Genomic DNA, 40501 nt, shown 5'->3' with positions numbered 1-40501 from the left:
TCTACTTAAAGCGTGCACCAAGCCTCAGCAAGATTCCTGCCTGCGCAGGAATGACGAACCTTTAGAACCACCGCATTCAAATTAGCCGTCACCCCTGCGTAGGCAGGGGTCTACTTAAAGCGTGCACCAAGCCTCAGCAAGATTCCTGCCTGCGCAGGAATGACGAACCTTTAGAACCATCGTATTCAAGTTAGCCGTCACCTCTTGTATAAAACTGTACAAAAAGACAGTAAGATGATTGAATATTCCCATCTAACACTCTGATGGATGGTGAATATGGCTCAGTTACTGTCGGCAATTCCTTTAACTTCGCTTACTGGCGTAGGGGCAAAAGTCGCAGAGAAACTTGAAAAGGTAGGATTGCACACGGTGCAGGATCTGCTGTTTCACTTGCCTCATCGCTATGAAGATCGCACGCGTATCTACCCGATTGTAAAACTTCATCCAGGCCTGTGGGGGTCAATTCAGGGTAAAGTCATGGCGGTCGATACCCTGTTTGGCCGTCGAAAAATGCTGACGGTCAAAGTCAGTGATGGCAATGGCACACTCACGCTGCGCTTTTTCAACTTTACAGCAGCCATGAAGAATAACTTTGCCGAAGGGCGAATGGTCATTGCCTACGGCGAAGTCAAGCGCGGCAATCAGGGCTTAGAAATCATTCATCCAGAATACAAGTTTCAGACAGAGGGACAAGCTCCAGCGCTTGAGCAAACCTTAACCCCCGTATACCCAACCACGGAAGGCTTACGACAAACCACTTTGCGAAATCTTACCGACCAAGCATTAGAACTCATGCAAAAGTCAGCGGTGCAAGAGTTACTGCCATCCGGTCTGTACGATCATCAAGTGACCTTAACCGATGCGCTGATGACCATACATAGACCTGAGCCCAATATCGATCTCATCGCCTTCGATGAAGGTCGTCATCCCGCTCAACAACGCCTGATCATCGAAGAGCTATTGGCACAAAATCTATCGATGCTTGCCGTGCGCAGTAAAGGTCAGCAAGACCAAGCCATTGCCATGCCGCAATCAAAAGAGCGAAAAGCCCAGCTACTTGCTCAGCTTCCATTCTCTCCCACCAATGCGCAAAGCCGGGTGGTGAAAGAGATCGAACAAGACATGGTCAAACCTCGCCCTATGATGCGCTTAGTGCAGGGGGATGTTGGCTCAGGGAAAACCTTAGTTGCCGCACTGGCTGCTGTAACGGCCATTGAGCAAGGCTACCAGGTTGCTATGATGGCTCCGACTGAGCTTCTTGCAGAGCAGCACGCGCTCAATTTTTCTCAGTGGTTTGAAAAGATGGGCATTACCGTTGGCTGGTTGGCTGGAAAGCTAAAAGGTAAAGCCAAGCAAGCTGAGTTAGAGCGCATTGCCAGTGGCGAAGCCAAGATGGTGGTGGGCACACATGCCTTATTCCAGGAGTCGGTCACCTTCAATAACCTGGCCTTGGTGATCATTGATGAGCAACACCGCTTTGGCGTCCACCAGCGACTGGAGCTCAGGGAAAAAGGCGCCACGCAAGGCTTTTTCCCCCATCAGTTAATTATGACGGCAACACCGATACCGAGAACCTTAGCGATGACGGCTTACGCGGATCTGGAAACCTCGGTGATTGATGAATTACCGCCGGGAAGAACGCCTATTCAGACCGTCGCGATCCCTGATACCAAAAGGAGTGACGTGATCGAACGGGTAAAAAATGCCTGTCTCAATGAGGGCAAACAGGCTTACTGGGTCTGTACTCTGATCGATGAGTCTGAAGTATTAGAAGCCCAGGCGGCTGCCGATACAGCGCAAGAGCTGCAAGCCTTACTACCCGAAGTCAACATTGGCTTAGTACACGGCCGAATGAAGTCCGCTGAAAAACAAGCCGTCATGCAGCAGTTCAAAGATAACCAACTGCACCTTCTGGTCGCAACCACGGTAATTGAAGTGGGTGTCGATGTTCCAAACTCAAGCTTAATGATCATTGAAAACCCAGAGCGTCTTGGCTTGGCCCAATTGCATCAGTTAAGAGGTCGTGTTGGACGTGGCAGCGTCGCTAGCCATTGTGTATTGATGTATCATGCGCCACTGTCTAAAACCGCTCAAAAGCGCTTAGGCGTGCTCAGGGAAAGTAATGATGGCTTTGTCATTGCACAGCGAGATTTGGAAATACGCGGCCCCGGTGAGCTTCTAGGAACCAAACAAACCGGCCTTGCCGATTTCAAGATTGCTGACTTGATCCGTGACCAACGCTTGATCCCAGAAGTACAACGTATGGCGCGCTTTATTCATGAACAGCACCAGGGCAGCGCTAAGGCCATCATTGACCGATGGCTCGGCGATCGTGAATTTTACGCTAAGGCATAAAACCTTACCCTCGTAAGAATGGCACCCGCATGTATTTTTTTCTTGTCGAAAATGACATTTCGTCATCCCCTTGAAAAAGGGGCTCTTCTACTGCGCATCGCTCACACGATTAATCATCCAGACGATCAGAAAGTCGCCTACCGACTTCCGTTCTTAGACACCGGGAAACTGACCTGGGCAATCAAGCCACCTTCACTGCGGTTTGAGATACTGACCGAGCCATGATGTTGGCTAATAATACGTTTAACAATCGCAAGGCCAAGGCCCGTTCCTTCACTGCCACGAGCAGTATCACCACGAGTAAACGGTTCAAACAGTCGACCAATCTGATCCGATTCAATACCTGGGCCATCATCTTCGACACAGACCCAGGCGAGCTTATTGTCGGCGGTCATCCCGGTACTGACCTTCACCCAGCCGTTGCCATAACGAACCGCATTGACCACCAAATTACTGATGGCGCGTTTGATCGCAATAGGGCTGCCACTCACCTCTTTTAGCTTTGGCTCTGGATGGTAATCGATCTGGATTTCATAGCCGCCTTCCGATGAAACAATATCAGAGGCAATATCATTAAGATGAATCACTTGAAAAGTCTGTGTATCAACCGGTTTAAGGTAGTCCATAAACTGGCTAATGATTTCGTTACACTCTTCGGTATCACTGATAATCCCCTCAGCCAAATAGCTGTCTTCTGGGGACATCATTTCCGTTGCGAGTCGGATACGAGTCAAGGGCGTTCTCAAGTCATGACTGATCCCAGCCATTAACAATGCACGGTCTTCTTCTAGTTCCTGAATGCCTTTTGCCATCTGATTAAAAGCGCGGCTAACTGAACGGATCTCAGTAGCGCCCTTCTCTGGAAGCACCGGAGGATTCTCACCTCGTCCCACCAGGTTGGCCGCTTTTTCCAGCTCACGCAATGGCCGGTTCTGTAATCGAATAAATAACCACCCACCAACAATGATCAGCAACGTCATTATTAGGCTATTGCGAAACAACGGTGCAAAATCTTCTTCTTGCAACTCTGATAACGGAATGCGGATCAGTGATCCTGGAAGTGCGTCGATATCCATCCACAATATGTAGCTTTCTTCACCTAAAATGAGGCGAACTTCGGTATTCGAGCCCAACTCATCAGTCATTTCCTCGCTCATTAAGTCGATGGTCATCGCGTGTTTAAATTCATTGGCCATCGGGCTGTCGACAGCATGCACTGTGACACCCAGTTGCTCTAGAACGCGACGACGCAGCGGTGCGTCCATTTCGAGTTCTTCGTCGGTCGCTTGGTTGCCTTGCAGTACAAACGTCAATTCGTGAGCCAAAATCTTATTAAACTGCTGCAAACTTGGTACGAGCGCGTAGTTATAAACGGCGTAGTACGAAAAGACTTGGCTGGCAATGAGCAGAGTGAAGAACAAAACAATAGACTGAGTAAATGAGCTACGAATTCTCATGATGCCTTCCTAGCATTAAATGATGGTTGAAGTTTAAGTATTAACGGAATCAAAAATAACATCGTCGACCTACTCGATAAAGAAAAGGCCCTGAATCACTTCAGAGCCCGCTTTCTTACTGTGCTTCTTTGCCGTCTGGTACGAAGACGTAGCCAAGCCCCCAAACCGTTTGGATATAACGCGGTTTGCTTGGATCAACTTCTAACATGCGGCGCAGACGAGAAATCTGAACATCAATGGAGCGCTCCATCGCAGAGTATTCACGACCTCTGGCCATGTTCATTAATTTATCACGCGACATTGGCTCGCGAGCATTAGTAACGAGTGCCTTTAACACAGCAAACTCACCAGAGGTGAGTGGCATCGCTTCTTCGCCTCGGAACATCTCTCTCGTACCAAGGTTGAGCCTAAACTCACCAAACTCGACAACCGCTTCCTCAGTGCTTGGCGCACCCGGAGCTTCAATCACCTGACGACGTAAAACGGCCTTGATACGAGCTAAAAGTTCTCTTGGATTAAACGGTTTTGGCAAGTAATCATCGGCCCCCACTTCGAGCCCGACAATTCGATCAACCTCATCACCTTTCGCGGTCAGCATCAAAATAGGCAACATATTGTTGGCGTTGCGCAAACGACGACAAATAGACAATCCATCTTCACCTGGTAGCATCAAGTCCAATACCATTAGATGAAAATTTTCACGGGTTAACAGGCGGTCCATCTGCTCACTGTTAGCAACACTGCGTACTTGGAATCCTTGCTCTGATAAGTAACGCTCTAGCAATGCACGTAAACGCGCATCATCATCAACAACCAAAATCTTATGATTTTCTTGCATATTCGATTCCACCACTATTAAGGCATTCAACATACTCTTCGTACGCGCTTTCACGTACACCGTTCGAGTAACGGTCTAAATGTAACATTTCATGGGCAAAAAATGCGCACGTAATTGTTAACAGGTGTTAATTATGGCTCATAAATGGATGTGGTGCGATGCATTGATGAGCGTAATTTTCTTTTACTTCAATGACTTTGCTTAGCACCTGACCACAAACACCGTTAACGGTGATATTTCTTATCGGCTAAAAAAGAGAGTTAGCTCTGTAACTTATTGAAATACAGTTTATTTGCCCAAGGGATCTAATTAGCGATGTCTTTGGGTAAAATACGTACTGAACCAAGCTGACAGTGGAGAGCTCAATGTCTGACATCATCAATAACAATGTGACTTTCTCAAAATGTCACTTTGCCTCGGCGCTCAAACACTGGCGGCACCTGCACAGCTTGTCGCAACTCGAGCTGGTGGAAAAGCTCAGCTCATCACATCACGCTTTTCTCGGCGTCAATCAACCGATGCTAAGTAAGTGGGAACACGGTAATGGATTACCTTCGCTGATGCGCAGAGTGGGGGTTGCCACTTTCTTTGAGCAGCCCTATGACTATGACGAGGGTGAGAAAAAAACCGTTAAGGCGGCGGCGAAATACAACACTTTCTTTAACGACATTGAGCCGGTCTACCCTTATGAGGTTGAAAGAATTGAAAAGTATCCATGGTCTGGCCTCACCGCCTCGCTAAAAGAGCAGATCCTGTATGCTCATCATGCCTACCGTCAAGTCGAACTCAAGGAGTTGGTGCTGTTTTTAGGCATTCAGGATATTAACGTCGTCGTGGCTTTCCATAAAAATGCCATTATGGGTCATATCGCCTATGGCATGGATAGTCACGGCACGCTTTGCCTGCTAAGCAATATGGGGCTGACCAAGGATATCTACTTACAGATGCATCAACGAGCTTGCCGACTTTTTCAGGGAAAAAAGGTGATCTTCAACGCCAAGCTGCCTTACTTCAAGTCCCTGATGAACGATTTCTATATTGAAGAAAAGTCCCAATACAAAGGGATCTCTGTTTATGAATGCCATATGGATCTGCTCATGCAGAATCCATTTTTTCATTGTGTTTTCAGTGATACCAGCGACTTCCTCAGTCTTTGCCACTATCAAAAGGCGCTTAAGAGCAAAAGAACATCATATGAAGCCACTGTGCCGGCTTAACATTGTGGCGTGACAAGCGCTAATTGGATGGGGGTTCTTTTTCGTATTCAATCGAATTGATAAACCACTCTTTCTCACCGTCAGGAGTGGTTACTGAGAACTCGTCATCCACTTCTTTTTTAAGCAGTGCCCTTGCCATTGGCGAGTCGATAGAAATGTACCCTTTACTGCCTCCGTAAATCTCTTCTGGGCCGACTATCCTGAAGTTCATTATCTCGCCCGCGTCATTCTCGATTTCGACCCAAGCTCCGAAGAAGACTTTCCCTTCTTGCTGTGGTGAGTAATCAACAATGGTGACTTCAGGCAAAAATTTACGTAAGAAACGCACCCTGCGGTCAATTTGTCTTAACAAACGCTTGTTAAAGGTATATTAGTTCTACTCTATTCCCCGTACTATTTCTAAATAAATCCCCCTTTAATCTCTAAGATTGAACACCTCAACTAAATACTGGCTAAGGTAAGAACTATCAACTATATACTAAGTAGTATGTTAAGGATTTCTTAGTTTAGCAAGGTTTTCTATGAAAAATGACAAACAATGGAAAGGCTGGAACGAGTTGTTTAAAAATAACTCGGATCTCCTAGGTAGGAGAAAATCTGAACAAAAAGCGTTAAAGCAGTTCAAGCACATGCCTATAAGTATGACTCGCTACTATAGCCCTAGTTGGTCTGGATGGAATGATTTTCTGTCCAAAGTCGATAAATGAGCTTCGTAATAAAACGACGAGTCAATTACAAAGTGAGGAGTGGTGCCTCTTCGTTATATTTTCCGGCTATCTTCACTGAAAATGGGCTGTTACTTTCTCATTTGCGTTTTTTATATAACAATCGAGCGAAATCACCATCTTGGATCGAACGGAATATCTTTGCCGTTGAGCTGCTCTTAAAGTTCATTGAGCGGCAAGTAGGGCTCTTCTCATCGGCTACAGAATTACTTAGAGCTTTTGTTGAGACATTACAGTTCGGAACCATTCAAGATGGGCAAGATAACTCTGGTTTGTTCTGGGGGCCTCGGCGAAATGAAGACGTGAATGTTCTTCTTGGTCATATTACCTATTACTGCGACTATTTAGACACTATACACGGCACTGACTTACCGAAGCTAAACCCCTTAAGAAAAGCAACTCATGCAGAACAGCGCTTGCAATGGTGTGCTTACTACAGGAGGAGCAGTCGTAGCTTTTTGAATCACTTGACTAAACCATCCCAACAGCCATTCTCATTTGCTAGAAAGATTCGTGGACCTGAGAGGCATTTTGTTGATGTCGAAGCGGTATACCGATTTCCAGAAGACCGAATTGAAGACTTACTTCTACATGGGTTTGTTTCTGCTGCAGGTGAGCCGGATTATGCTAGTCAGTTGATCGTAATGTTGATGCATTTCGGTGGGCTACGACTGTCAGAGTGTTTCCACATATATACCGGTGACATATCAATAGATCCACAGTCAGGTTCAGCCCTTATATCGGTTTTCCATCCTAGTGATGGAACGTCTCCAGATGAACGTTTCAGTAAACGAAATGAATACTTGGCTAACAAATACCGACTGAATCCACGGAATGAATATTCGAGAAGCCATAGACTCTACGCTGGCTGGAAAGGACCCTTACTTACAAATCGAAATCTGTCTTTTGATGTCATGTTTTATCCAGCAAGTAAAGCAGTTGAGTTTACTCTGTTATTGCAAAAATACCTTTCGACTAAACCTGCTTCTGAATCTCCTTTCTTATTTGTGAACTCAAAAGGTAGTCCGGAGAGTAAGAAAAATTTCAATCAAAAACACAATAGAGCAGTACAGCGGATTGGGCTCGAACCTTCCAAATCGCTAGGGACAACCCCACATGCACATCGCCATTCCTACGGCTACAGATTAAGCCAAAGAGGTTTTTCTCAGCTAGAAATTCAAAAAGCGATGCATCATAAAAGCCCTGACAGTTGTTTAGTTTACTTAAAACGAACTGATTCTGAAATTAGAGAACTATTTCGCAACGTCATATGAAAAGCAATCAATTTTATCCATCCTTGCTATCAGTCATACGAGCGGTTGAATCGCTCAATATAACGACTCGGAAAGAATATTTAAAACGTTATAAAGAAGACTCTAGGCTGACATCTCGACCTGAAAATGTCTATTCAAATGAATGGAAAGGTTGGGGTTACTTGTTCAATCGACCTCCTAAAGAACCATATGAGACTATTGAAGAAGCTTCTGTTGCTGTTAAAAAACTAGGAATACGTACCAAAAGTGAATATATGAAAAACTATAAGAGAGACCCGAGGTTGCCAGCCAATCCGCCTAGGACATATTCATATAAATGGAAAAATTGGCCTGTTTTCTTTAGTCGGAGAAAACCTAGTTTCTACAGTACTCTTCGTGAAGCAAGTATAAGTGCAATTAAGCTCGGTGCTACATCCAAAAATGAGTACCAAAGAATATACAAACGCGATTCTAGTTTACCTTGTGAACCAAATGAAGTTTACGCACGTGAGTGGATTAGTTGGCCTAGCTTTTTGGAACGACAAATCAAAAAAAAATATGAATCACTGAAAGAAGCACGTTCAGCAGTATTGCTCTTGGGAGTTACCTCTAGATTAGAGTATCTTGCACGCTATAAAGAAGATCCAAAGTTACCGTCGGATTTAGCTCAATTTTATAGTGAAGAGTGGGTTAGTTGGTATGATTTCTGGGGAAAAACAAAACCTACTTATTACTCAACTTTATCAGAAGCTAAAAAAGCATCTCTTAACATAGGAATAACATCACGAACAGACTATAGGAAGCGATATAGAAAGGACCCGCGACTTCCAGCTTCCCCGGATGTGATATATGAAAACTGGAAGGGGTGGTATTCGTTTTTGAATAAACCAAAGCCTACCAAGTATGAAACAATAGACGAGGCGATCGCGGCAACAGCGCGATTAGGGATAAAGACACAAATGGACTACTTCAAGTACTACAAGGAAGATCCTTTGCTACCTTCAGAACCTAGTGCTTATAAGGGCTGGGTCGATTGGTATACCTATTTGGGTAAAACCAAAAAAATATTATACAAGACCCTGGCTGAAGCGAGTGATGCCTCACGTAACCTTGGTATTACGAATAGCACCCAATACTACGCAAAGTATAAAGCAGACCCCAAATTACCTACAATTCCCCCGCGATCCTACAAAGACGAGTGGAAAAGTTGGGCGCTGTTTCTATTACCCCAAAATATTACTTCTTTAGAAGACTTCAAAGTTGTGTGCCAAAAAGCCAGAATATTAAATTCTGTAGACTATAGGAAAAAAAGAGCCGATTTCCCTCAACTTCCATCTAAACCTGAAAAATCCATTGCTGATTGGACTAATTGGTATGATGCTTTGGATATTGTACGCCCTTACCAATATGTAGACCTATTAAGCATCATTAGAAAGAACCAGATCACCAGTCTTTCTGAATACACAAAACTTCGAGCTATATCGAAAGACCCAAGAATTCCAGCAAAACCAGAAGAGCATTATCAAGGAAAAGGATGGACTAACACTTATGATTTTTGGGGAATCCCCCGCCCCTACCAAGTAAAATACTTTACTGAAGATTGGCGACTTTGGGGCAATAAAATTACAGAGTTTTTGAAAACTGCTCGCTCAGGAGACGTTAAAACCAAAGATCTATGTGAATTTGTTCGTGAGTATATTGAACCGAATGGTTTAGAAAAATGTCCTCTAGATTTTCTAACTAGGAGATCAACGAATATTCAACCAATGCGCAGCTTACTTGACCAGGTTCCGGTTACTCGTAAGAAAAAATGGATTTACTCAATCAACGAGTTTCTGGATTGGGTCATTTTAAATTACTTAGTTATCGAAGATGAGGAAACCGGCGAAATTGCTCATATAAAGGGGGCAAAAAATCCATTTGCACATATCAATTTCTCTGGAGAGCCTGATACTCCGAGTGTACATGAAACCAATAAACTAGCCTTACCCTATCAATATGTCAAGGAGGGGCGTGAGTGGATTTTTACATCAGATTCAATAAGTAAGCAGCCAAATTACTCAGACCTAGTGCATTTACATAGTTTTCGATCTGATTGGATTTTAGTTGATGATGACTCTATGTTAGATAGCAACGATCCTGATTGTGTCTATAAGTTTGAGGATGGAAAAACTTATCTTTGGACTCCTATGTACTGGACTTATACCTATGCACTCATGCAATTACCGGCTCGAGGTATGCAAATAGTATATTGCGATTCTGGTGAGGCAGACTACGAAATAGCTGACTTTAAAAATGGCCAGGTCTTATGGAAGAAAAATAAGTCAGGATTAGCTGGATTAACGAACCAACAAGGTATGGTAAGTAAATCTGGAAAAGATGAATTTGGCGTCCATTATACTTCCAACAAAACCAAATTTGATGGTTCAGGTTACACAATTCCCTTCATGCCAATAGAATTGGCATACTGGCTGATAAAGCTCAGAAAATGGCAACAAAAATATAATCCAATCAAGGAGCCAACAAAGTGGCTAGATTGTGTACGCACCAATCTAAATGAAATACAGCGTAAACAAAAAGGGGTTAACTGTTTCCTATTTAGAGATTATGGAGAAAAAGAGCCAGGGATTTTTAGCGGACGTTTATCAGCGAGGCTTGCGGCGGCTCTTTTTTTCTCATCCAAAAGCGATCACAAAATAGCCACATACAGGGGCTTATCATATGATGAAGTTATTGGTGAGTTAGAGAATCATACTCAAATTGCCATTTCTAGATTCAAGTCTCTTTATACGCCCCATTCTATGCGTGTTAGTTTGATTAACGCATATGCCTACGAGTTCGGTATTCCCTTAGAAGTCATAATGAAACTGGTCGGTCACTCCAGCATTCTTATGACAATCTATTACACAAAAAGTGACCAAACAGGTGCGAATCTGCGAGAAAAAATGGAGTTAGGCGAAAAGGAAGCTTTAAGTAAGGCCACACAAACACTTAAATCATTCGTTGAACAACAGAGAATTGAAGAAGTTAAATCTCAATTGGTCGGCTCACCGATGGGGCCGATAAACTTATTGGATAATGCTAGACCTTCTTCTAGTTATCTTTGGAAAGATTTCGGAATCTGTCCAGTAGGAGGGGCTTTTTGTTCAGAGGGTGGTTGCCCAGTCGCTATGAAAGCTAATATATATCATCCAGTTCCAGCTGGTTACTTGGGGGAGCAGAATTGCGTTCAGTGCCGATTCTTCATTACAGGCCCCGCCTTTTTAGTTGGACTTGCTGCGATGTTTAATGAAATAGGTTTGGCTGTTAACACTCTGTCAAGCCGTTACACCTCACTAGAATTGAAGCTTGACCACATTGCAGAAAAAATAGATGTAATTGATCACCATCTGTACACAATTAAAGCAGACAACTCAGAGAAGTTAGCTTTAAAATCCAAGAAGCGAGGCTTGGTTAATGAGCGAGTGCACCTTAACTCGGAAATAGAAACACGAGCGAAGAAGCTAGATGTATATCTAACGGATATGAACGCGATTCATCGTCATATACATAATTGTCAAACGCTGATGAACCAGTTTCAAAAAAACACTACGAATAACTTTCAACTTATTGTTCCACATAAATTTTCATTAGATGTTGAGTTGGATGAAGTAAGCAGTTTTCACCAATTATCTGAGGTGTGTTCGAACGCTGAGCTATATCATAGCTGTAGCGATGATTTAGCAGTAACCAGACGCTCCCAAATGATTGATAGGATGATGGCAAAAAATGGTATCCAACCACAGCTCTTCTTTCTTTCAGAAGAGGAACAACTTGTAGTAGGCAACCAACTAACGGAGTTAATGCTGACAAGATTGAAAGGTTGGGAAAATATCGATCGTCTGATGGATGGGAGTTTGACACTAAAAGATTTATCAATAGATAACCCATTAGACGAAAATACTATTCGCGAGTTGTTTAAACGTTCTAAACCACTAAAAAGGATCGGTTAGTATGTCAGAAATTAGTCCTGAACAAGTGCTTAGTCAGCTAAAAAAGAATGCTTCATCTCGAGTACAGAACTCACTTGATGCAGTATTTAATATTTGTAAAGAGCAGCAAGAGCGCGGATTGAGTGACTTTAGTTATTCAACGATAGCCCGCTTGGGAAAAGGACGAGGTGTTCCCGCAGCACAAAGTATTCGCAATAAGACTGGTGAGCCTTATCGTACATTGATCGCTAGTTTTTCTGACTCCGTACCAAGCCAACCAAAAACGAATCAGGCTAATAACAAAGGAAAAATGTACGCTTGGATCGATGAGCTTGATGATCCTGTAGTGAAGCTTCAAGCCAACATTCTTTATTCTCAGAAAAAGGAAGCGGAACGAATGCTAAACGAGGTAGTACCAATAAGCCAAGTTATTGAAGTTTTTGAAATTTTTGACAACGTGGATGTGTCTGCAGCGTCGATTAAGTTGACGGATCTAGAGCGAAACGCATTAGAGTTTCTTTTCTCACCCGAGTTTTTGCGACGTAACAAATTGGAGTTGGGGAGAAATGGCAGTATAGTCTCGTCTGAAACGCAAAAGTCTTTTTTCCCCGTGGCAACACTGGACGCAATCAAAAAGGCTCTACAGAACTTATAGATAACTTGGGTTGTAGAAGTGAAAACAAAACTATTAACCAGAGAAGGTTATAACAAACTCAAAGCTGAGCATGACCACTTATGGAACGAACAACGTCCTGAAATTACAAAAATAGTTACTTGGGCTGCGAGCCTAGGAGATCGCTCAGAAAACGCAGATTACGTCTTCAATAAACGCTTACTCCGTCAAATAGACCGTCGAGTTCGCTTTCTACGCAAGTTTTTACCGGAAGTCACGATCGTAGATTATTCTCCTCAACAAGAAGGAAAGGTCTTCTTCGGAGCTTGGGTTGAGATTGAGAATGAAGCCGGTGATGTTAAGACATTTAGAATTGTTGGACCTGAGGAGATCTATGGAGGCGCAAAAGACTACATCTCTATTGATTCACCAATGGCGAGAGCATTGTTGAAGAAGGAAGTGGATGACGAAGTAACGGTTCGCACACCCGAAGGTGACAAAGAATGGGTCGTTAATTCAATCAGGTACAACAATATATAACGAGTCGTATTCATTTTCGATTGTATAGTGAAGATCACATCATTTAGATTATAAAACTTTACTATTGACTGTTAATTACAAGAGAACGAACTTAATCATATGAAGTCAATTCTAGTATTTCTAATTACTACCTTGTGTTTTCATTCGTATGCTTCTGAGTTGATATTAATGAGATATGTGGAAGCACTGTGTAATGCAAATGGTTCTCCCTACCTTGTATCCATTAGTGATGGGATTATTTCCGTTAAAGGGGAATATTCATTCGATGCAAAGGTAAGTTCTACGAGTACTCACACGACAATTCAAACATCAACTTCCAGCAATAGCCCGTATGGGGCAATGTTTCAACTAAACTATATAGATGGAGATGGAACCGCTCATCTTACTGTTTACGCTAGACCTGATATGAAGAATCTATTTCGAGATTCTAAATGCGTTATCACGAAAAATGTCGATAAGGATTAGCCTAGCGGTGGTTACTTTAACTATCTTCGGAACCGTTCAACTTATTAATAAGCTCTTGCCTCTCCTCCTCGCTCAGTTTAGCAATCAAGCAAGCTAACTTGGCAGAGCTTTCTTCCTCACAAAAGAAATAGTTCAAAGGAACGCCTAGCTCGTCAGCAATGAGCTTTAACGTCTGTATGTCAGGAGCGTGTTTGCCTTTCTCATACTGATTCATTCTGGCACTTGCCGAGCCTTCATCCATACCTATTCGCACCCCCAAGGCTTTCTGAGAGAGTTTGGCTTTTTTGCGCGCCTCTTTAAGTCGCGCTGGGACTGGGCTAGTAAATGACATTTTTGGTTCATGTGTGAAAACCTACAGTAACTAAGATTTTCTTAGTTTTATTGATTTCTGTATACTAAGCAATCCTTAGTTTTTTGGTTCTGCATGAGTTGTAAATGAAACGTTCGACGAAAATCAGTGCGATTATGCACAAGTTATTGATTGAAAAAGGTATGGATGGTTTTTCGGTTATTGAACTACGCGACGCCTCTCTTTCTATAAGTGATCTTAGGAAGGAGCCTGATGAGGCAAGAAAAAGACTCTACAGACAGATCCTTCGTTTTGTGAGAAACGGTTGGCTTGCAAGTGAGGGGGAGGGACGAGATAAAAGATACTTTCAAACGGATCTGTTTCGCTCTCTTAATGTGAAGCCCAAAGTAGGACGAGAGAATGTAACCTCTCCAGTGAAACCCTCCCCAGATTACTCGGTATTGCGCCATGAGCGAAACCAGTACAAAGCTGAGTTAGAGATTGTTCTGGGTGAGATCGACGAATATCAATCACTCAATCGTCGTTTCCCTGAACTGGAACAGAAGCTCAACCCTATGTTGCAACAAGCGAGATATCGCTCTGCACACCTATTTGGCAAAGTGAACGTACTCACCAACGTGATTAACACCATCTCTTCGGATGTAGCCGAATGTTGAGAACATGGCAGCAAGAATGCTCTGAAAGAGCGATACAAGACTACAAGAACAGGCAGTACCACTTTTTTTGCCAAGCTACTCCAGGGGCAGGGAAAACGGTATTGGCAGCAACTATTGCTTCTAGGTTGTTGGAGGATGATATGGTTGACCTTGTTTTGTGTTTTTCACCGTCGTTAACGGTATCAGCTGGGATAAAAAGAACCTTTTCAGAAGCTCTCAATTGCACTTTTAATGGTGGTTTAGGTTCGATAGGACAGTCGCTTACCTATCAATCTATCCAATTCCTCAGCGGAGAGTTTTGGCTGACGCTACGTAATTACAGAGTATTTGTAGTGTTCGATGAGATACATCATTGCTCTGGTTCGGAGTATGAAAAAGCGAATGTTTGGGGGCAACAGATCCTTACCAAGATTCAGGGACTGGCTACCTACACCTTAGCGCTTTCTGGTACACCTTGGCGTTCAGATGCTTTACCGATAGTAATGGCGCAGTATAGCGACCCTGATGGGCAGATCTTGGTTGACTATCAATACACTCTCAAGCAGGCCGTTGCTGACCATGTTTGTAGAGCACCAAAAATTGTACTCGTCGACAATGAACACTTGTCGGTAACTAGTGATGGAAAAGCAGAGTCGTTCTCATCGATTCTTGAGATGCTGAAGCAAACTAAAGCTCCATATCAGAGCGTAATTCACAATCAAGAGGCAATGGAATACCTGCTTGGGCTTGGTTGTCGAAAGCTTGCCAAGATACGTACTCAAAATCAGAATGCAGGAGGACTAGTCGTTGCCTCTTCTGTTCAACACGCTCAAGAGATTAAAAGGATACTTTTGGAAAAGTATCAACAAACCGTTTCCATCGTGACCTATCGTCACGAGGAGCCCTTGGCTGAGATTGAACGCTACCGGAAGGATTGTACTCAGTGGATAGTCAGTGTTGGGATGATTAGTGAAGGTACTGATATTCCTAGGCTGCAAGTTTGTTGTCATATGAGCTCGGTTAAGACAGAGCTCTACTTTAGGCAAGTACTAGGACGGATTCTGCGAGTGAATCATGCCTCGAACCAGCAGGCTTGGTTATTCACTTTCGCAGAGCAGAGCTTGATAGATTTTGCCGAGCGGATAGAACAAGATATTCCAGAGTCTTGTATGTTTGTTAAAGCGAACACTCCCGAAATATTTACAGCAAATGATTCAGGGCGAAAGGTGGCTGCTAACGGCTGTAATTCCGAATCAGCAAGCAGCAATACAGAATTAAGATGGAATGGTGTCGCAGAGCGTGGTCGCACGGTAGCTGACTTCACGAGCCTTCCTGACGAGGTTCAGTTTGGTGGGTTCAAGCAGCGTATTATTTCAGCGTTTCAAACAGTCTAATGTTGGATAGCCTTCGCCCACTCTGGGGCAAGTTAGAATTTGATTTATTGACTCGCCTCAGTTCCAACTGTGTCAGAACTTTATCTATCAGGTATACTTTTGAATAATTGTTGTTTGTAGAGGTAAGCTAGCATGGACAAAACACTCTTGTCTGAAAATAGCGACATTCGAAAATTAGCACTTGAAGTTTTTGGAAGTGACTCGTTGGCTGAAGAATGGTTTCGAAAATCCATTCCCGCTCTTTCGGGATGCAAACCAAGCGACTTAGATCATGATCAGCTAACGCAGTTACTAAATAGCCTTAAATACGGCGATTTCAGTTAGAAAGTTGACCCACCTTTGAAGTTATTTTCGTAGATTAATCACTTCTGTCTAGATTCGAGCTAACTACGTCTGGCTAGCTCAGTTCTGCCCCGAAGCTTGTTACGCTTCTAAATACGTTACAGATAGTCAGCTAGTTTTTATATACAAAAAGTCATGCGTTGCAAAACGCAAGACTTGCCCCTGTTAGTTTGGGATTTAACCCGAAATGCTGCACGCAAGTTTAAGTGTACAACGGACAACAAGCATAAAATGTCTGTTGACCCGAACCAAAAATGGGCTGGTGATTACCTATCTTGCCACCAGCGAAGGCTGGTTATATTTGGCGTTCAATATTGATCTTTACTAACGTCAGGTGATCGGCGGGTCGATGGATACAAGAATGAATGCAACTCTGGTCTGCGATGTACTATCGATGGTTCTGTTCCATCGAGGATTTCCTGAGCAGGTTATTATTCATAGTGATCGAGGTTGCCAGTACTGTTCAAAAGACTATCAAGATCTCATAACTACTTATAATTTAGAACAAAGTATGAGTAAAAACGGAAATTGCTGGGATAATGCTTGTGTTGAGAGCGTCTCCCATTCAATGAAAGTTTAAGCGATCCGATATGAACCGTTCATGACGAGAGGTGAGATGCGCTAAACGATCTTTGAATAGATAGATGTTGATTATAATCGAACAAGAAAGCACAGAGCGTATTGAGCAGCACAACCAAATGCCGCACAAATGCACTCATTGTTGCAAGTAAACTTTCTTCACTATTCCTTATCCAGTATTACGCTACAAAGGCTGGGTGTTTGTTGATTGGAATACGATAAGAGGCTTGCTTACTGAGAAATAAAAATGTCCTCAGCTTTATGCCTAGACGAATATTAGTGTTGTTAAATGAGAAAAATCGAACAGATCCACTCCCGTGAGCAGAGCTTGCAGCTACAAAAAAAGAATAGGAAGATTGGCTCCTCCAAAGAGTTTAAGACTCGTATTGGAGAGTTTCTTTTTGGTAATCCCATTATCAAAGCTCCCCGAGAGATTGATCTCGTAGATGGAGATCGGAGCCAGATGGAGCTGTTCTTTACCATGCTACGTGAAACGTTGGCTGATAATCCGAAGTGTATATACCTGTCATTTGAATATACTACAGTCTTCAAAGCTATGCCGATGCTGGCAATATATTCAATCATTGATGATGCAAGAGAGGAGCTAGGGATCACAACAAAAATTAACGTGATGTGGTCCAAACGTAGTGGCGACGTAAACACAATTATCAGAATTAGTGGAAGATTTTTGCCAGCTTCTGAACGAGAACAGTTGGTTGAACGCTCTGATCACCTTCCTGTAATTATGGGAGACAATTCAAGAGCTATAGAGTTGAGCGAAAAGTTAGTCGACTACATTTTAGATAAGTATTTTCCTGAGGCTGATGCAGAAAAGGAACAACAAATTTCATCTGCGATTCAGGAGACGATTGATAACGTTGGGCGTCATGCATACCCCGATATAGAGGATCATACTCAAAAGCGTTGGTGGTTTGACTGCAACCGGATTCACGACAATCTTTATATCGTTATTTATGATAGAGGTATCGGCATACCTAGCTCATTGTCCAAGAACAATGCCGTATTCCTTGCTCGTATCAACGCATTATATAACGAAAAGTATGTCGATGCAGTGGGGGAAGAGGCAACCTTAGATGACTTAACAGGACTGGAACGTTTAAAGACTTGGTTTAGCAATAACTTGAATGATGGGCAGTTAATTCGAGCCGCCATGCATATTGATGTGACGTCTACCGACTTGGCTAAGCATGGTCAAGGTAGTAAAAGTATTAAGGGCCTCATTACTAATGATGAAAATAGTTATCTTCTAATGTTCAGTAATTTAGGTTTTTATTGTTATAGTAAAGACAGAGAAGATACAGAACGCAGTATCAGAAACTATAAGCACGCCATTCCAGGCACATTAATTCAATGGAGTATTTAAGGTGAGTAACAAGCCGATAAAAGTCATAGTAGACTTTCATAGCAAGCCTTATGGACGCTTTAAAACAGATGCTCCGGGCTGTGAATTTACTGCTGGCGAGGTGTTTCGAGACGCGCATCTTGCCCCAGCATTAAGGGAGTTCGACAAGGTAACGGTTGATTTAACGGGATACAATCGTTATGGGCGTTCATTCTTAGATGAGGCATTTGGCGGTCTAATTCGAGAAAGTGGATTCACCAAGGCAGAGTTGGATCAAAAGCTTGTCTATGTACATGATGACCTAGCCTCTGTTATAGCTATTATTGATGAGCGTATTGAGAAAGCAGAACAAGATCGCCTAACGAGGTAGCATGAGCAATATGATCTATGTAGTCAGTTGGCTACTTGCTGTTTTCATACACTTAAACACGCTTAAACGAACTGCTCTTACAAATACCAAAGATGCCATCATTGAAGAGATATATTCGCTATTAGAGATTAATAAGAGCGATGAAGAACCACTTGTTAAAGAAACAACGTTCTCACATAAGTTTGCTCGAATTGAAAGTAAAGTGAAAGAGTTTAACGGCATCTGCAAAAACAACCTGATTGAAACTAATCACGATGATTTTACCGAGCTGTTTACCTTTGATATCGATGGTGGTAATCAACAGATTCTGACAACTAAATGTTACGATGCCGTTGATTATGTGGATAGAGTCTTTCATCGCCACACGCAAAACCGATTCTCGTTCTTTTATATGGTCAGATACGAGTTAGCTGGCATAGTATCCACCTTGGTGAGTCTGTATCTTATTGTGAAATTTGTGTACTGGCTGTTTGGCGGTAACATCTAATCTAAGCCCTGCTAGTGTGTTTTTTTTACTGGATATTCACCTCAATGAGGGCTTTGTTCCTCGCTGCATAAAACCATACTTTTAACCCTGATCTACATCAGTGATGATGGACACTCGACTAAGCGACATACCTGTCGTTATCCATGATTTGCTAATTTACATAGCCACTGACTCATTTTTGTCCAAAACCTTCACATGCGTGTGACTTATTGATCTGCTTTTGCTAGCCCGAAGCTTGTTAAAGGTCACAGTTAATCATTCAAATCCCATACTTACTGATATACAAAAGTCACTACTCTAGTGATATGAATACAAAGACCTACCTACTAGCCCAAATACATCGAGCAAGACTAAGCGGTGACAAATGTTTAAGCGAGCTTCTTGGTATGATGAGCCAAGCTGTGATGCGAACCAGTCCCGCTGAAATCGATTGGCATTTAATGAACGACATGGTCGATGATGACATACTTTTAATCATTGTATTGACCGATACAGACTTATCGGTCAACTTTAACGAATTTGTACTGAGAGAATCGGTGAAGCATGTAATGGAGTTTGGTCGTGAATTACCATGTTAACACTATCTTTGTACTCACAACTCAATTCGACCTCTACATATTGATTATAATAGTTATTTTCAAACTCGAAAGTGCCTCGAAATGATTTAGGGGCGCTTTTATTAGTCCTACTTGAGTGGCTACTTACTCTAATTTTGGTAATGAATTTATACGCACTTGATCAACATGTATGGGTTGTGTGAACTCTAGTCATTTGACGCTAATTCAGTGCCGTAATCAGCTTTAACTTCAAAAACATTTAGAATGGCTGTGAAGCTGGTCGTTGTACTGTCACTCTCATATGAATATAGTTGGCTAAACACTAGCGTACAATAAGGGAAATAAATGTTAGATTTTAGTCAGCTAGGCGGCACGAACCCTGTTGATAGCTCTTTCAATCCACGAGAGATCTTTCAGGCTTTGCCCAAAGTTAGCGGAAAGTTTCAGTACCCACGTGATGTTCAAAGTCAAGTTTGGACGAAGTGGTATGACAGAAGGGATACTAACAACTTAGTGATCAAGATGAATACTGGCGGTGGTAAAACGTCAGTGGGCCTACTTGTGTTAAAAAGTTGTTTGAATGAAAAGAAAGGACCTGCGGTCTATGTCGTACCTGATAACTATCTTGTAGATCAAGTAGTATCGGAAGCCAAAGAACTTGGTATTGATACGACGAAAAATCCACATGACCCGAGATATCTATCAGGCAATAGTATACTTGTGATCAATATTCATAAACTTGTGAATGGTCGTTCTGTTTTTGGTGTTGATGATGAAGGCATTAAAGTGCCTATTGGAAGTATCATTATTGATGATGCTCATGCATGCTTAGATACTGTTGACCAGCAATTTACAATGGAGGTCCCCAGTACTTCTCCTTTATACAATGAACTACGTTCTACATTTGACAGCGTTCTGGAAAGGCAGAATTATGCTAAATATCATGAGATCTTAAGCGGTGACCCAAGTGCTTTCTTGCAAGTACCTTTCTGGAGCTGGCAAAAACAACAGGCAGTAGTTACACAATCACTTGTAAAATACAAAAATGAACGTGTCATCGAGTTTTCATACCCGCTACTTAAGAACCACCTCCAGTTAGCAAACTGCGTGTTTAGTGCAAATAAGGTCGAGATTTCTCCTCATTTTATCCCTATCTCTGTAATACCAGCATTGGGACAAGCAACACGTAAGATCTTTATGACTGCAACGCTTGCAGACGATAGTATTCTTTCTACTCATTTTGGAGTGAGACCTAATGAACTATCCAATCCGATAACTCCTGATAGTGCCGGAGATGTCGGTGACCGCATGATTTTACTACCTCAAGTTATTAACCCACAAATAACAGACGAAGATATACAACAACTATGCACAAGCGTGTCTAGAAAACACAATGTGGTAGTTATAGCCCCGTCTACATATCGCGCTAAACAATGGGAAGGTGTTGCTGATCTGACATTGAGTTCAAGCAATATTAGTGAAGGGGTTACTAGATTGAAAACTCAACACGTTGGCTTAGTAGTTCTAAATAACCGTTATGATGGCATTGACCTACCTCAAACGGCCTGTAGGCTCTTAGTTATAGACGGTTTACCTGATGCTAGAAATTTGATCGATAGAGTGAAGCAGTCTTCACTGATGTCTAGTAACTATGACAATGTTGAGAAGATTCAACGTATCGAGCAAGGTATGGGGCGTGGGGTTCGTTCAAGCGATGACTATTGTGTGGTTTTACTAACTGGCAAGGGACTGACAAGCACCATCTATACAGATAATGCTATCGAAAACTTCTCACCAGCAACTCGTGCACAGATGAACATATCGGAAAGTGTTGCTACACAGGTCGCCGATAAACCTGCTTCAGAGTTGGAAAAGTTAATGGACTACTGTTTACTTCAAGATGCGCAGTGGGTAGGGTTTAGTAAAGGGCAACTCGCTCAGTTGACTTATGAAGAACGAGCCGAAAGTAAACCAATTAAGCTTTCGCTTTATGATGCCTACTTATCAGCCATTCGTGGTGATGTTAATGGCGCATGTCGCATAATTGAAGCTACAGCGAATACTTGCGACGATAACGCTTTAAAAGGATACCTAAAGCAAGTATTAGCTGAATATACGAACATCGATGATGAAAGTCAGGCTCAGTTGATATTGCTTAATGCAAACACCTATAACCAAAGGCTTTTAAAGCCATTATCTGGACTTAGCTACACTAAAGTCAATGGTTTAACTCAAGAACAAGCAGAGCAGTGCTCAAGCTATTTAAGCGGTAAATTCTTGATAAGAAACAAAATGATTATTGCTGCAAATGCTGTTATCGACGACTTATATTTCAAACCTAAGTCAGCGAATAAGTTTGAAGCTGCAATGGATAACTTAGCCAAAATGTTAGGCTTCAATAGTCAACGCCCAGAACTTGCTTATAACAAAGGACCAGATAACCTTTGGTCTATCGGGAACCAGCAGTATTTGGTTATTGAGTGTAAAAATGAAGCTACCTCTGACACAATAAACAAAAGCTACTGTAATCAATTAAATGGTTCTTCCACATGGTTTGAAAACCAGTATGATTTTACGAGTCAGCATACACCGATTATGGTTCACCCTTCAGTGCAGTTTGAATACGCATCTTCACCTAAGCCGACTATCCGTATTGTCAATGACCAAAAGTTACAAGAACTTCGTGACAACGCTCTCAGCTTCTTTGAATCTATCTCTACTCATAATGAGATTAATAATGTTGATGCCATACGTGAAAAGTTGGCAACCTACAAGCTTCGAGGTCAGGATATAGTTGAACACTATACTGTACCTTTTAAAGGATAGTATCAATGATACCTAAGGGAGCGGAAGCTTCCTTAGGTGTACGGCAGTAGCAAAGTCACTAACTCAGAATTGTCCAAAAGCGCGTTACAAGTTGTCCTAAGTTGTTGTGATCACCAAGCGATTCTGTCGTACCTTAATTACCAAGCGATTTTGTCGTAACTTGGCTGAGTTGAGGTGTCTATTCCTGACGTTGAAATAGTACACCAAAAAAGTATGTGTACTATTTCTATGTATCGATATATCTGTGCTTGGGGATGTTTAGTATAATTTTTATACTTCTAATTGATGATCGGCATTTTCTGAGCGGTCCCCCAAGCTGGCTGCCCAGGTAACGATCTTAGTGACTTCTGGTCGCCTTTCGTGCCAGAGGTAGTCGTGCTCTTTTTTGAGCTTGTTATAGCCTTCTCGAGTGATTAACTTGGTTTTCAATGCTGCTCCCTATATCCAGCGGTTCAGAGTAACGAGCGCTTCATAGCGCGCTGATCGCTGCGGGTAAAATTCACCACGACGAAGCGTTGACTATACTGTGATTCGAAGATCGCGCCAATGATTGGCGATAAAAAGTGATGAGAAGATTGGGAGAGTGACGAGATAGGTGGTGAATTACACGGGCCCGAATCAAAGCACCCTGCTATATGAGAGTGCTTTGCTAACGGGAGATTACGATTACAGTTGAACACCGATATTGCTTACCGCCTGCTCTTTAAGCTCTAAACGTAACTCTTTGATCAATTCAATATCGCGATCCTCGCACTCACGCAATGGTCTGAAAATGGCCCACTGGATATCCCACTCTTCACACACCGCTTCGTTCTCTTTTTGGTTATCGTTGGTGATCTCGTCGGCGCCTTGTACCTGCTCTAATTGAGCGACAGTAGCAACGGATTGCTGACTGACTTTGAGCGATGAATCGAGCAAATAATCTCTGTCGAGCAAGCCATGCAAAACCGTCGATAGTGCCACGCATGCGTCAATCGCTGGGTACACACCATAAAAGTCGAAATCTTCAGAACTTGGGATCAATTCCTCTAACTTTTCGAGTTGCTTTTCAAAGTTCACTTTGGCCGTTTTAACGGTCAATATTTCCCAGATACTGTCTAAGATATCGCGATAAACACGCGCTTCAGCAAACTGTGTCGTCTCGCAGAACATGGCGTAGTTGGGATACATACGCTCACACATGCAGGCCATAAAAGTGATATGCTGCCATGGTTCAAACTTTTCGATTCGAACCTGAAGAGGATTGTTTAACATGGTCGCTCTGCCGTTGTTGAGTTAGTCAGCGGAAGTGTACCTTATACTCGAACAACTTCAAGTGATATGGATACTCATCAATGACTGGATTCAAAGTTGCACTGCATACTGAAAATAACGCGCTCTACCAAAAACTGCTCATGCAGCAGAATTTGCCAGACCTGCAGATCTGTGAAGACGCGAGCCAGGCAACGATTGTATTAGCGGCGCCACCGCTTCTTGCACCCAATCTCAGCCATTATCCGAATGTGGAATGGGTTCAATCGACGTATGCAGGTATCGACGCGCTCACCGCAGATGAGCTGAACAAAAACTACCAACTCACTAACGTAAAGGGCATTTTTGGCCAACAAATCGCCGAGTATGTGCTTGGGTATAGCATTGCCCATTATCGTCATTTTTCACTCTACCGCGAGCAACAAACGAATCGAGATTGGCAGCCACACCGCTATCAATCACTGTCCTCGAAAACCATGGTGATATTTGGTACTGGCTCGATTGGGCAACATCTGGCAAAAAGTGCCAAGGCACTGAATATTCGCGCTATTGGTGTCAATCGAACGGGCATCCCAGCCAAGGCCTGTGAGTTTACCGATGTGTTCCACATCAATGAGGCAGCACGCGCGGTTAAACAGGCCGATATCATCGTCAACACGCTGCCCAATACCGCTCAAACGGCAAACCTATTCGACGCGGCGCTTTTTTCTAACTGCCAAGGCGCTCTTTTCTTTAACGTCGGCCGTGGGCAGAGCGTTGACAGCGCTGCGCTGCTAGCGGCTCTAGAAGCTGGTCAGTTAGAGCATGCCTTTCTTGATGTCTTTATTAATGAGCCCATTTCTCAAGAATGCCCTTATTGGCATCACCCACAAGTCACGGTAACGCCTCACGTCGCGGCCATTAGTTTTCCAGAGCAAGTGATCGAGATATTTGTTGAGAATTACCTTCGATGGCGCGACGGATTTCAACTGCAAAACCGCATTGATTTTGACAGAGGGTATTAAACTAGACCCTAGAATCCAGAACCAAAGGCTGTTGTTTCCAATGCTCTCACAACTAGGGTCTATCGATAGGTTTCTGAGCTTTTGGGCTACCATGATCTCAAAGCTCTTTTAACGCGGATATTGCTCAAACATCTTGCCCACTTGATCCATGATAAACGCATCTCTATCGTCGGAATCCATGGTTTCGGTGAGTTGCCGTTGTGAAATGGAACGCCAAACGACTTCGTTGCTTTTGGCTTCAATCAACTCGACATTGAGTTTACCGAATTTCTTTTCTTTAAAGCGCTCTGGGGTCCTCGCACTGACACCGTACCCTCCTCGGCCAGAAGTACTGGTACCAATACCAAATCCCACCGTTAGACCGTCTGAACGCAGCTCAGAGCCTTCTAAAATAGAATATCGAACCAGTAGGTCACTATTGCTATCGACCTTTTTAAAACCCTTCCCTGCCATTTGATAGTCGACGGCACGCTTAATTCGAGCACCATCTAGGCTCACGGGCACATTCGGATCTTCTTGATATTGATAGCTATTAAAGCGCGAAAAGTTCACGCTGGCGTCATAGTCGGTGGCGACATCCGCAGCGCAACCTGCCACTAGCGAACTAAAAGCCAAAAGTAGTAACGAAAGACGCACTGCCATAGACCGCTCCTCACGCATTCTAGTTACCTACCTTTTAGTGTAGTTGAGACTTTATTGATCACTAGAGCGGGACATTTTCTTGGCCATAAAAAAAGGTCAACACCCAAGGTGTTGACCTTTTTCATTGATTACGGATTACTTATGGTACGGCTTAGACAGCTCGTGCACAGCATCAACGAATACGCCAGCATTTTCTGGTGGCACATCCAAATGAATACCATGACCTAAGTTGAAAACGTGGCCAGTACCACCATCGCCAAAACCTTCTAGAATCGTGGCGACTTCCTCACGAATGCGCTCTGGCTGAGCATACAGAATCGAAGGATCCATATTGCCTTGCAGCGCAACTTTATCACCAACACGCTTTTTAGCGTCTGCAATGTTAATAGTCCAATCCAGACCGAGTGCATCACAACCTGTTGCAGCGATCTGCTCAAGCCACATGCCACCGTTTTTAGTAAACAGAGTCACAGGGACACGACGACCATCGTTTTCACGAATGAGGCCATCGACAATCTTGTGCATGTATTGCAGTGAGAACAGGTTGTAGTCGCGTGGTGTTAGTACACCGCCCCATGTATCAAATACCATGACCGATTGAGCACCGGCTTTGATCTGCGCATTAAGGTACTCGATAACGCTGTCTGCAAGTTTATCTAGCAGTAGGTGCAGGGTTTGTGGCTCGGCATACATCATTTTTTTGATTTTGGTAAACGCCTTCGAGCTTCCGCCTTCAACCATGTAAGTCGCGAGTGTCCAAGGGCTTCCCGAGAAACCAATCAGCGGCACTTCACCTTGTAAGTCTTTACGGATTTGACGCACCGCATTCATGACGTATTGCAGTTCACCTTCTGGATCTGGCAAACCGATTTTGTCGACGTCAGCCTTGCAAGTGATAGGGCGTTCAAATTTAGGACCTTCACCGGTTTCGAAGTAAAGACCCAGTCCCATAGCATCTGGAATCGTCAGGATATCAGAAAATAGAATAGCGGCATCAAGAGGAAAACGACGAAGAGGTTGAAGGGTGACTTCAGAAGCAAGCTCTGCGTTTTTACACAAAGACATAAAATCGCCAGCAACTGCGCGTGTTTCTCGATACTCTGGAAGGTATCGACCTGCTTGGCGCATCATCCATACTGGTGTGTGGTCTACAGGCTCTTTTAATAGTGCTCTTAGATAGCGATCGTTCTTCAGTTCCGTCATTCATTTTTCTCCAATTCGAAAGACGCTATTCTAGCGTTAATCATTGATGCTGTGCAGTATTAGCCAACATTTCTTTTACCAAAATTTGAAAGCGATACACATTAAAGTGGCTACCATTCCGTAAAACGGTCACTTTGCAAGCGAGATCATATTATTAGCCATCCAATTAATGGTGAATTTGCAACCACACCTAAGGAATGTTAAAAGTTTGTTTGCTAGCGAAAATTACAATAATACTCTGAGCCTCATACTCAGAATCTCATAACGACATCTTACTTACCCCCTCCGCTTGCGGAGGGTTTTTTTTGCCTTAAATCAATCCGTTTCCTGAGTGACGCCAATCGTCTCTTCGATGAGTTGACGTGCGATGGTTCCAACAGGTGCAACGAGCGGTAAACGTTCAAAATCAAACCACTGAGCATCTTTGAGTTCACTATAATCAGGCTTAAGCTCACCAGCGTGATAATCGGCTAAAAATGCCATCATCATACTCGACGGAAACGCCCACGGCTGACTGCCAAAATAACGGATATTCGTCACCGTCACCCCAGTCTCTTCTTTCACTTCTCGAGCGACACACTCTTCTAATGTTTCGCCCACCTCAAGAAAGCCAGCGATAACGGTGTACATACCACCTGCATGACGATTGTGCTGCGCCAGTAGTATTTGCTGTTGCTTACGAACAGCGACGATAATGCATGGAAAGATCCGTGGATAATGTAGCGTACGACAATCCTGACACTGCATCGCCAATTGATTGTGATTGAGATGGTTTCGACCACCACACTGAGGACAAAAACGCATACTCTGCGTCATGTGGCCGTACTGAATGGCTTTTGAGATAAGATGGAATAATTCCTGGGGAAAATGCAGCAATTCCCGTAGCGACGTCCACTCCCGCTCACCGTCAAGATCCGCATCGTTGAGCCACATCACTGGAATGCCCTGATACCGGCCAACCTCGATGGCCTGCTCAACATCCAATGAATGTTCTATCGCACTGCCTTTGGGCAGCATATCTTGCTCTAGCCAGACTTCGCTACCAGACACTACACACCAATATGCCTCACGAATGGGTTGATTACTTTTTTTTAACATATGGCGTCCTCGCCGCTTGCAGTTCAACCATTTTACTGGCAATCTAAATTCATACCAGCGAGAAAATGCGATTTTCGATGTTGGTGAATAAAATTAAAAACAATTCGTTTGTCGCTAAAAATGAGACTGCAGCCTTGCGGTCCCGATCATGAGGACATGGTCATGCTAAATAGATTCAAACAAGTACAAGATCAATGGGGTGGTTCCAGTGAAGTCATTGACCATTGGCTAGAAACCAGACAAGCTCTGATAGTAGAGTACTGTCACCTCGCTGCGCTACAACCCACGTCTACTCCCTCAAATGTCTGTGAACTTCCATCCACGAAAGAGGTCACCTCATTTTGTGATCACCTTGTTGATTACATTTCCGAAGGTCATTTTAAGATCTATGAAATGGTCATGGATAAATGGAAAGCGACTGGCTTTAAGACCAATAATGAAATAGACAGCACTTACGCCAAAATTGTCATGACGACCGAACCTCTGCTTGAATTCAACGACAAGTACGTAAAAGTTAAAGTCGATGATGACTTACCTCATTTTGAACAAGATATGTCTAAAGCGGGTGAAATATTGGAGTTTCGTTTTGAGGTAGAAGATCAGCTTATTCAACTTATTGCTGACAGCTTAGCGATGCCACCAGGAGCATAAATTCAGGTTTACTGGGGGGTACTCTGTTACTCATTCCTAGGAAAGGGAGACTAGACACGCTCCTAGGAACTAGGAATTATTCTTCTTCTGAAAATACAGACACAAAAAAGGCGCCTTTAGGCGCCTTTTTTCTTACTCTTTACGATTACTCGTCAGAAGAGAAACCTGCGTTTAGTAGCGCAGCTAGGTTATCTGTCGCTTGTTCTGCAGATGGACCTTCTTGCTCTTCACGCTTCGCTTGGCGATCTTGGTGATAAGCAAAACCAGTACCCGCTGGGATCAGACGACCCACGATAACGTTCTCTTTCAGACCACGAAGGTCATCACGCTTACCAGATACCGCAGCCTCTGTTAGTACGCGCGTCGTTTCTTGGAACGATGCCGCAGAGATAAACGATTCTGTTGCTAGAGACGCCTTAGTGATACCTAGTAGGTCACGTTCGAAGCGAACCAGTTCTTTACCTTCAGCTTCTAGAGCACGGTTAGCAATCTTAACTTGAGAGTACTCAACTTGCTCACCTGGTAGGAACTCAGAGTCACCTGCATGAGTGATCGTACACTTACGTAGCATTTGACGAACGATAGTCTCGATGTGCTTATCGTTAATCTTTACACCCTGTAGACGGTATACTTCTTGAACTTCGTTCGCGATGTATTGCGTTACAGCGTGGATACCACGTAAACGTAGAATGTCATGCGGAGTTTCTGGACCGTCAGCGATAACATCACCACGTTCGATCTTCTCACCTTCAAACACGTTCAACTGACGGTGCTTAGGAATCATTTCTTCGTAAGCTTCGCCACTTTCACGAGTGATGATCAGACGACGTTTACCTTTCGTTTCTTTACCAAACGACACAGTACCTGTGTGCTCAGCAAGGATCGCAGGCTCTTTAGGCTTACGAGCTTCGAATAGGTCAGCTACGCGTGGTAGACCACCGGTGATATCTTTGTTTCCGCCAGATTTCTGAGGGATACGAGATAGAGTGTCACCAACGCCAACTTCAGCGCCATCTTCGATGTTTACAATCGCTTTACCAGGAAGGAAGTAATGCGCTGGCATGTCAGTACCAGGGATCATTACATCTTTACCTGCCGCATCAACAAGTTTGATAGCTGGACGCATATCTTTACCTGCTGCTGGGCGAGCGGCTGCTTCTGTTACTTCGCTCGAAGATAGACCCGTTAGGTCATCCGTCTGACGAGAAACAGTCACACCGTCAATCATGTCTACGAACTGGATGCGACCTGCCACTTCAGTGATGATTGGCATGGTGTGCGCTTCCCAGTTAGCCACAACATCACCAGCTTGCACTGCTTCGTTGTCGCCTTTGCTCAGCATAGAACCGTAAGGAAGTTTGTGCTTCTCTTTGGTACGGCCAAACTCATCAATAATCGTCATCTCAGATGCACGAGAAGTGATAACCAGTTTCTTATCTTTGTTGATAACAAACTTAGCGTTATGAAGTTTAACGGTACCCGTTGTCTTCGCTTGGATGCTGTTTTCTGCTGCTGCTGTCGATGCTGCACCACCGATGTGGAACGTACGCATCGTTAGCTGTGTACCCGGCTCACCGATAGACTGAGCAGCGATAACGCCAACTGCTTCACCTTGGTTCACTAGGTGACCACGTGCTAGGTCACGACCGTAACACTGTGCACAACAACCAAAGTCTGCATCACAGGTAACGACTGAGCGCACTTTCATGCTATCTACAGAGTTATCTTCCATGATCTGACACCACTTCTCATCAATCAGAGTATTACGTGGGATCAGAACATCGTCAGTACCTGGCTTAAGAACATCTTCAGCGACTACACGACCAAGAGCCAACTCAGAAAGTGCAACTTTAACGTCACCACCTTCGATATGAGGCATCATGTCAACACCTTCGTGGGTGCCACAGTCATGTTCGTGTACTACAACGTCTTGAGCAACGTCTACTAGACGACGAGTTAGGTAACCCGAGTTTGCTGTTTTCAGTGCTGTATCCGCAAGACCCTTACGAGCACCGTGCGTTGAGATAAAGTACTGAAGGACGTTTAGACCTTCTTTAAAGTTCGCGGTGATTGGCGTCTCGATGATTGAACCATCTGGACGTGCCATCAGACCACGCATACCAGCAAGCTGACGAATCTGGGCTGCAGAACCACGAGCGCCCGAGTCAGCCATCATGTAGATGCTGTTAAACGACTCTTGTTGCTCTTCTTCACCGTCACGGTTTACTACCGTTTCAGATGAAAGGTTGTCCATCATCGCTTTTGCTACGCGATCGTTGGTCGATGCCCAAATATCGATCACTTTGTTGTAGCGCTCACCCGCAGTTACAAGACCAGATTGGAACTGTTCTTGAATTTCGCGAACTTCTTCTTCAGCTGATTCGATTTCGTCGTACTTCGCTTGAGGTACAACCATGTCGTCGATACCAACCGATACACCAGATAGTGCCGCGTATGCGAAACCAGCGTACATGATTTGGTCAGCGAAGATTACTGTGTCTTTCAGACCCAGCTTACGGTAAGCCTCGTTCAGTAGGTTAGAGATTTGCTTCTTACCTAGCTTTTGGTTTACCAAGCTGTATGGAAGACCTTTTGGTACGATTTGCCACAACATTGCACGACCAACGGTAGTATCTACCATATCAGTGCTTGTTGTGCTGTTACCATCTTCGTCAACCACGGTCTCAGTGATACGTACTTTCACGCGAGCGTGAAGCTCTGCACTCTTAGTACGGTATGCCTTCTCAGCCTCTTCAGGGCCAGCAAGGTACATACCTTCACCTTTCACGTTGATCTTATCACGCGTCATGTAGTAAAGACCCAATACAACGTCCTGAGAAGGTACGATGATCGGATCACCTGATGCTGGAGACAGAATGTTATTCGTCGACATCATCAGTGTACGTGCTTCAAGCTGTGCTTCTAGAGTTAGAGGCACGTGAACCGCCATTTGGTCACCATCGAAGTCGGCGTTATAGGCCGCACACACTAGTGGGTGAAGCTGAATCGCTTTACCTTCGATTAGTACTGGTTCAAACGCCTGGATACCAAGACGGTGAAGTGTTGGTGCACGGTTAAGCAGTACTGGGTGTTCGCGGATAACTTCGTCTAGGATATCCCAAACGATCGCTTCTTCGCGCTCTACCATTTTCTTAGCGGCTTTGATTGTCGTCGCCATGCCACGAGTTTCTAGCTTGCTGTAGATGAATGGTTTAAATAGCTCTAGTGCCATCTTCTTAGGAAGACCACACTGGTGTAGACGAAGCGTTGGACCAACTGTGATTACAGAACGGCCAGAGTAGTCTACACGTTTACCTAGAAGGTTCTGACGGAAACGACCTTGTTTACCCTTGATCATATCAGCAAGAGATTTCAGAGGACGTTTGTTCGAACCTGTGATCGCACGACCACGACGACCGTTATCTAGTAGCGCATCAACAGACTCTTGCAGCATACGCTTTTCGTTACGTACGATGATGTCCGGAGCTGCTAGCTCTAGAAGACGCTTCAAACGGTTGTTACGGTTGATCACACGACGGTATAGGTCGTTCAGATCTGAAGTCGCAAAACGACCGCCATCTAGTGGTACTAGAGGACGTAGATCTGGTGGCAGAACCGGAAGAACAGTCAAGATCATCCATTCAGGGTTGTTACCCGATTGAATGAAGGCTTCAACTAGCTTCAGGCGCTTAGTGATTTTCTTACGCTTAGTTTCAGAGTTTGTCGTCTCTAGCTCTTCGCGCATTTGTTCAGCTTCAGCGTGCATGTCCATAGAGCAAAGCAGATCTTTGATCGCTTCCGCACCCATCTTCGCTGTGAACTCATCACCCCACTCTTCTAGACGATCCAAATACTCTTCTTCAGTAAGCATTTGAGATTTTTCTAGATCGGTCATACCCGGTTCAGTTACGACGTACATTTCAAAGTAAAGTACGCGTTCGATATCACGTAGCGGGATATCCATCAACAAACCGATACGAGACGGTAGTGATTTAAGGAACCAGATGTGAGCAACAGGTGATGCAAGCTCGATGTGGCCCATACGGTCACGACGAACTTTAGTCTGGGTTACTTCAACGCCACACTTCTCACAGATAACACCACGGTGTTTCAGACGCTTGTATTTGCCACAAAGACATTCGTAGTCTTTAACTGGACCAAAAATACGCGCACAGAACAAGCCATCGCGTTCAGGTTTGAACGTACGATAGTTGATCGTTTCAGGTTTTTTAACTTCACCAAAAGACCATGAACGAATCATGTCTGGTGAAGATAGACCGATTTTGATTGCATCAAATTCTTCGGTCTTATGCTGTGCTTTTAGAAAGTTTAATAAGTCTTTCACAATCAGCTCCTGTAAGGAGTTAAAAGGAGCCCGCTCTTAAACTATAGAGCGAGCACCTTTCTACCAAATAATCCGAAAGGATTACTCTTCGTCTTCTAGCTCGATGTTGATACCTAGCGAGCGGATCTCTTTCAACAATACGTTGAACGATTCTGGCATGCCAGGTTCCATGCTGTGGTTACCATCAACGATGTTCTTATACATCTTGGTACGGCCGTTAACGTCATCCGACTTAACCGTTAGCATTTCTTGTAGCGTGTAAGCAGCACCGTATGCTTCTAGTGCCCATACTTCCATCTCACCGAAACGCTGACCACCGAACTGAGCTTTACCACCAAGTGGTTGCTGAGTTACTAGGCTGTACGAACCAGTCGAACGAGCGTGCATCTTGTCATCAACAAGGTGGTTCAGTTTCAGCATGTACATGTAACCAACAGTTACAGGACGCTCAAACGCATCACCTGTGCGACCATCAAACAACGTTAGCTGACCAGATTCTGGCAAGTCACCAAGCTTCAACAGTTCTTTAATGGAGCCTTCAGTTGCACCATCAAATACTGGCGTTGCAATTGGTAGACCACCACGCAAGTTGCCAACCAAGGTACGAACTTGATCATCAGACAGTTCAGCAATGTCTACTTTCTGGCGAGTATCGCCAAGATCGTAAACTTTTTGCAGGAATTCGCGGAATTTCGCCAACTCTTGCTGCTCTTTCACCATCTGGTTGATCTTGTCACCGATACCTTTCGCTGCCAGACCTAAGTGAACCTCAAGGATCTGACCGATGTTCATACGAGACGGTACACCCAGTGGGTTTAGTACGATGTCGACAGGTTGACCCTTCTCATCGTATGGCATGTCTTCAACAGGGTTGATCTTAGAGATTACACCCTTGTTACCGTGACGACCGGCCATCTTATCACCAGGCTGGATACGACGTTTAACCGCTAGGTAAACTTTAACGATCTTAAGAACGCCAGGCGCTAGATCATCACCTTGAGTGATCTTACGACGCTTAGTTTCAAACTTCTTATCGAAGTCTGCTTTTAGCTCGTCGTATTGCTCTGCTAGTTGCTCAAGTTGAGACTGCAGTGCATCGTCTTCTAGCGTTAGCTCTAACCATCTCTTACGATCAGTTGTATCAAGCTTAGCTTCTGAGTAACCACCTTGAAGAAGTACAGCGCGAACACGGTTTAGAAGGCCACCCTCAAGAATCTGGAATTCTTCAGTTAGGTCTTTCTTCGCTTCTTTCAGCTGCATCTGCTCAATTTCAAGAGCACGTTTGTCTTTCTCTACGCCATCGCGAGTGAAGACTTGAACGTCAATGATGGTACCAGAAACAGAGTTCGGTACACGTAGTGACGTATCTTTAACATCAGATGCTTTTTCACCGAAGATTGCACGTAGTAGCTTCTCTTCAGGCGTTAGTTGAGTTTCACCTTTAGGGGTTACTTTACCAACCAGGATGTCGCCACCCTTAACTTCAGCACCAATGTAAACGATACCTGACTCGTCCAGTTTAGACAGAGCAGATTCACCTACGTTTGGAATATCCGCCGTGATCTCTTCAGAACCCAGCTTAGTATCACGTGCCACACAAGATAGTTCTTGAATGTGAATAGTCGTGAAGCGGTCTTCTTGAACTACGCGCTCAGATACTAAGATCGAGTCTTCGAAGTTATAACCGTTCCAAGGCATGAACGCGATACGCATGTTTTGACCAAGCGCTAGCTCACCAAGGTCTGTAGAAGGACCATCAGCAAGAACGTCTCCACGTGCTACTGGTTCACCAGGTAGTACAGTTGGGCGCTGGTTAATACAAGTGTTCTGGTTCGAACGTGTGTACTTAGTTAAGTTGTAGATGTCGATACCAGCTTCGCCAGGAATCAGCTCATCTTCGTTAACTTTGATTACGATACGAGATGCGTCTACAGACTGCACCATACCGCCACGTTTCGCTACTGCTGTTACACCAGAGTCAACCGCAACATTGCGCTCAATACCAGTACCAACTAGAGGCTTGTCAGCTCTCAGAGTTGGAACAGCTTGACGTTGCATGTTCGCACCCATCAATGCACGGTTCGCATCATCGTGTTCTAGGAACGGGATAAGCGAAGCAGCGATAGATACTACTTGGTTGGTTGCAACGTCCATGTAGTTAACATGGTCACGTGGGTGAAGACCAGATTCACCTTTTTGACGAGCAGTGATTAGCTCTTCTTCGAAGCCGCCTTCAGTTGTTAACGCAGCGTTAGCCTGTGCGATAACAAATTGGCCTTCTTCGATTGCAGATAGGTAATCAACTTCGTCAGTTACTACACCATCAACAACGCGACGGTATGGTGTTTCTAGGAAACCATACTCGTTACAACGCGCAAACGCTGACAATGAGTTAATCAAACCGATGTTTGGACCTTCAGGCGTTTCGATCGGACATAGACGACCGTAGTGAGTTACGTGAACGTCACGTACTTCAAAGCCTGCGCGTTCACGAGTTAGACCGCCTGGACCCAATGCAGAAATACGACGTTTGTGCGTCACTTCTGATAGTGGGTTGTTTTGGTCCATAAACTGTGAAAGCTGTGAAGAGCCAAAGAATTCTTTAACAGCAGCAGAAATAGGTTTCGCGTTGATAAGATCTTGAGGCATGATTGCATCAAGGTCACCAAGGCTAAGACGCTCTTTAACCGCACGTTCTACACGTACTAAACCAACACGGAATTGGTTTTCAGCCATCTCACCTACGCTACGGATACGACGGTTACCAAGGTGGTCGATATCATCGACTTCACCGATACCGTTACGGATCGCGATAAGCTTCTTCATCACTTCGATGATGTCTGTTTCATCAAGTGTGCCTTGCTCTAGAGCGTCTTCACGACCGATAGAGCTGTTAAACTTCATACGACCAACAGTCGATAGGTCATAACGCTCTTCAGAGAAGAATAGGCTTTCGAATAGTGCTTCTGCAGCTTCTTTCGTTGGTGGCTCACCAGGGCGCATCATGCGGTAGATTTCTACCAATGCAGAGATGCGATCAACTGTACTGTCAACACGTAATGTGTCTGACATAAACGGACCATGGTCTAGGTCGTTTGTGAACAGTACTTCAAGCTGCTTATGGCCAGCTTGAGATAGGTTCGCCAAGGCTTCAAGGCTAATCTCTTGGTTTGCACCAACAATGATCTCGCCCGTTGCTTCGTTGATGTAATCTTTCGATGCAACTTTGCCTACGATGTACTCAACAGGTACTTCGATAAACTCAACGCCATCTTTTTCAAGCTGACGGATGTGACGTGCCGTAACACGACGACCTGTCTCGACGTAAGTTTTACCATTCGCTTCGATATCGAACGACGCAGTTTCACCACGTAGACGCTCTGGCAGCAACTCCATTAGCAGAGTTTGGTCTTTCACTTCGAAGTTAATCTTCTCGAAGAATAGATCTAGGATCTCTTCAGAAGTTTTACCTAGTGCACGAAGAATGATCGATGCTGGTAGTTTACGACGACGGTCGATACGTACGTACAGGTTATCCTTAGGATCAAACTCGAAATCGAGCCATGAACCACGGTAAGGAATAACACGTGCGTTATAAAGAACTTTACCTGATGAGTGGGTCTTACCCTTATCGCTGTCGAAGAACACGCCTGGGCTTCGGTGCAGCTGGGATACGATAACCCTCTCAGTACCATTGATTACAAAGGTACCATTGTCTGTCATAAGCGGAATCTCGCCCATGTAGACTTCTTGTTCTTTAATGTCTTTTACAGTACCTGCCGGTGCGTCTCTATCAAAAATAACTAGGCGCAGTTTTACGCGTAGTGGTTTTGAATAAGTAACGCCGCGAATTTGACATTCTTTAACATCAAAAACTGGCTCGCCAAGACGATAGCTAACGTATTGCAGCTCAGAGTTGCCATTGTAGCTCTGAATCGGAAATACAGAACGAAAAGCCGCTTCGAGTCCGTATTGTCCTTCAGGATCCTGTTCGATAAATTTGTCGAACGAATCGAGCTGGATCGATAGCAGGTATGGAATGTCCAAAACTTGTGGACGAGTACCAAAGTCCTTACGGATGCGCTTTTTCTCGGTATAAGAGTAAACCATGGGGTTCCTCAGCTCGCTGATAAGTGACCCAAACTGTCCGCCCAACCTAGTTACTTAAGGCGGGTAAAGGGACAGTGACTAACAACTGTTTACTGTAGAACGCCAAACCTTGGAAGGAATCGACGCTTTTTGCATGGATAGAGGTGCTTAAACAGCGGGAAAATTCACCTGTACCCTACAGCGCAAAAAGGCCGGTGGTCAATAAACCACCAGCCATTAGCCTTTCGGCTAAGAAATTAAGTAATAATTACTTAATTTCAACAGAAGCACCAGCTTCTTCTAGCTGAGCTTTAAGAGCTTCAGCTTCAGCTTTGTCAACACCTTCTTTAAGTGCTGCAGGAGCTGAGTCTACAAGACCTTTAGCTTCTTTAAGGCCTAGACCTGTTGCGCCACGTACTGCTTTGATAACAGAAACTTTGTTACCGCCAGCAGCAGTTAGGATTACGTCGAATTCAGTTTGCTCAGCAGCAGCTTCGCCAGCTGCAGCGCCACCAGCTACAACAGCAGCTGCAGCAGATACGCCGAATTTCTCTTCCATAGCTTCGATAAGCTCAACAACTTGCATTACAGACATTTCTGCAACTGCGTCTAGGATTTGCTCGTTAGTAATAGACATAACAATTCTCTTTTAAGTCAACAATAAGTTTAAATAGCAACCAGTGAAAAGCAAGGCTTAAGCCGCAGCTTCTTCTTTTTGGTCGCGTAGTGCAGCGATAGTACGTACCAGCTTGCCTGCAGAAGCTTCTTTCATGCACATCATTAGGCGTGCAATTGCTTCGTCGTAAGTTGGTAGTGTCGCTAGTACATCAGCATCAGTAACTGCGCCTTCAAATGCAGCAGCTTTGATCTCGAAATCTTTATTCTCTTTAGCGAAGTCTTTGAAAAGACGCGCTGCAGCACCTGGGTGCTCATTAGAGAATGCAAGTAGAGTAGGACCAGTGAAAGTGTCAGTTAGACACTCGTACTCAGTACCTTCTACTGCACGGCGTGCAAGAGTGTTACGAACAACTCTCATGTAAACACCCGCTTCACGCGCCTGTTTACGTAGAGAAGTCATCGCGCCCACTTCAACGCCACGAGAATCAGCTACAACTGCAGAAAGTGCACCACTGGCTGCTTCGTTGACTTCAGCAACAATTGCTTTTTTGTCTTGAAGGTTTAAAGCCATCTGGGATTTACTCCTGGTTGTTTTTACACCACCCGAAATCTACACGATTTTGGGAGTTCATACGGTGCTTTTTCCAGAAGAAAGATAATCAATAAAGTTTAGCTTTCTTTCAGTCTGGCACCATCTACGTAGGTAGTATTAAGTTCTTTACAGAACGCCTACGGTCTTGGATGGAGGCTAAATTCACTAAGGAGTTTCAGCCTCAACCACAAATTTGATAGGCGCAAAATTATACACAAATTTCACGCCCATGCAAGCTATTAAGCTTGAGTGTCTAATGTAGTTTGATCTACAGAAACACCAGCACCCATAGTAGTAGAGATGCTTACTTTCTTCAGGAAAGTACCTTTCGCTGAAGACGGCTTCGCTTTCTTAAGCGCAACTAGTAGAGCTTCTAGGTTCTCTTGTAGTTGGTTCGCTTCGAAATTCACTTTACCGATAGTAGTGTGAATGATGCCGTTTTTGTCGTTACGGTAACGAACCTGACCAGCTTTAGCGTTCTTAACCGCTTCAGCAACGTTAGGAGTTACAGTACCAACTTTCGGGTTTGGCATAAGGCCGCGTGGACCTAGGATAGTACCTAGTTGACCAACAACGCGCATTGCATCTGGAGAAGCAACCACTACGTCGAAGTTCATTTCGCCCTTCTTCACTTGCTCAGCAAGATCTTCCATACCTACGATGTCTGCGCCAGCTTCTTTAGCTGCTTCAGCGTTTGCACCTTGAGTGAACACTGCAACGCGGATTTCGCGGCCAGTACCGTGAGGTAGTACAGTTGCACCACGTACGTTCTGGTCAGATTTACGAGCATCGATGCCTAGGTTAACAGCAACGTCTACAGACTCAACGAATTTAGCCGTTGCTAGTTCTTTAAGAAGAGCTACAGCTTCGTTGATGTCGTATTCTTTAGTTACTTCAACTTTGTCGCGGATTACGCGCATACGCTTAGTAAGTTTTGCCATGATCTTAACCCTCTACCACTAGGCCCATTGAACGAGCAGTACCCGCAATAGAACGCTTCATTGCTTCAATGTCAGCACCAGTCATATCAGCAGCTTTAGTTTCTGCGATTTCTTGGATTTGAGCGTCAGTCACAGTACCCACTTTTTCAGTGTTTGGACGACCAGAACCAGACTTAACGCCAGCCGCTTTCTTAAGAAGAACAGCAGCAGGTGGAGTCTTAGTTACGAATGTGAATGAACGGTCGTTGTATACAGTAATAACTACTGGAGTAGGTAGACCTTTCTCAACAGATTCTGTTTTTGCGTTGAACGCTTTACAGAATTCCATGATGTTCACGCCGTGTTGACCTAGAGCAGGACCAACCGGTGGACTTGGGTTTGCCATACCAGCTGCAACTTGCAACTTGATATAAGCTTCAACTTTCTTAGCCATGATATTTCCTAATTTTGGGTTCAAACGCTATCCGTGTGGAGAGCTCCCCGTGTTTTGAAAAAACTTTTTACAGTAATACCTGTAAAAAGGCGCGAAATTATAAGCATAATTCGCGCCATTAACAACCCTAAAAAGGTGTTTTTTTAATCAAGTTTTTCGACTTGACCAAATTCGAGCTCAACCGGTGTTGCACGACCAAAGATCGATACAGACACTTTAACGCGGCTCTTGTCATAATCCACTTCTTCAACGGTACCGTTAAAGTCAGCAAATGGACCATCATTAACACGTACCACTTCACCTGCTTCAAACATCGTCTTAGGACGAGGAGCTTCACTTGCTTTCTCAAGACGATTGAGAATTGCATCCGCTTCTTTGTCTGTAATAGGTGCAGGACGATCTGAGGTACCACCAATGAAGCCCATGACACGCGGCACACTGCGTACTAGGTGCCATGATTCATCGTTCATAATCATTTGAACAAGAACGTAACCTGGGAAGAACTTGCGTTCACTCTTACGGCGTTGGCCTGCGCGCATCTCTACAACTTCTTCTGTAGGAACAAGAACTTCACCGAAGTACTCTTCCATAGCGTGCATTTTGATGTGCTCGCGAAGTGATTGTGAGACACGGCCTTCAAAACCTGAAAAGGCTTGAACTACATACCAGCGTTTTTTTGGAGCTTCACTCATGAATTAAAACCCTCTATATCCCGGTTACGAAAGCAATAAGACGAACCATAATGCCGTCAATGCCCCATAACGCGAGCGCCATAACAATACATACTGCAAGTACAATAAATGAAGTTTGCATGGTTTCTTGACGTGTAGGCCAAACAACTTTGCGTACTTCTACTCGAGATTCACGAGCGAACGTAATTGCAGCTTTACCTTTCATTGTAGTCGCTGCAACACCAAGTGCAGAAGCGATAAGTACAACAACACCTGCAGCGCGGATCACTACAGAAAGTTCACCGTACAGGTAATTCCCCACAACAGCAGCGGCTAACAGAGCAAAAGCGATAATCCACTTAAATGTATCTGCTGCACTAGAGCTATCAGGAGTTTCAGCATTTGCTTTCATAAAACCAACCTGTGAAAGTCTTAATAAGACGACAACAACCCCGCTGCTGCAGGGCTAATTCCTAAATGATGGCAAATTGCAGTCATGCCAACATAAACCAACGAAAGCCAAGTGATCGGCCCTCTAAAACTCTTTTTTACAATTTCATCAATCAAAAATTGATGAAGTTTGCACCACATTAAAGTGTAGTGCAGAAAAAGGGCATCAAATGATGCCCTTTTTACTAGTGGTTCGTCAAATCTTAATCAAAGATT

General features: G+C 44.0%; 32 protein-coding genes and 3 pseudogenes. 18 read left to right on the top strand and 17 right to left on the bottom strand.

What is annotated here, in order from left to right; all coding sequences use genetic code 11:
- Nucleotides 1-276 precede the first annotated feature (276 nt).
- Nucleotides 277-2355 carry an ATP-dependent DNA helicase RecG gene (gene recG, locus LNL84_RS18400; RefSeq protein WP_244359199.1) on the top strand — a complete coding sequence of 693 codons (2079 nt, stop codon included), beginning with the start codon at nucleotides 277-279 and terminating at the stop codon, nucleotides 2353-2355.
- A 137-nt stretch (nucleotides 2356-2492) separates the two neighbouring features.
- Here recG and envZ read toward each other — a convergent pair whose 3' ends face one another.
- Both envZ and ompR read right to left on the bottom strand, forming a co-directional pair.
- The gene (gene envZ / locus LNL84_RS18395) at nucleotides 2493-3812 is read right to left on the bottom strand and encodes a two-component system sensor histidine kinase EnvZ (protein ID WP_244359198.1); all 1320 of its coding nucleotides are present in this window, start codon (nucleotides 3810-3812) and stop codon (nucleotides 2493-2495) included.
- 115 nt (nucleotides 3813-3927) lie between these two features.
- Nucleotides 3928-4650, bottom strand: coding sequence for an osmolarity response regulator transcription factor OmpR (ompR, locus tag LNL84_RS18390; protein ID WP_244359197.1), 723 nt, complete (start codon nucleotides 4648-4650; stop codon nucleotides 3928-3930).
- Between the two features lie 365 nt (nucleotides 4651-5015).
- Between ompR and LNL84_RS18385 the strand changes: the two genes are divergently transcribed.
- Nucleotides 5016-5867, top strand: coding sequence for a helix-turn-helix domain-containing protein (locus tag LNL84_RS18385; protein ID WP_244359196.1), 852 nt, complete (start codon nucleotides 5016-5018; stop codon nucleotides 5865-5867).
- Between the two features lie 19 nt (nucleotides 5868-5886).
- Here LNL84_RS18385 and LNL84_RS18380 read toward each other — a convergent pair.
- Nucleotides 5887-6237: pseudogene (locus LNL84_RS18380) on the bottom strand (GreA/GreB family elongation factor); the annotation flags it as partial.
- Between the two features lie 151 nt (nucleotides 6238-6388).
- On the opposite strand from LNL84_RS18380, the gene LNL84_RS18375 reads away from it, so the two are divergent.
- The 5 genes from LNL84_RS18375 to greB are packed head-to-tail and all read left to right on the top strand — an operon-like array spanning nucleotide 6389 to nucleotide 12969.
- Nucleotides 6389-6574 carry a hypothetical protein gene (locus tag LNL84_RS18375; protein WP_244359195.1) on the top strand — a complete coding sequence of 62 codons (186 nt, stop codon included), beginning with the start codon at nucleotides 6389-6391 and terminating at the stop codon, nucleotides 6572-6574.
- Complete coding sequence (gene gmtY, locus LNL84_RS18370; RefSeq protein WP_244359194.1) at nucleotides 6571-7866, top strand: gamma-mobile-trio recombinase GmtY; 1296 nt, start codon at nucleotides 6571-6573, stop codon at nucleotides 7864-7866. Before LNL84_RS18375 ends, gmtY begins: the two co-directional genes overlap by 4 nt.
- The gene (gmtZ, locus tag LNL84_RS18365; RefSeq protein ID WP_244359193.1) at nucleotides 7863-11837 is read left to right on the top strand and encodes a gamma-mobile-trio integrase GmtZ; all 3975 of its coding nucleotides are present in this window, start codon (nucleotides 7863-7865) and stop codon (nucleotides 11835-11837) included. The genes gmtY and gmtZ overlap by 4 nt, the downstream gene beginning before the upstream one ends.
- A 1-nt stretch (nucleotide 11838) precedes the next feature.
- Nucleotides 11839-12471, top strand: a complete 633-nt coding sequence (gene gmtX, locus LNL84_RS18360) for a gamma-mobile-trio protein GmtX (protein ID WP_244359192.1) — start codon at nucleotides 11839-11841, stop codon at nucleotides 12469-12471.
- A gap of 18 nt (nucleotides 12472-12489) precedes the next feature.
- A complete protein-coding gene (gene greB / locus LNL84_RS18355) occupies nucleotides 12490-12969 on the top strand; it encodes a transcription elongation factor GreB (protein WP_244359191.1) in 480 nt (159 codons plus the stop codon).
- Nucleotides 12970-13450: 481 nt separating this feature from the next.
- Here the strand turns inward: greB and LNL84_RS18350 are convergent, their stop codons facing one another.
- Complete coding sequence (locus LNL84_RS18350; RefSeq protein ID WP_244359190.1) at nucleotides 13451-13765, bottom strand: helix-turn-helix domain-containing protein; 315 nt, start codon at nucleotides 13763-13765, stop codon at nucleotides 13451-13453.
- Between the two features lie 104 nt (nucleotides 13766-13869).
- Here LNL84_RS18350 and LNL84_RS18345 point away from each other — a divergent pair, with 104 nt between their 5' ends.
- The 9 genes and pseudogenes from LNL84_RS18345 to LNL84_RS18305 all read left to right on the top strand — a co-directional run bounded on the left by LNL84_RS18345 (nucleotide 13870) and on the right by LNL84_RS18305 (nucleotide 22297).
- Nucleotides 13870-14400: a hypothetical protein gene (locus tag LNL84_RS18345; RefSeq protein WP_244359189.1), complete on the top strand. Its 531-nt coding sequence runs from the start codon at nucleotides 13870-13872 to the stop codon at nucleotides 14398-14400.
- Nucleotides 14394-15773, top strand: a complete 1380-nt coding sequence (locus LNL84_RS18340; RefSeq protein ID WP_244359188.1) for a DEAD/DEAH box helicase — start codon at nucleotides 14394-14396, stop codon at nucleotides 15771-15773. The genes LNL84_RS18345 and LNL84_RS18340 overlap by 7 nt, the downstream gene beginning before the upstream one ends.
- A 132-nt stretch (nucleotides 15774-15905) precedes the next feature.
- Nucleotides 15906-16097: an antitoxin Xre/MbcA/ParS toxin-binding domain-containing protein gene (locus LNL84_RS18335; RefSeq protein WP_244359187.1), complete on the top strand. Its 192-nt coding sequence runs from the start codon at nucleotides 15906-15908 to the stop codon at nucleotides 16095-16097.
- Nucleotides 16098-16289: 192 nt separating this feature from the next.
- A pseudogene (locus tag LNL84_RS18330) lies at nucleotides 16290-16737 on the top strand (IS3 family transposase); the annotation flags it as partial.
- Between the two features lie 246 nt (nucleotides 16738-16983).
- Nucleotides 16984-18078 (top strand): hypothetical protein, encoded by a 1095-nt coding sequence (locus tag LNL84_RS18325; RefSeq protein ID WP_244359186.1) that lies wholly within the window; start codon nucleotides 16984-16986, stop codon nucleotides 18076-18078.
- A 1-nt stretch (nucleotide 18079) separates the two neighbouring features.
- A complete protein-coding gene (locus tag LNL84_RS18320; protein WP_244359185.1) occupies nucleotides 18080-18427 on the top strand; it encodes an STAS-like domain-containing protein in 348 nt (115 codons plus the stop codon).
- A 1-nt stretch (nucleotide 18428) separates the two neighbouring features.
- Nucleotides 18429-18914 carry a hypothetical protein gene (locus LNL84_RS18315; RefSeq protein ID WP_244359184.1) on the top strand — a complete coding sequence of 162 codons (486 nt, stop codon included), beginning with the start codon at nucleotides 18429-18431 and terminating at the stop codon, nucleotides 18912-18914.
- 386 nt (nucleotides 18915-19300) lie between these two features.
- Nucleotides 19301-19492, top strand: a complete 192-nt coding sequence (locus LNL84_RS18310) for a hypothetical protein (RefSeq protein ID WP_244359183.1) — start codon at nucleotides 19301-19303, stop codon at nucleotides 19490-19492.
- A gap of 324 nt (nucleotides 19493-19816) precedes the next feature.
- Nucleotides 19817-22297, top strand: a complete 2481-nt coding sequence (locus tag LNL84_RS18305) for a DEAD/DEAH box helicase family protein (RefSeq protein WP_244359182.1) — start codon at nucleotides 19817-19819, stop codon at nucleotides 22295-22297.
- Nucleotides 22298-22582: 285 nt separating this feature from the next.
- On the opposite strand, the pseudogene LNL84_RS18300 reads toward LNL84_RS18305, so the two are convergent.
- Both LNL84_RS18300 and LNL84_RS18295 read right to left on the bottom strand, forming a co-directional pair.
- A pseudogene (locus LNL84_RS18300) lies at nucleotides 22583-22726 on the bottom strand (transcription elongation factor GreB); the annotation flags it as partial.
- 237 nt (nucleotides 22727-22963) lie between these two features.
- Nucleotides 22964-23551 carry a YjaG family protein gene (locus LNL84_RS18295; protein WP_244359180.1) on the bottom strand — a complete coding sequence of 196 codons (588 nt, stop codon included), beginning with the start codon at nucleotides 23549-23551 and terminating at the stop codon, nucleotides 22964-22966.
- Nucleotides 23552-23631: 80 nt separating this feature from the next.
- Here LNL84_RS18295 and LNL84_RS18290 point away from each other — a divergent pair, with 80 nt between their 5' ends.
- Nucleotides 23632-24552 (top strand): D-2-hydroxyacid dehydrogenase, encoded by a 921-nt coding sequence (locus tag LNL84_RS18290; protein WP_244359178.1) that lies wholly within the window; start codon nucleotides 23632-23634, stop codon nucleotides 24550-24552.
- A gap of 108 nt (nucleotides 24553-24660) precedes the next feature.
- Here the strand turns inward: LNL84_RS18290 and LNL84_RS18285 are convergent, their stop codons facing one another.
- The 3 genes from LNL84_RS18285 to nudC all read right to left on the bottom strand — a co-directional run bounded on the left by LNL84_RS18285 (nucleotide 24661) and on the right by nudC (nucleotide 27495).
- A complete protein-coding gene (locus LNL84_RS18285) occupies nucleotides 24661-25194 on the bottom strand; it encodes a DUF4136 domain-containing protein (RefSeq protein ID WP_244359176.1) in 534 nt (177 codons plus the stop codon).
- Between the two features lie 135 nt (nucleotides 25195-25329).
- Entirely contained in the window at nucleotides 25330-26397 is a 1068-nt protein-coding gene (gene hemE, locus LNL84_RS18280; RefSeq protein WP_244359174.1) for a uroporphyrinogen decarboxylase, read from the bottom strand.
- A gap of 315 nt (nucleotides 26398-26712) precedes the next feature.
- The gene (gene nudC, locus LNL84_RS18275; protein WP_244359172.1) at nucleotides 26713-27495 is read right to left on the bottom strand and encodes an NAD(+) diphosphatase; all 783 of its coding nucleotides are present in this window, start codon (nucleotides 27493-27495) and stop codon (nucleotides 26713-26715) included.
- 156 nt (nucleotides 27496-27651) lie between these two features.
- Here nudC and rsd point away from each other — a divergent pair, with 156 nt between their 5' ends.
- Nucleotides 27652-28146, top strand: a complete 495-nt coding sequence (gene rsd / locus LNL84_RS18270; RefSeq protein WP_244359200.1) for a sigma D regulator — start codon at nucleotides 27652-27654, stop codon at nucleotides 28144-28146.
- A 145-nt stretch (nucleotides 28147-28291) separates the two neighbouring features.
- Here rsd and rpoC read toward each other — a convergent pair whose 3' ends face one another.
- The 8 genes from rpoC to secE form a co-directional block, all read right to left on the bottom strand.
- On the bottom strand, nucleotides 28292-32491 hold the full coding sequence (rpoC, locus tag LNL84_RS18265) for a DNA-directed RNA polymerase subunit beta' (RefSeq protein WP_244359170.1): 4200 nt from the start codon (nucleotides 32489-32491) through the stop codon (nucleotides 28292-28294).
- 81 nt (nucleotides 32492-32572) lie between these two features.
- Entirely contained in the window at nucleotides 32573-36601 is a 4029-nt protein-coding gene (gene rpoB, locus LNL84_RS18260) for a DNA-directed RNA polymerase subunit beta (protein ID WP_244359168.1), read from the bottom strand.
- 247 nt (nucleotides 36602-36848) lie between these two features.
- Nucleotides 36849-37217 carry a 50S ribosomal protein L7/L12 gene (rplL, locus tag LNL84_RS18255; protein WP_244359166.1) on the bottom strand — a complete coding sequence of 123 codons (369 nt, stop codon included), beginning with the start codon at nucleotides 37215-37217 and terminating at the stop codon, nucleotides 36849-36851.
- 57 nt (nucleotides 37218-37274) lie between these two features.
- Nucleotides 37275-37769 (bottom strand): 50S ribosomal protein L10, encoded by a 495-nt coding sequence (gene rplJ / locus LNL84_RS18250; protein WP_244359164.1) that lies wholly within the window; start codon nucleotides 37767-37769, stop codon nucleotides 37275-37277.
- Between the two features lie 260 nt (nucleotides 37770-38029).
- Entirely contained in the window at nucleotides 38030-38731 is a 702-nt protein-coding gene (gene rplA / locus LNL84_RS18245) for a 50S ribosomal protein L1 (protein WP_244359162.1), read from the bottom strand.
- Between the two features lie 4 nt (nucleotides 38732-38735).
- The gene (gene rplK / locus LNL84_RS18240; RefSeq protein WP_026084318.1) at nucleotides 38736-39164 is read right to left on the bottom strand and encodes a 50S ribosomal protein L11; all 429 of its coding nucleotides are present in this window, start codon (nucleotides 39162-39164) and stop codon (nucleotides 38736-38738) included.
- 143 nt (nucleotides 39165-39307) lie between these two features.
- Nucleotides 39308-39856 carry a transcription termination/antitermination protein NusG gene (nusG, locus tag LNL84_RS18235; protein ID WP_244359160.1) on the bottom strand — a complete coding sequence of 183 codons (549 nt, stop codon included), beginning with the start codon at nucleotides 39854-39856 and terminating at the stop codon, nucleotides 39308-39310.
- Nucleotides 39857-39869: 13 nt separating this feature from the next.
- Nucleotides 39870-40247 carry a preprotein translocase subunit SecE gene (gene secE, locus LNL84_RS18230; RefSeq protein ID WP_244359158.1) on the bottom strand — a complete coding sequence of 126 codons (378 nt, stop codon included), beginning with the start codon at nucleotides 40245-40247 and terminating at the stop codon, nucleotides 39870-39872.
- Nucleotides 40248-40501 lie beyond the last annotated feature (254 nt).

The sequence above is a fragment of the Vibrio gelatinilyticus genome, assembly GCF_022836845.1.
In the GTDB taxonomy this organism is placed as follows: Bacteria; Pseudomonadota; Gammaproteobacteria; order Enterobacterales; family Vibrionaceae; genus Vibrio; species Vibrio gelatinilyticus.
Note: the sequence above shows the minus strand (reverse complement) of the source record. Positions and strands in the feature narration are given on the sequence as shown.

Bases quoted from the DNA above. Each gene is read 5' to 3' on its own strand.
- recG (WP_244359199.1), top strand. From the start codon at position 277: ATGGCTCAGTTACTGTCGGCAATTCCTTTAACTTCGCTTACTGGCGTA.
- envZ (WP_244359198.1), bottom strand. From the start codon at position 3,812: ATGAGAATTCGTAGCTCATTTACTCAGTCTATTGTTTTGTTCTTCACT.
- ompR (WP_244359197.1), bottom strand. From the start codon at position 4,650: ATGCAAGAAAATCATAAGATTTTGGTTGTTGATGATGATGCGCGTTTA.
- LNL84_RS18385 (WP_244359196.1), top strand. From the start codon at position 5,016: ATGTCTGACATCATCAATAACAATGTGACTTTCTCAAAATGTCACTTT.
- LNL84_RS18375 (WP_244359195.1), top strand. From the start codon at position 6,389: ATGAAAAATGACAAACAATGGAAAGGCTGGAACGAGTTGTTTAAAAAT.
- gmtY (WP_244359194.1), top strand. From the start codon at position 6,571: ATGAGCTTCGTAATAAAACGACGAGTCAATTACAAAGTGAGGAGTGGT.
- gmtZ (WP_244359193.1), top strand. From the start codon at position 7,863: ATGAAAAGCAATCAATTTTATCCATCCTTGCTATCAGTCATACGAGCG.
- gmtX (WP_244359192.1), top strand. From the start codon at position 11,839: ATGTCAGAAATTAGTCCTGAACAAGTGCTTAGTCAGCTAAAAAAGAAT.
- LNL84_RS18350 (WP_244359190.1), bottom strand. From the start codon at position 13,765: ATGTCATTTACTAGCCCAGTCCCAGCGCGACTTAAAGAGGCGCGCAAA.
- LNL84_RS18345 (WP_244359189.1), top strand. From the start codon at position 13,870: ATGAAACGTTCGACGAAAATCAGTGCGATTATGCACAAGTTATTGATT.
- LNL84_RS18340 (WP_244359188.1), top strand. From the start codon at position 14,394: ATGTTGAGAACATGGCAGCAAGAATGCTCTGAAAGAGCGATACAAGAC.
- LNL84_RS18335 (WP_244359187.1), top strand. From the start codon at position 15,906: ATGGACAAAACACTCTTGTCTGAAAATAGCGACATTCGAAAATTAGCA.
- LNL84_RS18325 (WP_244359186.1), top strand. From the start codon at position 16,984: ATGAGAAAAATCGAACAGATCCACTCCCGTGAGCAGAGCTTGCAGCTA.
- LNL84_RS18315 (WP_244359184.1), top strand. From the start codon at position 18,429: ATGAGCAATATGATCTATGTAGTCAGTTGGCTACTTGCTGTTTTCATA.
- LNL84_RS18310 (WP_244359183.1), top strand. From the start codon at position 19,301: ATGATGAGCCAAGCTGTGATGCGAACCAGTCCCGCTGAAATCGATTGG.
- LNL84_RS18305 (WP_244359182.1), top strand. From the start codon at position 19,817: ATGTTAGATTTTAGTCAGCTAGGCGGCACGAACCCTGTTGATAGCTCT.
- LNL84_RS18295 (WP_244359180.1), bottom strand. From the start codon at position 23,551: ATGTTAAACAATCCTCTTCAGGTTCGAATCGAAAAGTTTGAACCATGG.
- LNL84_RS18290 (WP_244359178.1), top strand. From the start codon at position 23,632: ATGACTGGATTCAAAGTTGCACTGCATACTGAAAATAACGCGCTCTAC.
- LNL84_RS18285 (WP_244359176.1), bottom strand. From the start codon at position 25,194: ATGGCAGTGCGTCTTTCGTTACTACTTTTGGCTTTTAGTTCGCTAGTG.
- hemE (WP_244359174.1), bottom strand. From the start codon at position 26,397: ATGACGGAACTGAAGAACGATCGCTATCTAAGAGCACTATTAAAAGAG.
- nudC (WP_244359172.1), bottom strand. From the start codon at position 27,495: ATGTTAAAAAAAAGTAATCAACCCATTCGTGAGGCATATTGGTGTGTA.
- rsd (WP_244359200.1), top strand. From the start codon at position 27,652: ATGGTCATGCTAAATAGATTCAAACAAGTACAAGATCAATGGGGTGGT.
- rpoB (WP_244359168.1), bottom strand. From the start codon at position 36,601: ATGGTTTACTCTTATACCGAGAAAAAGCGCATCCGTAAGGACTTTGGT.
- rplL (WP_244359166.1), bottom strand. From the start codon at position 37,217: ATGTCTATTACTAACGAGCAAATCCTAGACGCAGTTGCAGAAATGTCT.
- rplJ (WP_244359164.1), bottom strand. From the start codon at position 37,769: ATGGCTTTAAACCTTCAAGACAAAAAAGCAATTGTTGCTGAAGTCAAC.
- rplA (WP_244359162.1), bottom strand. From the start codon at position 38,731: ATGGCAAAACTTACTAAGCGTATGCGCGTAATCCGCGACAAAGTTGAA.
- rplK (WP_026084318.1), bottom strand. From the start codon at position 39,164: ATGGCTAAGAAAGTTGAAGCTTATATCAAGTTGCAAGTTGCAGCTGGT.
- nusG (WP_244359160.1), bottom strand. From the start codon at position 39,856: ATGAGTGAAGCTCCAAAAAAACGCTGGTATGTAGTTCAAGCCTTTTCA.
- secE (WP_244359158.1), bottom strand. From the start codon at position 40,247: ATGAAAGCAAATGCTGAAACTCCTGATAGCTCTAGTGCAGCAGATACA.